Origin of the sequence: Streptomyces sp. NPDC012835 (assembly GCF_042900885.1) — a bacterium.
Lineage (GTDB): Bacteria > Actinomycetota > Actinomycetes > Streptomycetales > Streptomycetaceae > Streptomyces.
Genome location: NZ_JBIBBW010000003.1, coordinates 1,007,192 through 1,063,963 on the forward strand (window position 1 = coordinate 1,007,192; position 56,772 = coordinate 1,063,963).

A 56,772-nucleotide genomic window follows, 5' to 3' on the forward strand; every position below is an offset into this window, starting at 1 on the left:
GGGGACGGCGTCCTCACCCGCGTCCATTCCGAGTGCCTGACCGGCGACGCCTTCGGCTCCAGGCACTGCGAATGCGGCGACCAGCTCTCCGCCGCGCTGCGCGCCATCGTGGCCGAAGGACGCGGTGTCCTGGTGTATCTCCAGGGCCATGAGGGGCGGGGCATCGGTCTGCTCGCCAAACTCCGGGCGATGCAGCTCCAGTCGGAGGGCCTGGACACGGTGGAGGCCAACCTCGCGCTCGGCCTGCCGGCCGACGCCCGCGACTACCGGGTGGCGGCCGAGATGCTGCACGACCTCGGGGTGCGCTCCGTACGGCTGCTGTCCAACAACCCGCTGAAGCTCGCGGCGTTGCTGCGGCACGGCATCAAGGTCACCCAGCAGGTTCCGCTGCTGATACCGCCGCGCGCGGAGAACCTCTCCTACCTGCGCACCAAGCGCGAGCGTCTGGGTCACCACCTGCCGCATCTGGACCGCACGAGCGACGGGGCATGACGACGAACGACAGCGGATGACGGGTGACGACCGGGGATGACGGGTGACGACCGGGGATGACGAGTGACGACGGGGGATGACGGGTGACGTCGGGGATGAGGGGGGGATGAGGGGGACGACGACTGGGGATGAGTGCGGTCGACGTCCCGACCGGCCACGGCTGACGGCCGTCAGCTCCAACTCTGGGAGTACTGGCTGCGATAGCTGCTGCGGCCGGCCCGCTCGGACAGGATCCAGTGGGCGGTCATCAGCAGGAGCAGACTGGCGGCGATGATTCCGAGGCCCGGCACGAGGGACGCGAAGTCCACGATCCCGGTGACCGTCGCCTCGCCGGTCCCGCCCGGCGTGGCCTCCTCGTCGGCGGGCGGGAGTACGACCTGAGCGCCGTCCGGCTCCGAGGCGGCCGGAGCGGTGGCGTCGGCGGGGGTGTCTGCGGTCTCGGCGTCGCCCCCGCCCGCGTCCCGCCCGCCCGCGTCGCCCCCGCCCGCGTCGTCCACGAGAAGGCGCACCCCGAGTGCCGAGAGCGCGCTGGTCATCGGCTGGAAGAACGTGACGCCGCCGGACGCGCAGTCGCCCGTACCGCCCGAGGTCACCCCCAGCGCGATCCCCTGCGCGAGCAACGGGCCGCCGCTGTCGCCGGGTTCGGCGCACACCGTGGTCTGGATCAGGCCGGTGACCGAGCCCTCGCGGTAGTTGACGGTCGCGTTCAGCGCGGTCACCCGCCCGGTCTGCAGGCCCGTCGTGCTGCCGCTGCGGAAGACCTGCTGGCCCACGAGGGGGTCGGCCACCCCGGTGATCCGCACTCCCTGCCCGCCGCCGATGTCCACCACGGCGGGCCCGCGCCCGTCGCCCGAACCGGGCTCTGCCCCACCCCCCTCGTACCGTACGAGGGAGTAGTCGTCCCCGGGGAAGCTGCGCTCGACCGTGGTGCCGATCTGGCCGCCGCGCCGCCCGTCCTGGAACCAGGTGGTGCCCACGGGGCCGCAGTGTCCGGCGGTGAGGATGAAGTCCTCCCGACCATCGGTCACGTTGAACCCGGCGGAGCAGCGGCCACCGCCGTTGAAGATCGGGGACGCGCCGTCCAGCCGCGTGGTGAAGGAGCCCTCGGTCCGCTCCATACGGACCGGGCCGCCGAGGGACCGGGCGACCCCGGACAGCCGGGACCAGTCGGCGGCGGAGACGGAACTGTCGGCGCGCACCACGACCTGATTGGTCGCGTAGTCCACCGCCCACGCGGTGCCGGGCACCCGGGGTGCCTCGCGCAGGGTCTCGCTCGCCGCGCGTAATTCGCCCATGTTGTAGCGCATGACCTCGGCCCGCGCCCCCGCACGCCGCACCTCGGCCGCCGCGTCCTCGTCGGTCACCGCGACGACCGGCCGCCCGTCACCCGCGATCCAGGTGCCCGCCGTACGGGAGGCGCCGAGCCGCGCGACCAGGCGCGCGCCCAGCCCGGCGGAGTCCGAGCCGGAGCCAGAACCCGAGCCGGAGCCGGAGCCGGAGCCGGAACCCGAGTCGGAGTCGGAGTCGGAGTCGGAGCCGGAAGCTGACGCTGAGGCCGAGGCGCCGCCCGCACCGCCCGCCGCCGGGCCGTCCGGCTCCCCGGCGACGGCGTTCGAGACCATCAGACCGCCGCAGATCAGCCCGCCCACGGCCGCGAGCCGAGCCATCCGCCGGAAGGTGCGTCGTGCGTGCCTCACGCGTGGCCCCCAATGCCGTACCGATACGAGGTCACCAGCCATGGGGCGCCCGGATCGGCGAGCGCCCCACCTGAGTACGTACGTACGGACGGACCGCGCGGTTCAGCGTGCCGCGTGCCACGTGCCACCGCCATGCCCCGCCGGGCCCCACCCCTCAGCGGATCGCGCCGTCCAGCGGCAGCAGCTCCAGCGCCTCCTCCCAACGGAACCCGGCGGCACCGCCGTTCGTCCCGGCCGGATGCGGCTCGTGCGAGCCGATCCGCACGCCCATCCCGCGCAGCCTGTCGAGGCTCTCGCGGTACGCGGGGTGGGCGGCCTGGGCCGCGTTCAGATACGGCAGTACGGCGATGGGGACGCCGAGTCCGTACGCCTCGCAGAGGACGCCGAGCGCGAGAGTGTCCGAGATCCCGGCCGCCCACTTGTTGATGGTGTTGAAGGTCCCCGGGGCGACCGCGATGGCGTCCGGCGGCGGAAGCGGACGGGGCTCACCGGGCAGCCGCCAGGCCGAACGGACAGGATGGCCCGTCAGCGACTCGACGGCGGCGCGGTCGATGAAGCCGAGGGCCTGCGGCGTGGCGACGACGCCGACCTCCCGACCCTGGGCCTGGGCGGCGGCGATGAGGGTGGGGACGCCGGGAGCGACGCCGGAGGCGCACACGACGACGTACAGGAACGGCTTACCGGCCCGGTGCCCGCCCTGCTGTCCGGTCTGGTCAGTCATACGAGGTCTCCCACCGTCGTCGTCGGCGCACGCGTTCGCCGGATCATCCGGAGCACATCAGGTGATGCCGGGCGCCACTCACTCGATCATCACTGATGGAACATGGAAACCTTCACTCCACGCCCACGTGGCCCACTACCCTCCACTCTGTCGCAACTCCCTTCTTCTGGGCATCAGTTGGCCCTCCCGGCCCAAAGCCTCCTGGCGACCCCCCGGATGCCCTGTGTGCTCAGGAAGTTCACAGCTTCCCGATTCCGATCACGGATCCGCGTACGCCCGTCGGCGGCGCTGGAGACGGACTGCGTATGCCGGAGACGAGCGGTGCCGACCCCACTCGGCCCATGGAGCACGAACCCCCGAGCACACTGAGCGCCCCGCACACACCGCCGCCCCCTCGGACAACCTCACGCCGGCCAGGCCGCCGCGCCCCTGTCCGCCCTGCCCCGGCCTCCCCGGCACCGCGACTTCCAGCTCTGGCCGGACCCGTACCAGCGCTCCCCCGCTCCACCAGGCGGACACGGCCTTCCGCCTGGTCAAGGGCTGAGCGACAGCCGGAAGGGCGCTGCTCGGACTCCCTACGCGCCGCCACCGAGCAGCCGCCAGCCGCTGCCCGCCGGGGCTCCCGGGCGGGAGAACGGGGTGGGGAGGAGGGGCTTGAAGCGGTCCCAGCGGGAGACCTCGCAGCCGTTGGTGCGCGTGAAGCGCGCGTCCACGGCGCGCGCCGCCCAGACGCCCGTCACCCGCGCGGTGGCAGGACCGCCGTCCTCGGCGGTGCACTTGGCGAGGGTCTGCGGGGGCGCGAAGGTGTCCTGGCCCCACTTCGTCATCCCGTCCAGGGCCTCGCACGCCTCCTGCACGGCCCGGTGGTCGCCCCCGCCCGGGTGGCAGTACAGCTCGAAGGTCCCGTTTGTACGGGCGGAGCCGGAGTGGGCGACGGTCACGGTGAGGTGATCCACGGGAGCCGGCGCGGGGGCGGAAGCCGGGGCCGGCTCGGGGGCCGGGGCCGGGGCCGCCGCCGCGACGGGTGCGGTGACGGCCAGGAGCAGGGCGGCGACGAGGGTGGTGCGTACGGGCATGGTGTCTCCCAGAAACATGGTGCCTCGCGAAGGACGCGGTGGGCCGATGCCTACAGGACACCCCACCCCCGTCCCCCTCGCCCCTCACGACCGCCCTCTTCACCCGAACGAGGGCGCACGCCCCGCCCCTCGGGCGGCGGAGGAGCAGACGACGTGAGGGCCGGACGGCCCCCAGGCTGCCGGGCCGGTTCCGATACCCGTACCGGAACCGGCCCGGCAGCCGTCACACCAGCAGGAAGGCCACCGACGTCGCCGCCCCCAGGCCCGCACCGGCGACCGTCTGCGCGACGGTGTGATAGGTCAGCGCCACCCGCGACCAGCACACGGCCAGCGTCATCCCGTACCCCAGCAGCCACCACGGCGAGTGCGCCGAGGCCAGCAGCGCCACGACCGCCGAGGCGACGGCGGCGTCCACCGAGATCTTCCACACGGTGTTGACGGCCAGGAGGACGACGGTCATGGCCCACAGGCCGAGCATCGCGACGAGGATGCCGGCCGGGGCGTCGCCGAGGACCATCACCAGGGAGCCCACCCCGATGGAGCCGAGGATGACGAAGAAGATCGGCGCGCGCTTCGTACGGTCGACGACATGCCGGTCGCCCCAGGTGCCGCGCTTGCGCTCCCACTCGATGTAGCCGGCCGGGACGATCCCGGCGCACAGCGCGGCGAGCAGCCCCCACGGAAGTCCGGTCCAATCACCCGCCGCCGCCAGACCGATGGCGACCATGCCGACCAGCAGGACGTTACGGGGCTGGAGGACATCGGTGACGGTACGGGCGACGGTGGTGGTGCGGCTCGGCGCGTTCGCCACGGTGTCCGCACTCGTACCCGCGCTCGTACCCGTACCCGTGCTCGCGCCTGTTTCCGGCCCTGTTCCCGGTGCTGCCATGGGGGTGCTCATGCTGTTCTCTCCCTGGACGACGTCATGGGCGCGGACTCGGTGTTCCGTCAACGGGGTCGCCATCCACGCGGGGGCCCGATCCCACCGGACCCGCCCAAGTGCGGTCTCGTTCGAGCTACCGAACTTGCGCACACACGCTGCGTCACCGTCAACTCGAACAGCGCGAGCACGGGGCCACGCGGGGAGCCCCTTGCTCGCGCTCGTGCTCGCGAGAGCTACCTGCGGAAATGGCGCGGGAGCGGCTTCGGCGAAGGGGCGTAGCCCTTCGCGACGGGGGATGCACGAAGGGCTACCCCTGCATTATGACACCTTGTCAGCCGTGCCCGAAAGCCAAGTCCACTCTTCGGTCCGATTGTTCGATACGGATGGCCAGAAAAGCTCGAACGGCAGGACCATGACCCGGGAGCCGGAACAGCGCCTGCGGCAGGCAGAAGGGCGAGAGCCGGCGCCCGCGAGGAGCGCCGGCCTTCGGATTCACTCGTCCAGGACAGCCCTTAGGGCCGCTCCGCCGCGAATTGGGTCAGCCATGCCAGTGGCGCGTTCCAGTTGATGGCCACTTCATTGGTCGAGTACGACTCGATGTCGTCGATGTAGCAGGCGGCGGGCGCGCAGCCGGGCAGCCGCTCCGCCGCCACCGGGTCCTGGAGTCCGGAGTTGGGGCCACCGGCGAGTGAACCGGCGGGCGGGGTCGGGAGTGTGGCGTCGGCCTGGTGCGCCCAGAAGCGGTGGTGCTGGTTGTGGGACGACAGCACGCCGTATCCGCTGATGTAGGACTGGCCCAGGGCATTGCGGCCGAGCAGATAGTCCAGGGACTCCACCGCCCCGGCCCGGTAGCGCTGTTGACCCGTCAGCCCGTAGGCCGTGGCCATCACGACGGCGTTGTTGCCGACCTGGCCGTTGGAGCCCCATACGTACGCGGCGGCGGGGAGCGGCACCGCGTAGCCCTGGCCGGACATGGCGTTCAGGTACCCGTCCGCCGCCGTGGTCACCGAGGTCCGCAGCCGGGCGGTGTCGGCGGCGGGCAGACCGGTGGGCACGGTGGCGAGGGTGAGCCGGCCGAGCGCGGCGGTCTCGGCCCAGTTGAAACCGGCGGCGGGGAAGGCACCGGTGGAGGTGTGCCAGGGGGAGGTGGTGACGGCCTCGCGGTACGCGCTCTCGCCGGTGGTGGCATACAGCTCGGCCGCCGCCCAGTAGAAGTCGTCGCCGACCGTGGGGTCCGCGTACGCGCCGCCCCCGGTGCCGTCGGCGTCCGTGGCGATCAGCCCGGGGTTGGCCTTCGCCGCCGTCCAGGCGCGCCGGGCGGAGTCCAGGCAGCGGGCGGCGAACGCGGCGTCGTAGCGGGCGTAGACCCGGGCGCACTGGGCGGCGGTGGCCGCGAGGTTGAGGGTCGCGGCGGTCGAGGGCCGGTGCAGCTCGCGCTGTTCGGCGTCGCGCTCGGGCCGGGTGGGCAGCGCGGTCCAGTTCGCGTCGTGCATCTTGTGGAACGCGGTCCCGGCCAGCGGCTTGCCCCGGGGGACCTGCATCCGCATCAGGAACTCCAGTTCCCAGCGCGCCTCGTCCAGCACATCGGGCACTCCGTTGCCGCGCTCGGGGATGCGCAGGGTCGAGTCGCCGAGGGCGGCGTCCGTGCCCTTCGCCTTGGCGCGCTCGAACGAATTGACCAGCAGCCACGTGGAGACACCGCCGTTGACGACGTACTTGCCGTGGTCCCCCGCGTCGTACCAGCCGCCCCGGACATCGCGGCTGTAGTCGCAGACCCCGCTCTGGCAGGGCACGACGGTGTCACCCTTGTTCGGCGCAACCCCGAGGTGACCGGCGGGCCGGGCGTACGCGGCGCCCGCGAGCGACGCCTCGATCGGTATTCCGCTGCGCTGCTGGTAGAAGAAGGACATGACGTCCGACCGCAGCCCGGCGTAGAGCCCGGCCGCTATCGAGAACGGATGGCTGCTCCGCCCCTCGACGACCACGGTGTAGCCGGAACCGGCGCCCCGGTACGAGGTGAAGTCGGCTCGGTGCGTCGACTCCCCGGACGCGGCGTCGGCGCCGTGCACGACGGTGGCCCCGGAGGCGACGACGGCGCCGGCCGCGTTCTTCAGCTGCCAGGGCAGCGGCGCGGTGTCGGTGCTGACGACGGTGGCGCGCTTGGGCCCGTCCGGAAGGTAGCCGAGCTGATTGGCGCGCACGGCGGTCGTCCCGGCGAAGGCCCCCGTGGAGACCCCGGCGTGGCTCTCGGGGGTGGATGCGGGGGTGGATGCGGGGACGGATACGGGGGTGGTGGCCAGCCCGGCGACCAGCAGGGCGGCTGACAAGGCGGATACGAGTGCGGGCATGTGGGGTGCCTTTCGCGGTCGTGGTGCCTCAACATATGGGAGCGCTCCCAGCGAGGGGGAGAATCGCAGCCGCACGTCACCGGGTCAATGGCCGCGGCAACAGGAACGCCCCGAGGGCCACAGGGGCGGCCGGCCTGTCCACCGCACCGGCCGGCCTGTCCGCCGCGCCGGGCGGGCGGTCTGTCCACCGCACCGGGCGGGCGGTCTGTCCACCGCACCGGGCGGGCGGTCTGTCCACCGCACCGGGCGGACCGACCGCTGCCGACGGACCGCTGCCGACAGACCGCTGCCGACGCGCGGACGCGGAAGCCTTTCCTCTCGGCTCCGACCCCCTTCCCCCTCGGCGCGGGCCCCTTTCCCCCTCGGCGCGGGCCCCTTTCCCGCCGGCGCTGGACCCCGCATCCGCTCGCCGGCAGGCGCCGCGAGCTGGGGAATGCCTCGCCCATGCCCTGCCCAATGGCAATGGCGGCCCCGCGCGCGCGATATCGGCCGTGGCAGACTGAATCCGCAGGTGGATAGATCAACGGGGAGTCAAAACATGAGCTTTGCAGAGGAATGGGCCCAACTACGCGCCGACGCCGCACAACGCCGCACGGACGATTCCATCCGTATGGCGCTCAACAGCGCGGACGGGAATCCTCCGTCGCCCCTCCTGTCGGGTGGCGGATCCTCGGATCTGGTCTCGACTCCGGCCGAGAAGCGGGCCGCGGCGAGCGCCATCAGGGACACCCTGCTGGGCGAGACGAAGAGCGCCGGTGACTGGGCGCACGAGGGGACCGAGAAGGCCGTCTCCGGCTTCACCGGCTGGGACACCGGCGCCGGCCTCAAGACCGTGCAGAAGACCTGGGAGAGCCAGGTCAAGACGCTGACGGACCGCCTCCAGGGCGAGGAGGGCAAACTGCTCAGCGCGGCCGGCGACCTCCAGGGGGCCGACCTCCAGGGCAGAAGCTCGTTCTCGGGCATCAACGTGAAATCTCCGTTCGACGACTATTCGAGGTAAGTGCGCCCCCGCACACCGCGAATGAAGACGTACGCCCCAGGCCCGTTCCTCGCAGGAGATTTCGCATGCTCAGCTACTACGACGTCATGACCATGGACTACAGCCACCTCACCAAGGCCGCCGCCAAGTGGGACGAAATGGCGGGCGAGTTCAAAAAGGTCGAAGAGAAATACCGGGACAGCGTCCAGAAGATCACCATGGGGCCGAACTGGATCGGCGAGAGCGCGATCGCGGCCCACACCAACTTCGCCGCCACCCGCTACGAGTACAAGGCGGCACAGACGCAGGCCAAGGCCACCGCCTCCCTCCTGCGCGACGCCCATACGCAGTTCCTCGACCTGAAGAAGAAAGTCGAAGCCGCCCGCGACGACGCCATAGCCGCCGGCATGAAGGTCTCCGAACAGGGCTCCGTCACGCTCGACCAGTCCAAGCTCACCGAAGGCGCCCGCAACGCCCTCCGGCACGACCCCGACTACATGTCGTCCACGAGGAAGGCGGAACAGAGCTGGGTCGAGCACATCAAGGCAGCGGTGAAAGCGGTCGTCGACCACGACCAGGGCGTCAAGCTGGCCCTCGAAGCAGTGGTCGTGGACTCCATAGGCGACAAGAACGACGAGACGCTGGGCACCGGCTTCAACAACCACGCCAACGGCGACATCGAGCACTACGAGGCCGAGAACACGGCCGACATCGCCACACGCCTCAACAACGGCGAAAAGGTGTCCGCGGCCGAACTCGCCGAACTCCAGCGCTCCTTCCGGGACAACGCGGACAACAAGGCGTTCTCCCAGACCTTCCTCAACAGCATGGGCGCCGATGGCGTCATCAAGTTCACCAACACCTTGAACGACCACGCCTACGGGTCCGACAAGAAGCACAAGTCCCAATATCTCGACATCCAGACCGGCATGGCCAACACGGTGGCCAGGGCCACCAGGGTCCCGGGCAATGTCGCCGGTATGCCTCCCGGCTCGGCCGCGTTCAAGAAATGGGAGGCGAGTTCCGACGGGAAGTTCTACCGGGAGTGGATGCAGGAACTCGACAAGACCGGCACCAAGAACTACGGCTCGAACACTCAGCCCCTGTACGGATACCAGTCATTCGTCGGCATGATGCAGCAGGCCGACGTGAAGTACGACGATCAGTTCCTCTACGATCTCGGCGACGACCTCATCGCGGCGGAGAAGAAGCACCCCGGGATATTCACCCAGGTGGGCGCCCCGCACCATGGCGTACGATCCGACGCCATCGACGGCCTCCTCGACGTCATGAGCAAGAACCCGGACGCCGCCACCGCCTTCTTCGACCCCGCCTCGGGACCGGACCGGCCCGGTAGCGAGAGCAACAACGATCACCTCAAGTACCTCGCAGGACACGGCGACAACACCCGCGACTGGCCGAATATCTACGTATCGGGCACCACCTTCGACGACCCGTTGAGCCGGATGGGACTGGGCGTCGCCCTCGAAGCCGCGGCCACCGGCCAGCCGCCGCTGAAGCCGGGACAGGACCCGTGGCCCGCCATGCCGCACACGGAATCCCAGGCGCGCGTCATGCACGGTCTGATCGGAGAGCTGGGCCCCGGGCCGGGAGAGGGAACCGACGCGTCCATACACCAGAATCTCAGGGGGCCGGTCTCCCACGCCCTCGCCCAATACACGGCCGACACCCATGAAATCCTGGGCGGCGTGTCCGCGGATTATGTCACCAGTTCGGTCGGCGACGGCTTTTTCAAGGACGAAGACGGTGTCCACATGTCCGTCAAGAAGGATCAGCTGATCCAGGTCATGCGCGGGCTGTCCGAGGACCCGGACGCCTACGGGACGCTGCACAAGGCGGAATCCCGCTACATAGACATGGAGATGCAGAAGATCCCCGACGGCGCGATAAATTTCGAGAACTCAGGAACCCTGGGGAAGTCCGGAGCCGCTCTCGGAACATACTCGGCGATCAGGGAAGACGTCATCAACAGCGAAAGGATGGACGCCTACTCGTCAGCGGACTGGAAGTCCAAGGTCGCCTACCACGTGATCGGCGGCGCGGTGGCGCCGATCACCATCCCCACGGCCGCGGGCGGGGGATTCGTGGTCGGCGAGCTGCTTCAGAGGGGCGTCGACACCTGGGCCTGGGAGTGGGGCAATTCGATGAAGGCCGACGCCGACAATGTGGCGAATGCCCAGATCGCGGACGTGTATCTCAAGGCGGAGAACCAGACGCCCATCATGACTCAGCAGTGGGCAGCGGACCGCACCGACATAGACATCAACACAAAGGCAGGAAAGGACCGGCTCGAATCGCTCACCAATGTGATTCTGGACGGCCAGACCCGAGGCTCGGACAGTGCGTCGAAGTACCTCTGACCCGGCGGGCATTTCGAAGACTGCCTCACTAGGAGTTGAAAACAGTGTCCAATGAAGATTCGTCGCGGTCCTCGCGCTTCCGTACGATAGGGATCGTCGCGGCAGGAGCAGTCGTGGTCGGCGGGCTCGGCGTCTGGCTCCTCACGGGTCAGGAGGGGGACAAGGATTCCTGTGCTGGGCTCGTCAAGGACAAGAGGCTCCACCAAGTCGTCGACGCGGAGCCCCAGAAGCCTGCCACCTGTGCGGAACTCGGGACAGCCATCAAGAAGGCGACGACCGGCACGAGTCCCGGGCAGCACAGCCTGAAGCAGGCCCAGGCGCTGAAGGACACGCTGCTCGCCACCGCCGACCACCTGGAGAAGAACGAGCGGCAGCTGCCCGCCGGGCTCAGGCTGCCGCTTGCCGAGGCGCTCGCGGACTACGCGGGCGACACCCATGTGATCGTCGGCACCGGCACGGCGGAGTACGTCACCAACGGGAGCCCGTCCGAGGGGCCCTGGAAAGACGACTCCGGTGTCCACGTGTCCGTCTACAAGGACACGCTCCTTCCGGTGCTGCGCTCCGTCTCCGAAGATCCGCACGCATACGCCTTCCTCCGCACGGCCGAGACCCGCCGCGCGGCGGAATCCCTCTCCGCGATACCGCGCGACGCCATCAAGAACAACCTGAAGTCCGCCCCCGTATCCAATGCCAGGGCACTGGCCGCCCTGGACGCTGTGGCGGACGCGGTCTCGGACGCGCGCTCGACCGAAGAAGCGGAGAAATGGCAGAAGGCCGTGGTGGACACCCTGACGAACAAGGCCGCCAAGGCTCCGGCCTTCAAGGAGGACCCGGTCGGCCATATGGTCGCCGCATGGGCCACCAAGCTCAGCGCCACCGCCGCGCCTCAGCGATTCCCCTATCTCCACGAGGAGGGAGTTGAGATGGCCGGGATCTGGGCGCAGGCACAGGGAGTGGATGACGAGACCAGCGCCAAGCTGCTGTCGAACTGCCGCAAGGGCGCCGAGACGGGCTATGGAACGACCTCCGACGACCTCAAAAGCTGAGCGGCTGAGGAGGTGAGCGGCTGACCTGCGAGGTGCGGTCAGCTGTCGGGCGGGACCGGAGGAACGCGCCCCGGCGCTTCGGCCAGGCAGGCGCGGCAGTTGCCCGGTTCCGGGGCGCGGAAGGCGTGGTCGCAGCGGTCGCAGTTCTGGAGCGGGTCCACGCGCCGTGGGGTGGCCAAGGCGGGGAGCGGCGGGGGCAGTTGGTCGGTGAGGCGGTGGGCCAGGAGTCCGGCCGGGCGGCGGATGTCCCCCTCCGGCAGCAGGGTCGTCAGGGCGCGTTGTACGGCGACGGGCTCAACTCCCCTTTCCAGCCAGGCGGATACGGCGGTTGCCAGGCGGCGCACGTCTCCGGCGGAGAGCAGCAGGCGCGGGTCGTGGCGGCGTAGGCCGGCCAGGATCTCGACGGCGGTGCGGTGGCGGCCGAGATCCGGGTGGTCGGGTTCCGGCAGAGGCGGCGCGGGGGCCCGTACCGGCGCCACCTCTGCCCGTGGCGCGGCAGCCACTTCCGGTGGCCCGGCGGCCACTTCCCGCGCGGGCGCCCTGTCCCGTACGGGAGCGACCGACCGTTGTGCCGGGGCGACGGGTCCCTGTACGGGGGCCACTTCCCGCGCGGGCGCCCTGTCCCGTACGGGAGCGACCGGTCGTTGTGCCGGGGCGACCGGTCGCTGTACGGGGGTTCCCGGCGCCTGCCGCGTCGGGGCGGCGGCTTCGTCCCCTGCGGCCCGCTCCCGTGCGGCCCGCTCCCGTAACCGTGGCATGTCGTACGCGACCGTCCTCGTCACCCAACGGCCGCCCGCGACCAGGACTTTCTTCCGGCTGAGATAGCCGTAGGTCTCCAGCTCCCGCAGGGCTTTGGCGATGGCCACCTCGCCTTCGGCGAAGCGCTCGGCGAGTGTCTTGATGCCGATCTTCACACCGTCGGGCAGCGACTGGATGTACAGGCCGAGGCCCCGCGCGGTGAGCGACAGGTTCCGGTGCTGGGCCAAGTGGTTGCCGACGACGGTGAAGCGGTCTGTGTGGCGGTGGCGTTCGTGCTGAACTCCGGAAGAAGGACCGGAAGAAGGACCGCAGGAAGGACCCGAAGCGGGACCGGAGGAGGAACCGGAAGAGGGAATCGTCACCGGAATGTCGGACCGGGCGGACGCGGGCGCGTTAAGCTTCTCAAGAGCCATCGGGAAGGTCTGACTTCCTAGGTGGTCAGGCCCTCGATCGGGATTCGCAGTCCCGGCCGGGGGCCGTTACGCATATGCCAGTTGGCACAGCTTCTGTCGCTGAGCGTAACCCTCCCCCACCATCTCCTCCGACCAGATGTCGGCTCTTTCACCCGTGTGAGTTACCCAGCCGCGGATGACGGGTGGGATCGGGTGGGGAGGGTTCTTTGCCTCTGTTTCTTTGAATCCCCATTACGCCGCGCCCCGCCGGAACCCGGCCCCACCGGGTCCCGGAAACCCACGACCCGGTGTTCCCTCCTCCCGGCACGCGAAAGCGGGGGCCGGACGCGTTCACGTCCGACCCCCGCTCACCGGGCTTGCTCAACGGGCCTGCTCACCGGCCTTGCTCAACGGGCCTGCTCGACGAGCACTGCTCACCGGGCCCTGCTCACCGGGCCCGCTCAACGACCGGCCGAGGCCGCTCGCCTATCGGGCCACCGGCTGCTGCTGCTCCGCCTCCTGCTCGCCGGCCGGCTCCGCCGCCGCCTTGGCCGCCTCGCGGCGGGTGGCGAGGGTGCTGCCCGCGAAGAGGGCCACCAGGGAGGCGACGATCAGGACGATCACCGCCGTGTGGCCCCAGCGGGCCGCACCGCCCAGGAGGAAGCCGGAGACCCCGAAGTCGGCGTCGGAGAACGTCGAGTTGGCGAGGCCGACATCGCCCAGGAAGGGCAGGACGAGGAGCGGCAGGAAGGTGATCATCAGGCCGTTGGCCAGGGCACCGAGGACCGCGCCGCGACGGCCGCCGGTCGCGTTGCCGATGACGCCGGAGGCGGCGCCGGTCATGAAGTGGGCGACGATGCCGGGGATGATGATCGTGCCGCCGACGGCGACGAGGACGCCCATGCCGATCAGCCCGCCGACGAAGCTGGCGAGGAAGCCGATCAGCACCGCGTTCGGGGCGAAGGTGAAGACGATCGGGACATCGAGGGCGGGCTTGGCGTTGGGGACGAGCTTCTCCGAGATGCCCTTGAATGCGGGGATGATCTCGGCGAGGACGACACGCACACCGGCCAGGATGATGAACACACCCGCGGAGAACTTGCCGGCCTGCATGACCGCCCAGAGCAGGTACCACTGACCGCCGCTGAGCTTGTCCTCCACATAGCCGGGACCGGCCACCAGCGTCACGAGCAGGTAGATGATGCCCATCGACACGGCGATCACGACCGTGGTGTCGCGCAGGAAGCCGAGGTTCTTGGGGATCTTCAGGTCCTCGGTGGACTTCTTCGTGTCACCGACGAGCTTGCCGACCAGACCACTGGTCGCGATGCCGAAGTTGCCGGTGTGACCGAGCGCCACGTTGTCCTGCTTGGTGACCTTGCGCATCCACGGCTGCACCAGCGCGGGCGAGATCGTGGTGATCAGGCCCTGGGCGAGCGCGCCCCAGAGGATGGCCTGCCAGGTGCTGAAGCCGTTGGCGATGAGGATCACGGCGATCATCGCGGAGAGGTAGAGCGCCACATGGCCGGACATGTAGATGAACTTGAAGCGGGTGAAGCGCGCCAGCAGTACGTTGACGACCATCCCGAAGAAGAAGATCAGCGCGGCCTGCGAACCGTAGTCCGTCAGCACCTTGCCGACGATCGCCTCGTTGTTCGGGACGACGCCCTGCACACCGAAGGCGTGCTGGAACATGTCGCCGAACGGGGTCAGCGCGTCGGACACGACCCCCGCGCCGGCGGCCAGCACCAGGAAGCCGACGAACGCCTTGATGGTCCCCTTGAGCGTGTCGGAGAGGGACTTGCGCTGGAGTACGAGCCCCAGCAGCGCGATCAGTCCGATGATCACGGATGGCTCGCGGAAGATGTCCACGAAGGTATTGAGAACGCTGTTCACGGGATACGCCTCTCTGCGGTCACGACGGCGCTGTGGTGGCGCGGGCGTGTGTCTACGGGCACGACTGCGGGCAGGACGTCGGCGGGCAGGGGGTTCCGCTCCCCCGCCGGCGTCTCGGTCGGCCTCGTACAGCTAGCGCTGCGCGGAGGTTCGGACGCTGGGGCGGGTCAGGACGTTCCTTGAGGGTGGTGCGGTGGGGAGGGGGGTAATAAGCGGGGGTTCGCGCGCGCTCCTCGCGCCTGGTGCCTGATCAGAGCGCTCCGTGCCGTACGGCCGCGGCCTTGACCGCTTCGCGCAGCTCGTCCTTGTCGATGATGCTGTTCAGGACGACGACGTCACCGAGTCCGGTCGTCGCCTCCTCCAGGTCCTTCGCGACGAAGAAGACGTCCGCGCTCTCCGGACCCGCCGAGCTGATGTCGCAGTGCTCCACCGTGACATCCGGGAGCTGAAGCTCACGCACGATGTCCTCGATGTTCATCCGCACCATGAAACTGCTGCCGAGCCCGGTGCTGCACATGGCCAGGAACTTCATCGGTCCTCCTCGAATCGAGTGATCAACTTGGTGACATCGGCCGCGGAGGTCGCCGCGCGCAGGGCGTCGCGGGTCTCCGTGTCCGACAGAATGCGGGCGAGTGAGGACATCGCCTGGGTGTGCGCGGCGGCGTCGACCGCCGCGAAGCAGAAGTAGAGGTCGACGGCGTGCTCCGGCTGGTCGAGCAGCGGAGCGGGGGCCTCGGTGAGCCGCAGCATCGAGATGGCCGTGCGTACGGCACCGCTCTCGGGGCGGGCGTGGGCGAGCGCGATCCCGTAACCGAGGTCGATGTACGTGCCGCCCGCCGCGATCGATTCGATCATCGCGTCGACGTAGCCCGGGGTGATGTCACCGGCCGCGAGAAGCGGTTCCGCGACCTGGGTCACGGCCTGCCGCCAGGTCAGGCTGTCGCTGGAGAAACGTATCTTCTCCTCGGTCAGCAGTGCGCTGAGCATGTGGTCTCCGTAGGTGAGGGAGGAGGGGAGGTGGAGGGGCCGTGGGCCCGGGCCGTGGTCCTCGGGGAGCGGCCGTGGGTCGGGCCGGGCTATTCGGCGTCCGCGATGATGTCGAAGGACAGCTCCGCCGTCTCCGGCAGGAACTTCGACGTCCCGTGGATCACGGGTTTTCGGTTGAGGTCGAACACCCGCGACGTCGCGAGCAGCAGAGGTGATCCCCCCTCCACCCCCAGCAGCTCCGCTTCCCGGCGGTCGCACTCGTGCAGCCCGACGACGATCTCGTTCCGCGCGAGCAGGACATCGTGGTGCGCCCGCAGGTAGGCGTAGAGCGAGGTGGAGGAGAAGTCCGCGGTCAGCACGTCCTCGAACCGCTCCTCCTCCACGTAGGACTCGGCGAGGTGATGTACCTCACCGTTCACCCGGCGCAGCCGCTCCAGCCGGACGACGGAGGCGGCCGGGCTGATGTCGAGCGCGGCGGCGAGCCGCGCGCCCGCGCGCATCCGCTTCTGGATGAGCACTTCGGAGGTGACGGTGTGGCCCTGCCGGCTCATCTGGGTGAAGAAGCCGGTGACCTCGCTGACGAACCGCTCGCGGTGTTTCAGCGCGTAGCGGGGGCGGGTGACGAAGGTGCCCCGGCCGTGCTCGCGGATGAGGTGGCCGTCATTGACCAACTCCTCCACGGCCCGGCGCAGTGTGATGCGACTCACGGCGTACTCCTCGCAGAGCACCGCCTCCGGAGGGAGCTGTCCCCCCACGGGAAGACCGCTCACCCGGCGCAGCAGATGGTCGCGCACCTTGGCGTACTTGTGCTCGGCCATCCGTGGTCTCCTCATCGAGTCCTTGCGTCATCAAGACGTCATAATGACCAGAACCCCAGAAGACGTCAATAGGCAATTTCGGCGTAACACTCCGGACGCCTCAGCTGGCACGGATCGGGCTTTCAGGGATGAGTTACGTTGTCCAAAGTCATCATGACGACATGATCTCAGAGACGACATGATCCCCAAGGAGCTGCCGTGACCGCCGCCATACCGACACAGCCGCCGTCGCAGTCGCCGTCCTCGCCGCAGCCCCCGTCGCCGTCATCGCCGCAGCCGTCATCGCCGTCGCCGGCCCCCTCGGCGGACCGGCCCGTGCTGGACGCGGCCGACCACCGCGCCATCGCCGTGGCCCGCGCGCTCGCGATGGACGCCGTCGAGTCGGCGGGCTCCGGCCACCCCGGTACGGCGCTGGCGCTGGCGCCCGTCGCGCACCTGCTCTTCCAGCGGCACATCCGGCACGACCCGGCGGACGCGGCGTGGGAGGGGCGCGACCGGTTCGTCCTGTCCTGCGGGCACGCCAGCATCCTCCAGTACACCCAACTCCACCTCACGGGCTACGGCCTTGAGGTCGACGACCTGCGTGGCTTCCGGCAGCTCGGTTCCCTGACGCCGGGCCATCCCGAACTCGGCCACACCACCGGCGTCGAGATGACGACCGGGCCGCTCGGCCAGGGCGTCGCCACCGCCGTCGGCATGGCCATGGCGCTCAAGCGGGACGAGGGGCGGTTCACGGGCGGCGCCGACAGCGCCCCGGCCGTGCCGGTACCGGCACGCACCGTCTGGGTCGTCTGCTCGGACGGCGACCTCCAGGAGGGCATCTCGTACGAGGCAGGAGCGCTGGCCGGACGGCACGGCCTGGACAATCTCGTCGTCGTCTGGGACGACAACAGCATCCAGATCGAGGGCTCCACGGACCTGACGACGCGTGAGGACACGGCAGCGCGCTTCGCCGCGCAGGGCTGGTTCGTACAGACCGTGGGCCTCGGCGCGGACGGCGACATCGACACCGACGCCCTCGACGGCGCGCTGTCCACCGCCCGTGCCCACGAGGGCCGGCCCAGCCTGATCGTGCTGAAGTCGCAGATCGCCTGGCCCGCGCCGAACGCCGTCAACACGCCCGCCTCGCACGGCGCGCCGCTGGGCGCGGCCGAAGTCGCCGCCACCAAGGCGCTGCTGGGCGTGGCGGAGGAGCCGTTCACCGTACCGGCCGACGTTCTGGAGCACACCCGTCGCGCGCTGGTCAGGGGCGCCGGGCTGCACCGGGCCTGGGACGAGGCGCTGGCCGAGTGGACCACCGCCCACCCCGGACTCGCCGCGGCGCGTGAGCGCGCGATCCGCCCGGTCGACGCGGCCGAGGCCGCCGACGCGCTGCCGGTCTTCGAACCGGGCGCCGAGATAGCGCCGCGCGACGCCTCGGGCCAGGTCATCCAGGCACTCGCCGAGGCGCTGCCGAGGCTGTGGGGCGGCAGCGCCGACCTGGGCGACTCCAACCGTACGACGATCAAGTCCGGCGGTTCCTTCCTGCCCGCGAGCGAGGACGGCCTCTCCGGCCGGAACATCCACTGGGGTGTACGGGAGCACGCGATGGCCGCCGCGCTGAACGGCATCGCCATCGTCGGCTACGACACGCCCTTCGCCGGTACGTTCCTCGTCTTCAGCGACTACGAGCGGCCGTCGCTGCGGCTCGCGTCGCTGATGGGGCTGCCGGTCGTGCACGTCTGGTCGCACGACTCGGTGGCGCTCGGCGCCGACGGCCCGACCCACCAGCCGGTCGAACACCTGGCGTCGCTGCGCGCGATGCCGGGGCTGTCGGTGGTCCGCCCGGCCGACGCCGCCGAGACCGCAGCCGCGTGGCTGAGCGCGCTGGCCCGCTCGAACGCCGGGTCAGCCGGCGCCACCGGCCGTCCCGGGCCGGTCGGTCTGGTGCTGGCGCGCCAGGCGCTGCCGGTCCTGCCCACCCCCACCGAAGCGGTGCGCGAGGGCGTCGCCCGTGGGGCGTACGTGGTGGCAGGGGCCGAAGAGACCGCCGATGTGGTCCTGCTGGCCAGCGGCAGTGAGGTGGCGCTCGCGCTGGCCGGGCGCGCGGAGCTGGCCGGGCGCGGGATCGCGGCGCGGGTCGTCTCCGTACCGTGCAAGGACTGGTTCGCCGAGCAGGACGCCGCGTACCGCGACGCGGTGCTGCCGCCGTCCGTGCGCGCCCGGGTGGTGGTCGAGGCGGCGTCGGTCTTCGGCTGGCACGACCTGATCGGCGACGCGGGGCGCGCCGTGACGATCGACGGGTTCGGGCTCTCGGCCTCGGCGTCCGACGCGATGACCGCCATGGGCATGACCCGCGACGCGGTGGTCGCGGCGGCGCTGGAGTCGCTCGACGCCGCCGGGTCCCGGTGACCCCCTCGGTGGACGTGGATCTCGTCGTCTTCGACTGCGACGGCGTGCTGGTCGACACCGAACGGATCGGCCCGGCCGTCGTCGCCGAGATGGCCACCGAGGCCGGCTGGCCGCTGACGGCGGACGAGGTGCGGGAACGGTTCCTCGGCCGCCCCGAGTCGTACCTCTACACAGAGGTACGGGCTCACGCCACCGTCCCCGTCGGCCCCGGCTGGCTCGACGCCTACCGGGTCCGCGTGCGCGACGCGTTCACCGCCCGCCCCCACACCATGCCCGGGGTACGGGAACTGCTGGACGCGCTCGACGCCCGCGCCGTCCCGTACTGCGTCGCCTCCAGTGGAGGGCACGAACGGATCGAGCACTCGCTGACCGTCACCGGTCTCAGGGAGCGCTTCACCGGCCGTGTCTTCAGCGCGGAGGACGTCGAGCACGGCAAACCCGCCCCGGACCTCTTCCTGCACGCCGCCCGCACCCTGGGCGTCCCGGCGGACCGCTGCCTCGTCATCGAGGACAGCCCCGCCGGGGTCACCGCCGCCCTGGCGGCGGGCATGCCGGTGATCGGCTACGCGGGCGGCCCCACGCCACGCACGGCGCTGGCCGGCGCCGGTCAGGTGATCGAGGACTTCGCCGAACTGCACGGCCGGCTCGGTCTTCGCGCGCCCTGACCGGTGTTCCGTCGCCCTGACAGGGCGGCCCGGCCCGGCACCCGGCCGACGCCGCGAACCGCTTCCCCGGCGGCACCGACCACGCCGCCGGGGACGTTTCCGTCCGCGGCCCTCGCCCCAGAGGTCGCGCTCCCCCGCGGCGGCGGCGCACCATGGGTGCGGCAGGCGTCGTCCACGGCCCGTCATCGGGCACCGAGGCGGCGGGCGTCGGGCGCCGGCCGTCCGTTTGACAAGATCGGTTCAAGAGAATCCGTTCATCAAGCGACCCGGGGGCAGGCGTGACAGTCGGAACCGGCGGCAACGGCGGGAACGGCGCCGGTGGCGCACCGGGCGGCGGCGGGCAGGTCGGGCCGGGCGGCCGGGGGGTGCCCGAGGACTTCCTGGAGGGATACGCCTCGATCCTCATGGCGGCCTCGCTGACCGGACGCAGGCTGACGCGCGCGGAGCTGCTCTCCCGGCGGGCGCTGGGCGAGCAGGCGGCGGAGGCCGGTTTCCCGCTGCGCGTACTGGTCGGCGCGCACCTCGCCGCCACCCGCGTCAACTGGCCCGACGCCGGGGCGCCCGAGAGCGTCCTCGCCGCCGTCGAACAGGCGGTGGACGCCTTCGCCGAGGGGTACGAACGGGCGCAGCGGCTGGCCGTACGGCAGGAGACGGCGGCGCGCCGCGAGTTCATCGACGACCTGCTGTACGGGCGCAGCGACCTGGGCCGGCTGGCGGAGCGCGCCGAACGGTTCGGGCTGCGCCTCTCGTACGAGCACGCGGTGGCGGTCGCCGAGGGGTTCGTCGCGTACGACGAGGAGGACGCCGTGCCGCGCGCAGTGGAGCAGGCCCTGCTCGGCCGGTTCGGCGACCGCAGCGTGCTGCTCACCACCAAGGCGGGCCGGATGGTGTGCATAGCCCCCGGCGACCAGGGCGAGATGCTCACCTATTTCGCCAAGCGGGCGTTCGCGGCCACGGACGGCGGCCGGGTCGCGGTGGGCCGCCCGCAGCCGGGGGTGGGCGGGGTGGTGCAGTCGTACGAGGAGGCGCTGAACGTACTGGACCTCGCCGAGCGCCTCGACATGGACGAACCCGTCCTGCGCGCGGCGGATCTGCTGGTCTATCCGGTGCTGACCCGCGACCGGCACGCCATGACGGAGCTGGTCGTGGGGACGCTCGGCCCGCTGGAGGCGGCGCGGGGCGGGGCGCAGCCGCTGATCGACACACTCACGACCTACTTCGACGCGGGGTGTGTGGCGGCGGAGGCGGCGCGGCGGCTGTCGCTGAGCGTACGGGCCCTGACGTACCGCCTGGAGAGAATCCACAAGCTGACCGGCGCCGACCCGGCCGATCCCACGCATCGTTACACCTTGCAGACGGCCGTGATCGGGGCAAGGCTGATGGGCTGGCCGGAAACGTCGCCTTGACGCCATGTCGCCCGGTCCTGTCCCGGCCCGGGCCCGGCCTCGTCCCGGTCGGTATCACTCGGCATCAAGAACACGTTAAGACTGCCGGAACGCGGCAGTGTCGAATGTCCGAGCGGGATGCCACTATGGAGTCCTGACCGAGAAAACTGCGGCAGAGGGGGAGGTGGGCCCGGTGACCTTGTTTCTGGGTATCGGCATCGCGGGGATTGTGCTGCTCGTCCTGTCACTGATCTTCGACGGGGTGCTCGAAGGGCTCTTCGACGGAGTCGGTGTGCTCGACGGACTCTTCGACGGCCTTCTGTCCCTGCCGGTGATCGCCGGTTTCGTGTCGATGCTCGGCTTCGGCGGCGCGATAGTTCTCGGCACCACGGATCTCGGTACCGTACCGGCCACCGCCGCGGGGGTGGCGGCAGGTGTCGGTGCCGGGTGGCTGACCTGGAAGTTCAGCAAAGCACTGATGCGTGACCAGACGTCCGTCACACCGAGCGGCAGCCACCTGGTGGGCAGCTCGGGGACAGTGGTCACGGCGATTCCGGCCTCCGGGTACGGAGAAGTGATGCTGCGGCTCGGCGGTCAGCCGATGAAGTTCTCCGCGAAGAGCGCACAGCCGGTGGCGTACGGCACGGAGGTCTGGGTCGAGGAGACCCTGTCGGCCAGTTCCGTTTCGGTACGTCCCGTCGAGCACTGACCGGAGCACCCCACGAGCATTCGCTCGGCCCGCATGTCGCGCCGGGCAACCGCTCGGCCCGCATGTCGCGCGGGAGGTCCCGCGCACACCGATTCACAACTGCCGTCCCGCCGGAGGCAAGGGAGAGAGCCATGAGTCCAGTCGTCATCGCAGTGCTGGGGGTCGTCGTACTCGTCGTCCTGCTGGCTCTTGTCGTCATCACGCGCTACAAGGTCGCCGGGCCCAGCGAGGCGTTCATCGTCACCGGCCGGCGCGGCAAGAAGTCGACCGATCCGGACACCGGCCGGATCTCCGTCGACAACAGCGGCCAGAAGGTCGTCGTCGGCGGCGGCGTCTTCGTCGTCCCGTTCGTCCAGCAGAAGTTCACGCTGGACCTGTCCAGCCGGCACATCCCGATCGCCGTGCGCGGCGCGGTCACCCTGCGCGGGGTGAAGGCCAACCTCGAAGGCGTCGCGATCGTCAAGGTCGGTGGCACGGACGACTCCATCCGGGCCGCGGCCCAGCGCTTCCTTCAGCAGCAGGGCGGCATCGTCGGCTTCACCCAGGAAGTCCTGTCGGGCGCGCTGCGCTCCATCGTCGGCCGGATGTCGGTCGAGGACATCATCCGTGACCGGGCCGCGTTCGCCGGGCAGGTCGCGGAGGAGGCCGAGGCCAGCCTCTCCGGCCAGGGCCTGGTGCTCGACGCCTTCCAGATCCAGGACATCACCACCGAGGGTTCGTACCTGGAGGACCTCGGCCGTCCCGAGGCCGCGCGGGCCAAGCAGGAGGCCGACATCGCCGAGGCGGTCTCGCGGCGTGCCGCCGAGCAGGCCCGGCTCAAGGCCGAGGAAGAGATCGCGATCGCCCAGCGGACCTTCCAGCTGAAGCAGGCCGAGATCAAGGCCGAGACGGACGAGGCGTCGGCGCGTGCCGCCGCCGCGGGTCCGCTGGCGCAGGCCGCCCGTGAGCAGGACGTGCTCATGGAGCGGGAGAAGGTCGCCGAGCGCCAGGCCGCGCTGACCGACCGCGAGCTGGACACGAAGGTCCGTAAGCCCGCCGACGCCGCGCGCTACCAGGCCGAGCAGGAGGCCGAGGCCCGCCGGGTCGGCCTGGTCAAGCAGGCCGAGGCCGACGCCGAGCGCTCCCGGCTCACCGGTGAGGGCGAGAAGGCGCACCGCGCCGCGCTCGCCGCCGCCGTACAGATCGAGGGTGAGGCGGAAGCCGCCGCGATCAGCGCCAAGGGCGCGGCCGAGGCCGAGGCCATGCACAAGAAGGCGGACGCGTTCGCGCGCTACGGCGACGCGGCTGTCCTCCAGATGCTCGTCGAGGTGCTGCCGTCCGTCGTGGCGAAGGCGTCCGAGCCGCTGAGCGCCGTCGACAAGATGACGGTGATCTCCACGGACGGCGCGGGCCAACTCGCCCGCACCGTCGCGGACAACGTGGCGCAGGGCGTCGAACTGCTCAGCTCCACCACGGGAGTCGACCTCGCCGAGCTGCTGAAGGGCATCACGTCCGGCAAGGGCACGGCGCTGATCCCCTCGGCGTCCGCTCCGGCGGCGACCGAGACCAACAGCGCCACGGGAGCCAACAGCGGGGGCAACCCGGCCAACAACGGCCGCGTCGAGGTGACGGACTGACCACCTGCCCCCGGTGGGCGGTTGGCGGGTGAGCGGTAAGCAGCGCTCTACAGCACAACGGTAGCGACGTAGGGCCCGGTCGGCGGGAAAGCCGACCGGGCCCTACGCGTATACGGCGGCTGCGCGCGCCCCGGGCGCCGGCCGCTCCTTGCTCAGATGCCAGCCGACCACCGCGTAACGCGCCACAAGCGGGTGGGCGCATACACCCCGCGCCACTGACTCTGGCGAACACGGCGGCGGGGCCACGGCCGGCGAGCGCCGGAGCTGTCGGCGAGGCTCCCGCAGGGGGGCATGGCTCCCGCAGGGCACTGTGGCTCCCGGCGGGGCAGTGTGGCTACCGGCGGGGCGGCATGGCTACCGCAGGGCAGTGTGGCTACCGGCGGGGCGGCATGGCTACCGGCGCTGCGGCGTCCGGACAGGGTGATGGCCCGGCGGAAGGGGCATCCACCGGGCCATCACCCATGCGCTCTGCACGTACGGTCACCTCGCGGGCTTCCCCGATCGAAGACTCTGTGCGCCGCGCTCATCGCTTGAACGCGTCCTTCACCTTCTCGCCGGCCTGGCGGAAGTCACCCTTGGAGCGCTCGGCGCGGCCCTCGGCGGTCAGCCGCTCGTTGCCGACCGCGCGGCCGACGTTCTCCTTGACGGCGCCCTTGACCTGGTCGACCTTGGCGGAAGTCTTCTTCTCGTTGCTGTCGCTCATGTCGGCCGCTCTCCCTCTCGAAGTGGGGCTCAATCCCTGACGACAGTGCGGGTGCCCGGCAACTCGGTACGCAAACACCGCCCCGTTCCGATACCTCCGCCCGGGTGAGATCACGCCCGACCGGTCGCACAGCGCGTTTACATGATCGAGAACCGGTAACACGCTGTAGCGAACCACTCGTGATTCTCCGACGAGACACACGACGCGAAAGGCGGGACCCATGTCTGTGATCACACTCGCCATCCTGGGAGCAGTGGTGGCGATCATCACCGCACTGCTGCTCGCGCGACCGGTGCAGGCGCACAACACCGACGCACTGCCCCGGCGGCGACACGGCGCGCACAACCGGCACCGTCGCCGCCTCCAGAAGCCGCCGGCGCAGCGTACGCCGCACCACTCTTCCTACTGACTACTGACTACTGAGCCGACGACCTTCTGACCTTCTGAAGGGACGGTCTCCGGACCCCGGTCTCAGCGGACGCGCGCCACTCCCGCGTAGAAGGAGCTCTGTTCGTCCGCGGGGGCCGGGGTCCCCCGGTACCAGTGCGGTGCCGTCACCAGCCCCGGTTCCACCAGCTCCAGCCCGTCGAAGAACCGCAGGACCTCGGCGTGGGTACGCAACCGCAGGGCTATGCCGCCCTTCCCGTACGTATTGGTGACCCGCCCCACCAGGCTCTGCGGCTGGAAGTCGGCGGTGCCCTGCGAGAAGACCAGAACGCTGCCGGACGGCAGCGCGTCCACCAGGGTCCGGGTGATCCCGTACGGGTCGTGCTCGTCAGGGACGAAGTGCATCAGCGCGATGAGCGACAGCGCGACGGGACGGCTGAAGTCCAGGAAACTCCGCGCGTGGTCGAGGATCTCCTGCGGCCGGCGCACATCGGCCTCGATGTAGTCGGTGGCGCCCTCCGGGGTGCTGATCAGCAGGGCTTCCGCGTGACGCAGGACGATCGGGTCGTTGTCGGTGTACACGACTCTCGACTTCGGGGCGATCCCCTGGACGATCTGGTGCAGATTCGGCTCGGTGGGGATGCCCGTACCGATGTCGAGGAACTGGTCGATCCCCTCGCCGGCCACCCACGCGACGGCGCGGTGCATGAACTCCCGGTTCAGCCGGGAGTCGCGCCGTGACGCCTCGGGCAGTTGCCTGCCCACCTCCTGGTCGACGACGTAGTTGTCCTTTCCGCCGAGCAGATAGTCGTAGACCCGCGCCGGATGCGGCTTGCTGGTGTCGACCTGGGGCTTGGGGGTGCGTGCCGTCATGGGGAAACTCCGTTGCGATGTCTGACGCGAAATTCGACGCGGCGCCCGGTGCGGCGCTCGCGGTGCTCGGTGGGGTACGGGACGCGCCGGCCGACGCGGTACCGGTCGGCGCTGCGCCCCGGCCGGGGGCCGCCGCGCCGCCCGGACGGGCGGTCGGAACACGCCGGGGCCGCCATCACAGTCCCTTACGGAAATCAGCGAGGATCTGCCGGGTCCTGCGCGCGGATTCCGCGTGGGCGACCATGCGGTCCATCGCCTCCACGTGCTCCGAGACCTCGGCGGGGTTGTCGAGGTAGAGCGCGCCCGTCAGATACTCGACGTAGACCATGTCGGGCAGTTCGGGAACGGCGAAGCGGAACAGCACGAAGGGGCTGTACGTCCCCGGATGGTGACCCGCAGCGAACTCGGCTATCTGGAGCGTCACGTTGGGCAGCTCGGTCGCCTCCAGCAGCCGGTCGACCTGCGCCCGCATGACGTCCGCCGAACCGACCCGCCGGTGCAGGACCGTTTCATCCAGCACGACCCAGAAAGCCGGCGCACCGGACCGGGTGAGCAGCCGCTGACGCTCCATGCGCAGGGCGACATGGCGCTCGATCCTCGCGGGGTTGCTCCGGCCGACCTCGCCGTACGTCAGGACAGCGCGGGCGTAGTCCTCGGTCTGGAGCAGCCCGGGAACGTAGTGCGGCTCGTATCCCCGGATGGTCTTGGCGGCCTCTTCGAGGCTGACATGGCCGCCGAACCAGTCCGGCAGGACATCGTGGAACCGCTGCCACCAGCCGGGTCTGTTGGCCTCGTCGGCCAGCCGGAGGAAGGTGGTCACCTCGTCCTCGGGAAGGCCGTACGCACGGAGCAGTATCTCCACGTAGGGGATCTTGAAGCCGACCTCGGCGGTCTCCATCCGGCGCACGGTGGCCGCGGTGACGTGCAGCAGCCGCGCCGCCCGGCCCCGGTCCAGTCCGGCGCGCTCACGGAGTGTCTGGAGCTGCTTGCCGAGGACCAGTTGGCCAATGGTCGGGGCAGGCCGCGGCTCGCTCACACCAGACCTCCGGGCACCACCATGCGGGCAGTTTGCCACAGCGGCGTGACCAGGGAACACAGCCCTGGATCACGGACGGATTGCGGGATCGTGAGCTGTTGGCAAAAGCCCGGCCCGGCCGCCCGGTGCCGTCGGCCCCTCCGTGGTCCGCCAGTCGATTCCCTACGCGGCCGAGGTGAACCGGAAGCGTCCGCCGGAGCCTCTTCCGGTGGCGGGAGAGCGACGGCTGCCGGTTAGCATCGGTTCTCTGACGTACGGTGCCTCGGCCGGGGCCCGACCCCCCGCGGAATGCCTGGCTGAATGCCCGGCGCCCTACTGAGTGCTGGAGTGATCTGGACGTGTCCCGACCGCGTGTGGGTGTGGCCGTGCTGACCATGGGCAATCGGCCTGTCGAGCTGCGGGCCCTGCTGGATTCCGTGGCCAAGCAGCAGGAGGCCGCCACCAGGATCGTGGTGGTCGGCAACGGCGCGCCGCTGCCCGAGCTGCCCGAGGGCGTCACCGGCGTGGAGCTGGCGGAGAACCTCGGCGTCTCCGGTGGGCGCAACGTCGCGATGGAGAAGCTCCGCGAGGCCGGTGACGTGGACGTACTCGTCAATCTCGACGACGACGGCCTGCTCATCGAGGCCGATGTGATCACCCGCGTCGCCGACCTGTACGAGGCCGATCCCCGGCTCGGCATCGTCAGCTTCCGTATCGCCGACGAGACCGGCCTCACCCAGCGGCGGCACGTGCCCCGGCTGCGCGTGGACGACCCGATGCGCGGCGGCGAGGTGACCACGTTCCTCGGCGGCGGGCACGCGCTGTCCATGCGGATGCTGGAGGGTACGGGCGGCTGGCCCGACGCGTTCTTCTTCACGCACGAGGAGACCGACCTCGCGTGGCGCGCGCTGGACGCGGGCTGGACGATCCTCTACGCACCGGAGCTGGTCCTCCAGCACCCGAGGACGTCACCCGCCCGGCATTCCGAGTACTACCGGATGACCGCCCGCAACCGGGTGTGGCTGGCCCGCAGGCATCTGCCCGCGCTCCTCGTACCGGCCTACCTCGGCACGTGGATCCTGCTCACGCTGGCGCGCACGCGGTCGGTGAGCGGGCTGAAGGCGTGGTTCGGCGGCTTCTTCGAGGGCGTGCGGACGCCGTGCGGAACGCGGCGGCCGATGCGCTGGCGTACGGTCCGGCGGATGACGGCGCTGGGCCGGCCGCCGGTCATCTGACCGGCCGCGCGCCGTCGGCGTCGTCCCCGACCGGCGGCGCGACTCCCTGTCGACGCAAGGCGTCATGGACGGTCGCCGGGCGCCGGGCGTCACGGACGGACGGCGGGCGCCTGCGGAATCAGCTCGCCCAACTCGGCCTCGAAGAGCATCGCCGGGTCGAACCCCATCCCGTTGAAGTGGCCCGCGAGTTCCAGGGACAGCACACCGTGCAGCCGGGTCCACACGGTCAGGGCGTGGTGCAGGACCACGGGCGCGGCACGCTGGTCCTCCGCCCACGGGCGATGGCCTTCGAGCCGCGCCTCCAGATGTGATTCCAGCGCCGTCGCCGCCGGGCCGCCGGAGCCGGGCGCCCCGGAGCCGGGCGTCTCTGGACCGGGCCCCCCGGAGCCGGGCGTCTCTGGACCCTGCGTCTCTGGACCGGGCGGGGCCGACGCTTCGCAGGCGTCGAGCAGGACCGCCATGATCTCGGACGCGATCGCGGTGATGTAGTCGGGCGCGTGATAGCCGGGGACGGGCGTCCCGTACACGAGGAAGTAGCGCTGCGGGTCCTCCAGCGCCCATCCGCGCAGCGCACGGGCGAGCGCGGACAGATCGGCGTCGGGCCCGGCCGCGGCCCGGACGGTGTCGGCGAGGCTGCGGTACGCGTCCCTGATCAGCTCGGTGATCAGCTCGTCCCGGCTGCCGAAATACCGGTAGAGCGCGGGGCCGCTCATGCCCATCAGCTTGGCGATCGCGTTGAGCGAGAGCGCCGACGCCCCCGCCGTGGCTATCTGCTCCCACGCGCGTTCCTTGATCTCCTCGCGTACCTGAGCGCGGTAGCGCTCGCGCGGAGTCTTCGTGCTCGATGCCGCCATGACCTGCCTCTTTCCCCATCCTCGCAACTACACCTTCACGGCACAGTTAGAAGGTATCACGGAACTTATTGACACTCGCATAGTTGTTGAGTTACAACTTGTAACGAACGAGAGAGCAGATAACCGACCACGGTGCGCCGTGGAGATGGAGGTCGTCATGAACGCCGAGGGACTCGTCGAGGTCGTCCTGCCGGGCAAGGTGGAGCCGGACGGGCTTCAGCTCCGGCACGGCTCCGTCCCTGCCCCCGGCCCGGGGCAGATCGTGATCCGGATGGAGGCGACCGGGGTGTCGTTCGCCGAGCAGCAGATGCGCCGCGGCCGGTACTACGACCAGCCGGCGTACCCCTTTGTCCCCGGCTACGACCTGGTCGGCAGGGTGGCGGCGGTCGGCGCGGGCGTCGAGCCGGGCCTGACCGGCACCCGGGTGGCCGCGCTGGTCAAGGTCGGCGGCTGGGCGAGCCATGTGCTGGTCGACGCGGCGGACGCGGTGCGGGTGCCCGACGGGATCGGCGCGGCGGAGGCGGAGACCATGGTGGTCAACGGCATCACCGCCTGGCAGATGCTGCACCGCAAGGCGCGCATCCGCGCCGGTCAGACGGTCCTGGTGCTCGGGGCCAACGGTGGCGTCGGCTCGGTCCTGGTCCAGCTCGCCAGGGCCGCGGGGGTCAAGGTGATCGGGACGGCGTCCGCACGCCACCACGACGCCCTGCGGGACCAGGGTGTCGTCCCCGTCGACTACCGCGCCGACGACATCACCGCGCGGGTCCGCGCGGTGGCGCCCGGCGGGGTGGACGCCGTCTTCGACCACGTCGGGGGCCAGGGCCTCGTCGACTCCTGGCGCCTCCTCGCGCCCGGCGGCACGCTCGTCTCGTACGGCAGCGCGTCCACCCGGGACGACGAGGGTTCGAAGCAGTGGCCCGTGCTGAAGCTGCTCGGCCGGGTGTGGCTGTGGAACGCGCTGCCCAACGGACGGCGGGCCTACTTCTTCAACATCTGGGCCGGCCGCGCCCTGGCGAAGAACCGCTTCAGAGCCCAGCTGCGCGGCGACCTGACCCAGGTCTTCGCAGCCTTCCAGCGCGGTGATGTCACCGCGCGGATAGCCGCCCAACTGCCGCTCAGCCGCGCCTCCGAGGCGATGAAGCTGGCCGAATCCGGCACGGTCGCCGGAAAGGTCGTGCTGAACCCGTAGCACGCCGGTACGGCGGTCGCGCCCACCTCACCGCGTCCTCCACCGCTCCATGACCCTCCTGCCCCTCCCGCCCCTCCCGCGCGGGCCGAGCCCGGACGACGGCGCGCGTCCACTTGATAGGCAAGCGTGCACTTGCCTATCCTGTGCTGGTGGCCGAAGACCTGTTCAAAGCGTTGGCCGACCCCACTCGCCGCACCATCCTCGACGAGCTGGCGGAGAAGTCCGGACAGACACTGTTCGAGATCTGCTCGCGACTGGCCATGAAGCATCAGCTCGGTATCTCCCGCCAGGGAATCTCCCAGCACCTTGCCGTACTGGAGGCCGCGGGGCTCGTCGAGACAAGGCGGGAGGGCCGCTACAAGTTCCACGACCTGAACACGGCTCCGCTGCGGCAGATCGCCCAGCGGTGGCCCCCGCCCCACTCGTCCGGACCGGAGAACACCCCATGAAGATCCACCTGACCAGCGTCTTCGTCGACGACCAGGCCAAGGCCCTGCACTTCTACACCGAGATCCTCGGCTTCGTGAAGAAGCACGACGTCCCACTGGGCGAGAAGGACCGATGGCTGACCGTCGTCTCGCCCGAGGAGCCCGGCGGTACCGAACTCCTCCTGGAGCCCGTCGGCCACCCGGCCGCCAGGACATACCGCGACGCGCTCGTGGCGGACGGCATCCCGCTCGCCCAGTTCGCGGTCGATGACGTGCGGGCGGAGTACGAGCGCCTGCGCGGCCTCGGGGTCGGCTTCACCCAGGAGCCGCTGGAGATGGGCCCCGTCACCACCGCCGTCCTCGACGACACCTGCGGCAATCTGATCCAGATCGCCACACAGCCGCGGTAGACGGCCGGGGGTGCCGCACAGAGCACGCGGGGCCAGGACTACGAGAACCAGGGACAGCGAGAGCCGGTTCAGCGAGAGCCGGTACAGCGAGAGCCAGGACGACGAGAGGAGAGCGACGCCCACACTGGCCCTGCTCCGACCGTTGGCCCAATGGAGCCGCGTCAGGGACGACGCGAGGCGGCGGTCGCGGTGGGTCGCGCCGTGGCCCCCTTCGGGTAGTGGCGGCGCAGGTTGGCGGCGAGGACGCGGTCGAGTGTGCGGTCGGACAGCAGGGGCCCCAGACGCATGATCAGGGCGGCGTCCCGGCCGGCGGTGTACCGGGTGCGCGGCCGGCGGGCCGTCACGGCCTTCGCGATGACCCGGGCGGCGGCGTCGGCGGTGAGACCGGACGCGGTGCCCGAGGCCATCAGCTCGTTGTTCGCCCGGACCAGGTCGCCGTAACGCTCCTCCTGCTCCGGGGTCATCCGGGCGGCCAGGTCGTTCGCCGTCGCGATCCCTCGGGCGGCGATCTCCGTACGGACGCCGCCGGGCTCGACCACGACCACCTGGACGCCCAGCGGGGCGACCTCCCGGCGGAGCGAGTCACTGACCGCCTCCAGGGCGAACTTCGCGCCGGCGTAGGCGCCGTAGGTGGCCATGGCGTACTTGCCGCCGATCGAACTGACGTTGATCACGCGGCCCTTGGCGCGCAGCAGCGCGGGCAGGAGCGCCTGGGTGACGGCGATGTGGCCGAACAGGTTGACTTCGAACACCTGCCGCCACCGCGCCAACGGCAGCGCTTCGACCGGGGCGTTCACCTGGACGCCCGCGTTGTTGACCAGCGCGTGCAAGGGGCGCGGGTCGTCGGCGACCCGCGCGGCGAGCGCTTCCACGTGCTCGGAGGTGGTGATGTCGAGGATGACCGGCTCGACACCGGTCGAGCGGATGGCGTCGGCGTCACGGTCGCGCCGCACTCCGGCCAGGACATGGAACCCCTGGCGAGCCAGTTCGCGGGCGGCCGACGCGCCCAGGCCCGTGGAGGCACCGGTCACGACGACCAGCTTCCGGTCCGGCTTCCGGGTTTCAGATGACGTTGTCATCTCATTGACGCTACCGGTACGGATGACACTGTCAACTGTAGGATGGAGGCCATGGTCACCCGCGCGGAGTCCGCCGCCCTCACCCGCCGCGCCCTGCTCGACGCGGCCGCCCAGCTCCTCGACCTCGGCGGCCCCGAAGCGGTCACCCTGCGCGAGGTGGGCGCGCGGGCAGGCGTGAGCAGGGGAGCGCCGTACCGGCACTTCACGGGCAAGGACAGCCTGCTGACCACCGTCGCGACCGAGAGCTGGGAACGGATCGCCGACCGCATCCACACCCTCCGGACCGACCCGGCCCTGCCGGCCTCCGACAAACTGCGCGGCGCCCTGCGCACCCTCATAGGAGTCGGCCGGGACCAACCGCATCTGTACCAGATGCTGTTCAGGCGCTCCGGGCATCGCCCCGAGGAACTCACCGAAGGGTTCGACCGCGTCCGGCGCCAGCTCTGCGGACCGGCGGGCGACCCGGCCGCGGACCGCGTCCGCGCGGCCGGACGCTTCCAGGACGAGTTCCTGGCCGTGGTCACCGAACTCGTCGGGGAGCGGAACGCACAGCACTACGGCGCCCTGCTGCTCACCAGCGCCCACGGCATCGCGGACATGGAGCTGAGCGGCCACCTCGACACGGAGAGACTGCGCACCACCCCCGACGAGCTGGTCGACACCCTTGTCCGCATGGTCGCGAGCGCCGGCGAAACGCGGGCGGGGGAAACCGGGGGCACCGGCGGGCCCCGGTAGCGGCGGTGTCGCCGTCCGGGCGGGTGGCTCTGCGGCCCTAAGAGCTCTCCCGCCCGAGGCCGTCGATCATCAGGGCGAGGGTGAAATCGAACCGGTCGTGCCCGTCGCCGGCGGTGAGTTCGGCGGCGTGGCGGGTGGTGTGGGGGAAGGTTTCGGCAGGCAGCGCGGCGAGCCTGCCCATCAGCTCGTCGCGGTCGAGGACCCAAGCGGTGTCCTCGTGCGCTGACCGCTGACGCATCACCGACACCTCAAGGCAGTAGGCGGCCACGTACAGCAGGAGGGCGTCGACGGCCCAGGCGGCGGCCTGCGGAGCGACGCCACCGGCGAGCAGGATCGCCAGCATGCCCTCGCTGACGCGCAAGGTCTCCGGATCGGTGGGGGCCATGGCGAGCGCGGCGCGGGAGATGCCCGGGTATTTCAGGTACTGGTCGCGCAGCTGGGCGCACACCTCGCGGACCTGCTCCCGCCAGACCGAGGAGCCGGACTCGGGCAGGCCGGACTCGGGCAGGCCGGACTCGGGCAGGACCGGCTCGGGCAGGACGAGCTGGGCGCACAGTCGCCCGATGAGCAGTTCGTCGAGGTCGGCCTTGTTGACCACATGGGCGTAGAGCGAGGCGGGCCCGGTGTCGAGCGCCCCGGCCAGCCGTCGCATGGTCAGCGCCTCGTAGCCCTCCGCCGCGACGAGGCCGAGCGCGGTGTCGACGACCTGCTCCACGGTGATCGGGGCCTTGCGGCGCCGCGACCTGGGAGCCGCGTCGACATCAGGGCCCGGCGGCTGATGGCGCGCCGCGCGCCGCTCTCTCGGGTTCACCCGACCATCATAGCTTGACACGAACACTGTTCGTAAGTAGAACGGTGTTCGTAATGCCCGGTGGCGAATTCCCCTGGCGAACAAGAGCGAACAAGAGCGAGCAAGGACGTTTGACATGAACCAGGACGCAGACGTGGACGTGACCGTGGTCGGAGCCGGGCCGGTCGGCCTCGTGCTCGCCGCGGAGCTGGCGCTCTCCGGGGCGACGGTGCAGATACTCGAACGGCGGACCGAGCCGGACGAGGCGATGAAGGCGGGTGCGATCAACGTGCCGACGGCCGAGGCGCTCGACCGCCGCGGCCTGCTGCCCGCCGCCGAACAGGTGCAGCGAGAGCTGCTGGAACGGGTGGGGGCGTTCGCCCGTATGGCAGGCGGCCAACCGCCCGACGGCGGCCGGCGGGCGCGCCCGTCGCGGTTCACCGGGCATTTCGCGGGGATGGTGCTCGACGCCGACCTCGTGGACGAGTCCGACCCCGACCTCGCCGCGCACACCGCCGTCGCCGGAGCGCGGATGGTGCCGCAGCGTGAGCTGGAGGAGCTGCTGGCCGGCCATGTCGCACGCCTCGGCGTGCCGGTGCGCCGCGGGGTGGAGGTCACCGCGCTCGAAGACACCGGTGACGGCGTCCTCGTAGGCACCGACGCGGGTACGGTGCGCACCGGATGGCTGGTCGGATGCGACGGCGGGCACAGCTCCGTACGCCGTCTCGCGGGCATCGGCTTCCCGGGCACCGACCCCGAACTCACCGGGCATCTCGCGCTCGCCGACATCGCCGACCCGGAGAAGCTCACCGACGGTTGGGCGTGGACGCCCCGGGGGGCGTACCGCTACGGGCCGCAGCCCGGACGGGTGGTCACCGTGGAGTTCGGCGGCGCTCCCGCCGACCGCTCGGCCCCGGTCACCCTTGAGGAGGTGCAGGGCGCCCTGCGCCGGATCTCGGGCACCGATGTCACGCTGACGGCGCTGCGCGGTGCGGCGACGCGCTGGACCGACAACGCCCGCCAGGCCGCGACGTACTGGTCGGGCCGGGTACTGCTGGCCGGCGACGCCGCGCACGTACACCCGCCGTTCGGCGGCCAGGGGCTCAACCTCGGGGTCGGCGACGCGATGAACCTCGGCTGGAAGCTCGGCGCCGTGGTCGCCGGCTGGGCGCCCGAAGGGCTGCTCGACACCTACGACGCCGAGCGTCGCCCCCTCGGTGCCTGGGTGCTGGACTGGACGCGGGCCCAGATCGGGGTGTTGCGCGGGGACGCCAAGTCGGCCGCGCTCCGGGAGGTCGTCGCCGACCTGCTGAACACCCGGGAAGGCACGACCTACGCGGTCAAGAAGGTCTCCGGAGTCGACCAGCGCATCGACCTGCCCGGCGACCACCCGCTGGTCGGCCGTTACGTACCCGACCTGTGGCTGGCGGACGGCTCCCGGCTGGCCGACCACGGCCACGGCGGCGGGTTCGTGCTGCTCGACCGCACCCCGGACGGCGCGTTCGCCCGCCGGGCCGGGGCCTGGGGCGGGCGGCTGAACACCGTGTCCGACGACCACGCGAAGCCGACCGGGGTGTTGGTACGCCCGGACGGCGTGGTCGCCTGGGCCTCCGACGCCAGCAACACCACCGACACCAACAACACCAGCGACACCACCGGGACCACCGGGACCGTCTCCGTCACCGGCCTCGAAGCCGCCCTGCGTCAATGGGCAGGAGCGCCGTCGCCCGAACACCGGCCGATGAGCTGACCCCCCTCGACGCATGGACTCCACCAGGACCGAATCACCCGAACTACCCGTTCCCAACGGGCGATGTCACCCGGTCATGTGTCGCCTGTCCCGTTGAGCGCAGCGCAGGACACACAACCCGCCCGCACGCTCCCTCCCGCTCACTCTCTCCCGCTCACTCCCCCTCCCCTCGGCCCCCGGACCGTACGCGGCTCCGCCGACCTGACCGGCTCGCCCCTGACCACCCTGACCGGCCTGACCGCCCTGACCGGCTCTGACCTGGTGATACCGGTGACTGTCAGTGGGCGGTGCGAAGATCCGCCCATGGTCGTGACACCGGTTGCAGACTCCTGGCGGCGCATCGATTCCTGGCTCGCCGCCCATGCCCCACGCACGTTCGGCTCGCTGCGTCCACCCGCTCCGCAGGAGGCCATCTCCGCCGCCGCGGCCGAGCTGGGGGTCGTGTTCCCCGCCGATCTGGTCGCGTCGCTGCGGCACCACGACGGTGTCTCCCCCGAGTCCTCCAGGCCCTCCGGAGACGGAAGCTTCAAGTTCCCGGGATACGACCTGCTGACCCTCGCCGCCATGCTGAGCAGAGGGCGGATGCACCACGAGCTGTGGGGCCGGGAGGGCGAGGACCTGCCGTTCGAGGGCTACTGGCACCCGCAGTACGTCACCCTCGCCGACAACTGCCGTACGGACGCACTGGTCGTGGACTGCCGTCAAGGCGACTCCACTGGTGCGATAGGTCTGCACCTCAAGTCCGAGGGGACCCGCTTCGGGCAGTTGCCGAGCCTCGCGGCGCTGCTCGAAAAGCTGGCCGACTGCCTGGAGTACGGCAGGGTCCTGGAGCTGGACGGGCGGCACGTCGCCGCCGTCGACGACGGAAAGCTCCTCTGGGCCAGAGCCCCCGAGTCGCGCCCGGCGCCCCGGTCCGTACTCGACCTCGCCGCCACCCTGCCGCCGCCACCGACCAGGCCCGCCTGGGAGTACGGCACCTTCTGCCTCACCCTCGTGCAGGGCATCGACCAGGGGGAACTCCTGCGCCGGTACGGAGCGTTGCCCGCCACCCGACGCCCCAGGACCCGTGAGCAGGCGCTCGCCGAGGCTCATGTCGATACGAGTCTGCACCGCGCGGAGCTGCTGCCCGTGGTCAGGGTCGGCAGCTGTGGCGCGTGGGTGTTCGGGATCGAGGAGGGGCACCGCGAGGGCAACCGGCACGAAGTGCTGCGCCGCCTGTCCCGAGGCACGCGAGCGGTGGCGGTGCATTTCGTCAACAGCACCACGATGACGCTCTACGAGAACGGCCGGCGGGTCACCGCCTACGACTCCGGGCGAGTCCGCCAACTGGAAGCAGACCAGGATCCGTTCACGCTCATCCCCGGCCTGCCCCCGCACGACGGCTCGACTGTGCGATGGATCGCGGACACAGGGGTTCTGACACCGCCCGGCCGCAGCGCACACCCCACCCCCGAGCAGCAGCGCACGCGGCTGCTGGAGATCACCGACGCCATCGCGGCCCACTTCGACATCAGCCCGCCGCCGGACACCCTGGCCGGGGCGCTCGACAGCGCGCAGCTGCTCCCCGTCGTCGGGGACAGTGGCTGGCCGGCTCCCCTGACGCACGCGTTCGCGCCCCTGGTCGCCGCGCCGCCGGAGCGCCTGCGCCGTATCCTCGCGTCCCAGATGGGCAGCCTGGCAGCCGAGACCGGCCTCGACACCTACCCCGAGGTCAACGGCGTGCTGCCGCAGGTGGGGAGGGAGGTACGCCCCGGTTTCGAGGAGGACTCGGCGCTCGGCCTACGGATACGAAGAGTCCTCGCGGAAGCCGAGGTGGCGCGCGGTACGCTCCGGGACGCCGACAACCGCCCCCTGATCACCTCCACCGAGGCGCTCTCCTGGCGGGATCGCGCGGACGCCGCGCGCGCCTTGGTCGACGCGCTCACCCGGCCGCCGGCGGACGCACTCGGCCGCGTCCTCCACCAGCGCCAGGACCCCCATTGGCGGGCGGAGTTACGGGCACAGCTGAAGGAGTACTGATCCTCGCCACGCGGCAGGGGCCAGGCGCACCACGGGCAAGCTGGTCGTCACCGCCCGCTGAGGCGAGGGACCCAGGGGACGGGGTCCGGCCCGAGCGGCCGAGAAACGCGAAGGTGCGGGCCCCCGAACCACCGGGGACCCGCACCTTCACATCCGTACGTTCACATCCGCACGCTCACGTGCGCCCGTTCACGCCCGTGGACCGCCGGCCCGTGACCGCCGGGCCGCCGTGACCGCCAGGCCCACGCGACCGCTACGCCAGCAGCGCCGGGATCGTGCCCTCGTGCGCGTCCTTCAGCTCGCTCAGCGGGATCGAGAACGCGCCCTGGATCTCGACCGCTTCGCCGTCGATGACCCCGATCCGCGTCACCGGCAGGCCACGCGCGCCGCACATGTCCGTGAAGCGCAGCTCCTCGCTCCTCGGCACCGCGACGACCGCACGGCCCGCCGACTCGCTGAGCAGGAAGGTGAACGCGTCCAGCCCGTCCGGGACGACCAGGCGCGCGCCGCGCCCGCCGCGCAGGCAGGACTCGGTGACCGCCTGGATGAGGCCGCCGTCGCTCAGGTCGTGCGCCGCGTCGATCATGCCGTCGCGGGAGGCCGAGATGAGGATCTCCGCGAGCAGCTTCTCGCGGTCCAGGTCCACCGCCGGGGGCAGCCCGCCGAGGTGGTCGTGGACGACCTGGGACCAGGCCGAGCCGCCGAACTCCTCACGGGTGTCGCCGAGCAGGTAGAGCAGCTGGCCCTCTTCCTTGAACGCGATCGGCGTACGGCGGTTGACGTCGTCGATCACGCCCAGCACGGCCACGACCGGCGTCGGGTGGATCGCCGTCTCGCCGGTCTGGTTGTAGAGCGAGACGTTGCCGCCGGTCACCGGGGTGCCGAGCTGGAGGCAGCCGTCGGCCAGGCCGCGCGTCGCCTCGGCGAACTGCCACATGACCGCCGGGTCCTCGGGCGAGCCGAAGTTGAGGCAGTCGGAGATGGCGAGCGGCTTGGCGCCGGAGGCGGCGACGTTGCGGTACGCCTCGGCGAGCGCGAGCTGCGCACCCGTGTACGGGTCGAGCTTCGCGTACCGGCCGTTGCCGTCCGTCGCCATGGCGACGCCGAGGTTGGTCTCCTCGTCGATGCGGACCATGCCGGCGTCCTCGGGCTGCGCGAGCACCGTGTTGCCCTGCACGAAGCGGTCGTACTGGTCGGTGATCCACGCCTTCGACGCCTGGTTCGGGGAGGACACCAGCGCCAGCACCTGCTCCCGCAGCTGAGCCGAAGTGGCCGGGCGGGGCAACTTGCCGGCGTCGTCGGCCTGGAGGGCGTCCTGCCACTCCGGGCGCGCGTAGGCCCTCTCGTACACCGGACCGTCGTGGGCCACCGAGCGCGGCGGTACGTCCACGATCTGCTCGCCGTGCCAGAAGATCTCCAGCCGCTCGCCCTCGGTCACCTCACCGATGACGGTGGCGATGACGTCCCACTTCTCGCAGATTTCCATGAAGCGGTCGACGTTCCCCGGCTCCACGACCGCGCACATGCGCTCCTGCGACTCGCTCATGAGGATTTCCTCGGGCGAGAGGGTCGCGTCACGCAGCGGTACGGTGTCCAGCTCGACCCGCATACCGCCCGAACCGGCGCTCGCCAGCTCGCTGGTGGCGCAGGACAGACCGGCGCCGCCGAGGTCCTGGATGCCCGCGACGAGCTTCTCCGCGAAGATCTCCAGGGTGCACTCGATCAGGAGCTTCTCCTGGAACGGGTCACCGACCTGGACGGCGGGCCGCTTGGCCGGACCGGTCGACTCGAAGGTCTCGCTCGCCAGCACCGAGACGCCGCCGATGCCGTCGCCGCCCGTGCGGGCGCCGTACAGGATCACCTTGTTGCCGGGGCCGGAAGCCTGCGCGAGGTGGATGTCCTCGTGCCGCATCACGCCGATACAGCCGGCGTTGACCAGCGGATTGCCCTGGTAGCAGGGGTCGAAGACGACCTCGCCGCCGATGTTGGGCAGGCCCAGGCAGTTGCCGTAGCCGCCGACGCCCGCGACGACGCCCGGCAGCACCCGCCGGGTGTCCGGGTGGTCGGCCGCGCCGAAGCGCAGCGGGTCCACGACGGCGACCGGGCGGGCTCCCATGGCGAGGATGTCGCGGACGATGCCGCCGACGCCGGTGGCCGCGCCCTGGTAGGGCTCGATGTACGAGGGGTGGTTGTGCGACTCGACCTTGAAGGTGACCGCGTACCCCTGGCCGACGTCCACGACGCCCGCGTTCTCGCCGATGCCGACGAGCATCGCGTCGTTGGCCGGCGTCTTCTCGCCGAACTGCCGCAGGTGCACCTTGCTGCTCTTGTACGAACAGTGCTCGGACCACATGACCGAGTACATCGCCAGCTCGGCGCCGGTCGGGCGGCGGCCCAGGATCTCGCGGATGCGCGCGTACTCGTCCTCCTTGAGGCCGAGTTCCTTCCAGGGCTGGTCGGTGTCCGGGGTGCCGGTCGCGTGCTTGACCGTGTCGAGGTTCTTGATGGTCATGAGGCGCTTACCAGCTTCTTCAGGATCGAGGTGAAGAATCCGAGGCCGTCGGTACGGCCCGTACCGATCAGCGGCTCCACGGCGTGTTCGGGGTGCGGCATCAGGCCGACGACATTGCCCGCCGCGTTGGTGACACCGGCGATGTCGCGCAGCGAGCCGTTGGGGTTGCCGTCCAGATAGCGGAAGGCCACCCGGCCCTCGGCCTCCAGCTCGTCGAGGGTGCGCTCGTCGGCCACGTAGCGGCCGTCGATGTTCTTGAGGGGTACGGAGATTTCCTGGCCCGCCGAGTAATCGGCGGTCCAGGCGGTGTCCGCGTTCTCCACGCGCAGTTTCTGGTCGCGGCAGATGAAGTGCAGATGGTTGTTCCGCAGCATCGCGCCGGGCAGGAGATGCGACTCGGTGAGGATCTGGAAACCGTTGCAGATCCCGAGGACCGGCAAACCGGCCTTCGCCTGCTCGATGATCGTTTCCATCACCGGCGAGAAGCGGGAGATGGCGCCCGCCCGCAGATAATCGCCGTAACTGAAACCGCCGGCCAGGACCACGGCGTCGACCTGCTTGAGGTCCTTGTCGCGGTGCCACAGCTGTACGGGCTCGGCCCCGGCGATCCGGGCGGCGCGCAGACTGTCCTGGTCGTCCAGGGTGCCGGGGAAAGTGACGACTCCGATACGAGCGGTCACTTCGGCTCCTCGACCTTCACGACGAAGTCCTCGATCACGGTGTTGGCGAGAAAGGTTTCGGCCATCTCGTGGATGCGGGCGAGAGCGGCCTCGTCGACCGGACCCGCCACCTCCAGCTCGAAGCGCTTCCCCTGGCGGACGTCGGCGATCGACTCGAAGCCCAGGCGAGGCAGTGCGCGCTGCACGGCCTGCCCCTGCGGGTCGAGGATCTCCGGCTTGAGCATGACGTCGACTACGACGCGTGCCACTGGCACTCCCGGTGGTGTGGTGCGGCTGGTTCTCGCTGCCGCGCTCTGCTGCGTTGCAGGCGCGACCGCTGCGGCGTGCTTGTTGCGTCTGCCGCCGCGTGCTTGCTGCGTGCGTGCTGCGTTCCGCGGGGAATCCCGCGGACCCCCCGAGGTACCTCAGCCTACCCGCCCGGAAAATCTACGCGAGTAGATATGATCCGGCGGACACCAGGAAAAATCCGGGAAAAAAACTCGCGCACACCATTGCCGCGTGACACGCTGATGCAATTGGCTGGGCTTCACAATATGCCGCTCACCGCTGTACAAAGGAATACAGCGGAAAACAGCATTGCCCCATAACAGCCGGAAGGCCGGTATCGCCGCACGTCAGCCCGGATCCCGTACGTCCCCGTACATCTCGGATCCGGCACATGTCGGGCACGGCGGCACCGCAAGAAAGGACCGATATCCGTGGCGCAGCGCGTAGTGGTCACGCTCTCCGACGACATCGAGGGCGGAGAAGCGTCGGAAACGGTCACCTTCGGACTGGACGGGAAGTCGTACGAGATCGACCTCAATCCCGTCAACGCGAAGAAACTGCGGAAGGCGCTCGCCCCCTTCATGGCGGCGGGGCGAAAGCAGACAAACGCCAGCAAGAACGGCAAGAACCGCACAACCTACCGGCACACCGCCCTCGCTCCTGACGCGGCGGCGGTCCGCGCCTGGGCGCAGGCGCACAAGATGGAGGTGCCCGCCAGGGGCCGCATCCCCAAGCGGGTCTACGAGGCGTTCCACGAAGCCAGTTGAGCCGATGGCGGGCTCCGGGAGGGCGGTCCGGGGGGATCGGCGGAGGGCCCGGGGGGTGGTCGAGCGGCGCGGTGGGCAGCCGAGTTGCCAACCACCCCCATTGATCCGCTAGAGTTTGGAACACGCCGAGGGGCAAGGCCGAAAAGCCAAAACCCCGGCAGCGTGCGGGTGTAGTTCAGTAGTAGAACGCCCCCTTTCCAAGGGGGAGGCGCAGTGTGCAATTCCTGTCACCCGCTCTACATCGCTCTCCGGTCCGAATGGATCAGGTAGGGTGGTGCCGCATCGGTCGGACGGTCTCCGTTCAGAAGATGCAGTGCGGACGTAGCTCAGTTGGTAGAGCGCAACCTTGCCAAGGTTGAGGTCGCCAGTTCGAACCTGGTCGTCCGCTCAGAAGAAGTAGGCCCCGGTCCATCGGACCGGGGCCTACTTCGTGCGCTCCTCCACGAGGCGATCACTCCCGATACCCTCCCGAGGCCCCCCCGACGCCCCCCCGACGCCCTCCCGATGACAAATGTCATCGCGGACGGTGACAGCACGCACTGCCTGACGCCCCTTCCCACCGGAAGCCTGGAGTCATGACTCAGACAACGGGCGGCCAGGTAATCGAGGTAGACGGGCTGCGGCGCACCTACGCCGGCGGCTACACGGCGGTGGACGGCATCTCCTTCTCGGTGGCGCGCGGCGAGCTGTTCGCGCTCCTCGGCACGAACGGCGCGGGCAAGACCTCCACCGTCGAAGTGCTGGAGGGCCTCGCCAGTCCCGACGGCGGGGCGGTACGGGTGCTGGGCCACGACCCGTACCGCGAGCGGACCGCCGTACGGCCCCGCGTGGGCGTGATGCTCCAGGAGGGCGGCTTCCCCTCCGACCTGACGGTCACCGAGACCGTACGGATGTGCGCGGGGTGCACCAGTGGCGCCCGGCCGACCGGCGAGGCGCTGGACCTGGTCGGGCTCACCAAGCGGGCCGGGGTACGGGTCAAGCAGCTCTCCGGCGGCGAGCGGCGGCGCCTCGACCTGGCGCTCGCGCTGCTCGGCCGGCCCGAGGTGCTCTTCCTCGACGAGCCGTCGACCGGGCTGGACGCCGAAGGGCGGCGCGACACCTGGGAGTTGGTGCGCGAACTGCGGGACGGGGGGACCACCGTGCTACTGACCACGCACTACCTGGAAGAGGCCGAGTCCCTCGCCGACCGGCTGGCGATCATGGACCAGGGCCGGATCGTGGCCTCCGGGACCCCGGCCGAGGTCACCGCGAGCCGCCCCGGCCGCATCCGCTTCGTACTTCCCGAGGGCGTCCCCGCCGGGCGGCTGCCGCTCTCGCTGCGGGCGGCGGCGGACGGGAGGCGGATCGAGATCCGTACCCGGCAGGTCCAGCGGGATCTGGGCGAACTGCTGCGGTGGGCCCAGGAGTCCGGGGTGGAACTGGAGGCGTTGGACGCGCGGTCGGCGACGCTCGAAGAGGCGTTCCTCGACATCGCGGCACGGAGCGGAGAGACGGTGGGAGCCCGATGAGCACGACAACTACAACGACAACAACGACAGCGATGACGACGGCACAGACCGCCACCGGCCCGGCCAGCACCCCGGTGGGCCGGTTGAAGGCCCTCGGACGGGCCGAGTACACACTGCTCATCAGGAACAGGACGGCGCTGTTCGCCGGGCTGCTCGTGCCCGTCGCGATGATCGGCAGCATCAAGGTGTCGCTCGCGCAGGTCGACCTCGGCGGGACCGGGCTCAGCTCCATGGAAGTGGCCATGGTCGGCAGCATCGGCATGGTGCTGGTCATGGCCGTCTACGCCAACCTCACCTCCGCGTACACGGCCCGGCGGGAGGACCTGGTGCTCAAGCGGCTCCGCACGGTCGAGGCCACCGACCTGGAGATCCTCACCGGCACCGCGCTGCCCGCCGTCGCGCTCGCCTTCGTCCAGTCCCTGTTGATGATCGCGGGCGGCGTGGTGCTCCTCGACGTACGCGCGCCCGGGCAGCCGCTGCTGCTGCTCGCCGGGCTGCTGGCCGGTCTGGTGCTGCTGGCCACACTGGGGGCGGTGACCTCGTCCTTCACCCGTACGGTGGAGAGCGCCCAGCTCACCAGCATGCCGCTGTTCCTGCTGTCGGTGGTGGGTTCGGGGCTGTTCGTGCCGCTGGATGTCTTCCCCGACCGGATCGCGGCGTTCTGCGAGCTGCTGCCCGTGACCGGGGTGATGACCCTGATCAGGGCGGGCTGGCTGGGCGGGATCGAGGGGTACGAGGTGCTGCGGGCGGGTCTGACGGCCCTGGTCTGGATAGCGCTCGCGCTGTTTGCTGTACGGAAGTGGTTCCGCTGGGGCCCCAGGCGGTAGGCGGACAGGCAGAACGCTACGGAGTGGGGCGGCGCGGGCACGTGGACGGGTGGATGGAGTGAGATGTCCCGACTGACGGACTGGTGGCACCGGAAGAGCAAGCCGGTGAAGGTCGAGCTGTACACCCGCTGGTCGTTCCACTCCTTCGTGGCCCTGGAGATCGGGATGTCCGGTTTCACCGTGCTCCACTCGGCCGTGGTGAACGGCGTGTGGCGGATCGGCCTCTGGCTGTTCCTGCTGGTCTGCGCGCACGCGGCGCTCTGCGGCGTCACACAGTCCCGGGCCCTGGACTGGCGGCTCGGCCGGGGCGAGCGGCCCGTACGGCTGATCGTGGCCGTGGTGGCGGTGACCCTGGCCGGCCTCTTCGCCTTGCTCGCACTGCGCTCCACCGACACGCTCCCGTTCGACGCGGGCGCGATCTACCTGGTGACCGGCCTCTCGGGCTTCGGCGCCGCTGCGACGTCCCTGGGCCTGCCCAAGGCAGCGCACGCGCGGTACGCGCTGCTCGGGCTGGTGGCGGTGACGTCGGCGACCGGGCTGCTGCTCGGGCTGACGACGCCCGAGGTCCTCGGCAACGCGCTGGGAACGCTCATCACCGGATCGTTCTTCGTCTTCACGTACGGCTTCTCGTTCTGGCTGCTCAAAGCCGTCTGGGACCTCGACGCGGCGCGCGAGCTACAGGCCCGCCTCGCCGTCGCCGAGGAGCGCCTCCGGTTCGGCCGCGACATGCATGACGTCATGGGGCGGAACCTCGCGGTGATCGCGCTCAAGAGCGAACTGGCGGTCCAGCTCGCCGAGCGCGGCAGGCCGGAGGCCATCGCGCAGATGACCGAGGTGCAGCGCATCGCGCGAGAGTCCCAGCGGGAGGTGCGGGAGGTCGTACGCGGCTACCGGGAGGCGGACCTGCACACCGAACTGGACGGCGCACGCGGCGTCCTGGCGGCGGCCGGCATCGACTGCCGGATCGAGGAGAACGCCGCCGTGCCGCTGCCCGCCGAGGTGCAGTCCGCGCTGGGCTGGGTCGTGCGGGAGGCGACGACGAACGTGCTGCGGCACGGCGACGCCCGGCGGTGCACCGTACGGCTGACGGCGCCGAAGGGCGGCGGCGGGGCGGTGCTGACCGTGGAGAACGACGGGGTCCCGGACCCGGACCCGGCCGACGGCGAAGCCGCCCGGCAGGGCTCCGGGCTCGCCGGGCTGCGGGAACGGCTGGCGGCGCTGGACGGGACGCTGGAGGCGGGGACGGCAGGGAACGGCCGCCGCTTCCTGCTCACGGCACGGGTGCCGCTGCCCGCCACCGAAGCGGCGGGCGGTTCCGTGACGGCGGGCGGTCCCGTGACGGCACCGGCGCCTCGGTCCGCATCCGCATCCGTAACCGACTCCGCGCCCGCATCCGCGCCTGTAACCGCCTCCGCGCCCGCGCCCGCGCCCGTAACCGGCTCCGCGCCCGCGCCCGTAACCGGCTCCGCATCCGCGCCCGTAACCGACCCCGCATCCGCATCCGCATCCGCATCCGCATCCGCATCCGCACTCAACGACGAGATGACGCCGTGACCACATCACCTGTACGGGTTCTCCTCGCCGACGACGAGCACCTCATCCGGGGCGCGCTCGCCGCGCTGCTCGCCCTCGAAGACGATCTCCTGGTGGTCGCCGAGGCGGCCTCCGGGCCCGAGGCGCTCGCGATGGCGCTGGCGCACCGCCCCGACGTGGCCGTACTGGATCTTCAGATGCCGGGCGCGGACGGTGTGAAAGTCGCCACATCGCTCCGTACCGAACTGCCCGGCTGCCGGACCATGATCGTGACGAGCCACGGCAGACCCGGCCACCTGAAACGGGCACTGGCCGCCGGGGTGCGGGGGTTCGTGCCCAAGACGGTCAGCGCGCGGCGGCTCGCCGAGATCATCCGTACGGTGCACGCCGGAAGCCGTTTCGTCGACCCGGAGTTGGCGGCCGACGCGATCTCCGCCGGGGACTCGCCGCTGACCGCGCGCGAGGCCGAGGTGCTGGAGCTGGCGGCGGACGGCGCGCCCATCGCGGAGATCGCGGAGCGCGCCTCGCTGTCGCAGGGGACCGTACGGAACTACCTCTCGTCCGCCGCCTCCAAGCTGGGCGCCGAGAACCGGCACACGGCGGTGCGTCTCGCGCAGCGCCGGGGTTGGGTATAGTTGGCGTCGCGCCACGGCGCATGCGGACGTAGCTCAGTTGGTAGAGCGCAACCTTGCCAAGGTTGAGGTCGCCAGTTCGAACCTGGTCGTCCGCTCAGAGAAAGAAGGCCCCGGTCCATCGGACCGGGGCCTTCTTCGTGCGGGTCTTCTTCGTACGCCTTCTTCGTGTGCCTTCTTCCTGCGGGCCTGGGCGGGGCGGTTCCGCTGTCCGCCCCGCGCCGGCTGCTACTGCCAGCTGAGGCCGGTGAGAAGTTCGTACGCCTCCAGGTACTTGGCGCGCGTCGCGTCCACGATCTCCTGCGGCAGCGGGGGCGGCGGCTGCTCGCTCCGGCGGTCCCAGCCGGAGGCGGGAGAGGTCAGCCAGTCGCGTACGTACTGCTTGTCATACGACGGCTGCGCGTGGCCCGGCTCCCAGCTCGCGGCGGGCCAGAACCGCGACGAGTCGGGGGTCAGCACCTCGTCGGCGATCACCAGCCGCTCATTGCCCTCGTCGTCCCGGTCGAAGCCGAACTCGAACTTCGTGTCCGCGAGGATGATCCCCCGCTCGCGCGCGATGTCCCGGGCCCTGCTGTACACATCGAGCGTCGTCCGGCGCAGCAGGGCGGCTTCCTCCGCGCCGACCCGGCGGGCCACTTCCTCGTACGACACGTTCTCGTCGTGGTCGCCGACGTCCGCCTTGGTGGCGGGGGTGAAGATCGGGGCGGGCAGCTCGGAGCCGTCCGTGAGCCCCTCGGGGAGTGCGAGACCGCAGACGGTGCGGGACTTCTCGTACTCCACGAGCCCCGAGCCCGTGAGGTAGCCGCGGGCCACGCACTCGACCGGGACCATCCGCAGCGAGCGGCAGACGAGGGTACGGCCCGCCCAGTCGGCGGGAGCGCCGTCGGGGACGTCGGTGGAGATGACATGGTGCGGTACGAGGTCGGTGAGCCGGTCGAACCACCAGAGCGAGAGCTGGGTGAGGACCCGGCCCTTGTCGGGGATTTCGGTGGGCAGCACCCAGTCGTAAGCGGAGATGCGGTCGCTGGCGACCATCACGAGGTCGCCCGCCTCGTTGCGGTACAGATCGCGCACCTTGCCGGTGTGGATGTGCACCAGACCCGGCACCTGAAGGGGCTCGGGCTTTTCTACGAATCCGGACACGGTTCCTCCCCGTGGTTCTGTCCGATCTGAGAGATCGCGTCGATTCTCCCGTATGCCGGAAGCAGCAGCCCGCAGGGGTGGGGCGCGGGGCGGGGCTCGGGACGCGTCACGCGTCACGCGTCACGCGTGATGCGTGATGCGTGATGCGTGATGCGAACCCGCGGGCCCGCGGGCCCGGACGCGGGCTCAGTCCCGCTTGCAGATCCGGTCCAGGAGGTTGGCGGTCGCGCGCTGGATACGGGAGTCGACATGGCCGGGGCGGTCCAGCGCGGGCGACCAGGCGAAGGTGCCCGAGGCGAAGACGAGGGCGCCGGAGGGAGCGCGGTAGAGGGAGGTCTCCTGATGGCGCCGGACGTTCTCGCTGTCGCGGTACGGGGAGTGCGCGAGCAGGATGCGGTCCTGGTGCTCGGGCAGGGCGACGCGCGGGAAGTAACGGTCCGCCTCCCCCGCGACCAGCCCTTCGATCTCGTCGCCCTCGGCGACGCCGGCGGCTTCCCAGAGCCAGTGGTCCACGTTCCGTACGACCATCGGGTACGGCTCGGGGACCCGGCCCGCGTACTGGATGCCGATCAACTCCTGCTCGGGCCTGTCCACTTCACGCCAGAGGGCGGGGCGCGAGGAGGCGCGGCCGGTGGACCGGCCCGCGCCGCGTCCTCCCGTACGCCCCGGCGTACGGGCCGGAGCGCGGTGTTTGCGGCAGGTGAGGAGCCGGTCGGGAACGCCGGAGGCCGCCGGCCCCAACTCGATCTGCCAGTACATGGTGTTGGCGGACAGGAAGACCAGTGAGGTGCCCTGGTCGCGTGCCTGCTCGACCGTACGGCGCATGGGGACGGACCAGTACTCGTCGTGGCCGGGGAAGATCAGGCCGCGGTAGCGGGTGGGGTCGACGCGGCCCGCGTGCAGGTCGCGGGCGTCGGCGTAGGCCAGGTCGTATCCGTAGCGCTCGGCCCAGCGGATGAAGTCGTAGGCGTGGCCGACGTGGAGGGGCAGGCCGGCGCCCGCGTACGGGCGGTCGAAGGAGACCGTCGTCGCGGCGTCCTGCTCACCGAGGAGCCGGCCCTGCTCGTCCCAGGCGTGGTAGAGGCTGGCGCCGGTGTGACCGTCCTCCGGGTAGAGGTTGTACGCCTGCCAGGTGATGTCGGGGAGCAGCAGAAGCAGATCGGCGGGACGGCCGTCGCGGATGGTGAAGGGGACGTGCGAGCGGTAGCCGTCGGCCGTGGTGAGGACGGCCACGTGCGCGCCGAGCGCCCAGTGTTCCGGGATCTGGAGCCGCCAGGACTGCCACCAGTTGTGGCACGAGATCGTACGGTCGGCGGAGAGCGGCGGGGGCTGGACGATGCCGGAGATCCGGGGCCCGGTGCTGATCTTGCGGGCGCCCTCGCCGCCGTAGTGGCCGATCCGGTAGATGTCGACGGAGAACTCCTGGGGCGGATCGACGGTGATGTGGAAGTCGATCGCCTCGCCGGGCGCGACGGCGCCGCTGGAGGAGAAGCCCTTGATCTGCCGGCGCACGTCATCGGCGGTACGCGGACCGCCGCTGCGCCCGGCGCTCAGGGTCGGGTCGGCGTACCAGGGCACGAGTTGGCCCGTGTCGTCGAAGTAGTTCTCACTGCCCCGCAGCCAGGGCAGTGGCCCCTGGCCGAAGGGGTCGCTCACCGCGTGCGCGAGAGCGCCCGATTCCCACCGCCGGATCTGGTCCGCCCCCATGGTGCGCCCCTCCTCCGAGCCCGCGCGCCCGCAGGTGGCACGGATGGTTGTTACAAGCGTCGTTCCGCGCGCCGACGCGCCGGTATGACGACCGTGCGGCCGCACCCGGCGCGGCCTGACGGCAGCGCGATCTCCAGCACATCACACAACGCACGTGATCCGTCACCGTTCGTCGCGAATTGAAGTAAATGGAAGACATCGATCCGGATGCGCGACGGGATTTGGCGCGGTGAGGCGGCTGCGAAGGGGGTCAAGTGCGGTCAGATGTGGTGGGATTCACATCTTTGGGGCACGAGGGGGACAGGGCGAGGAGGGGGGCGCGGGGAGGGGACGCGGGAGGGGCGCGGAGAGGGCACGAAGGGGACGCGAAGGGGGCACAGGGGTTGGCGTCGCGGCCCCTCGCAGTGCGGCACCATCCAATACTTATACCGGTATTAGTATCGCTGGCATGGTCAGAGTTCCTTTGAGTCCGCAAGAGCGGCAACGCGGAGAGCACTTCGGGGCCCTGCTCCGCCAGGCCCGCGGTGACCGCAGCATGGTCGACGTGGCGGCGACCGCCGGGGTGTCCGCCGAGACGCTCCGCAAGATCGAGACCGGGCGCGCCCCGACCCCGGCCTTCTTCACCGTGGCGGCCCTGGCCCACGCGCTGCACCTGTCCCTGGACGACCTCGCCACCGCCTGCGCGGAGGAAGAGGTCGGGGGCGGCGAGCAGGCCATGTCGGCGTAACCGCCGGGGCGGGGCGCCATCGCCGGTCCACGCGCCGCCGCCGGTCCACGCGCCATCGCCGGTCCACGCGCCGCCGCCGGTCCACGCGCCATCGGCGTTCCACGCGCCGCCGGGGCCGCGCCGTCCGGCTGGGCGTCAATTGTGCTCCGTACCGCACGACTTGGATGCCTGCTCGGCAGCAGAAGAGTGCGGGCGGGAGTGCGGGCGGGATGCGGCAGGAAGCTGCGGGCGGGGGCGGATCAGAAGGGTGCGGGCGGGGTCGCCGCAGGAAGGTGCGGGCGGGCGCAGCAGAGGGGCGCGGGCGGGGTCGCCGCAGGAAGGTGCGGGCGGGGTCAGCAGAGGGGCGCGGGCGGGGTCAGACGAGCCGTACGGGCTTGTCCGCCCGGACCCCCAGCGCCGCCAGCCAGGAACGCAGCGGCTCGGGGTCCCCGTCCTCGACCAGGCTGAGCACGCGGCCGGGCAGCTCCGCGCGGCGTTCGCCGTCGATCAGAAGGGCCGGGCCGTCCAGCCAGTCGAGGCCGGGGGCGGCGCCGGCCGTGTCGACGGCGGAGCAGCAGACCATGGCCGTCACATGGTCGGCGAGCAGCTCACGGCCGGTACGCGGCGGCTGGAGCGGGAAAAGGGGCAGCGGGTCGGTGCCCCAGAGCGCGAGGGAGTCGCCTGCGGCCTCGGCCGGGGTCGGCGGGGCCGATGCCTCCTCCCGGGCCAGCTCGGCGCTGATGCCGGCGGCCAGCGCGGCGCCGACCTCACCGCCACCGCCCCGGGGCCCGGCGAGGTGGTCCATGACGCGGGCCAGGTTGGGACCCGGGTCGGGGACGGACTCCAAAGCCTCCGCGGACCCGAAGGACGCGAAGGACCCGACCGGCCCGACAGAGCCGTCGGCCCCAGTGGCCTCACCGGGCCCGGTGGAGGCGGTCGACCCGGTCGAGCCGGTGGGCCGGGTGGGCCGGGTGGGCCGGGCGGAGGGCCGTACCCCCAACCCGTCCAGGACGCGGTGCAGCCTGGCCGCTTCCGTACGCCACTTACGGTCGACGACCTCTTCCGGATACTGCTGCCAGTCCACCGGGGACCAGTCGGGTCCGGCGTCTGCCGGACCGCCGTGGAAGAGGCGGGCGGCGAGCAGGGAGGCCGCCTCGTCCACCGCGCCGGGTTCTTCGAGCAGATCGCAGGCGGGGCGCTCGCCGAGCCGGGAGGTGAAGCCCTCGGCGAGCCGGTCGCGGCGCGACAGCTCGGTCAGGGCGGAGACCACACCGGCGTCCAGCCGCGAGGGCCAGCGGCCCATGCGCCAGGCGGGCAGCGCGACCCGCGTCAGCAGCCGGTCCCAGCCCGCGTACGCCAGCCCCACCTGCTCCTGGGCGACGATCCGCAGGCCGTAGTCCACCGCCTGCGCACGCTCGGAAGCGGCCGTCGCGACCCCGCGCTCCATCAGCGCGGCATGCTCGCCGCACGCGTGCAGCAGGACGCGGGCAAGGCGCTCCGGCAGGGCGAGGGCCACGCGACGTATCGGTCCGGCGCCGGGACGCGCCGTGACCGCGACCGCCGCGTCGAGACCCCGTACGAAGCGACGGGCCGCGGCTATGTCCGGGTGCGCGGCCGCCCCCGTACCGGCGACGACAGGGGCGAGCACGGCGCGCAGCTCGGCGACGCGCATCCACCACAGGAAGGGCGAACCGATGACGAGCACGGGAGCGGCGGCACCACTCCGCCCCGGCTCCACGCCCACGCTCCGGCCCCTGCTCCCAGCCCGGCCCCAGCGCCTGTCCCGGCCACGGCCCGACAGCGCGTGCGGCTTCCCGTGCGCGGCATGCGTACGGTCCTCCAGCCAGCTGTCGCAGTCCGGCGTCAGCGCTATCGCGGAGGGCGCGGGGACATCGAGCCGCTCCGCGAGGTCACGGACCAGCCGGTAGAGATCGGGGGCGGCCTTCTCGGCCACCGGCACGGTGGGACTGAGCGCCGGCCTCGCCCGCGCGATCACGGCGGCCACGGCGGCGGTCAGCAGCAGCACGACCACCGCGAGGGCCGTCACACCCCAGCGCGCCGCGTCCCATCCCGGGCCCCGCAGATGTCCCGTACCCGCGCCGACGAGCAGCACCACGGCGGCGGCCGTGGGGAGCAGCGCCAGGGCCAGCGCCCTGCTGCGCACACGCAGCACAGCGAGTGCCCGGACACGGGCGCCCCGCGCGCCCATCCCCTCACCCATTCCGGAATCGGACATGGTGGACCTCACCCCCTCTGCCGTGCGGCCGCGTTGCTCACTCCCCCACTGTGGCACCCGTCACTGACATCGCAATGCCGGTGGGCCAAGTGCCGGAACGCTTGCGCCGCACCCTAGTTGGGCCCCGGAGACCCGTCATCCAGATGGCCTATTCGTCACTCGATGGAATGGCTCTGGTCAAAGCTGCTGACGTGACGGCGCTCGGTGGCTCCGGATTCAAGGGGCCGCGTCCGGGCCCGTGTCCGGGTATGGGTATGGGTATGGGTATGGGTACGGGTAAGGGTCCTCGTACGGGTACGACTGCGGTGCTCCGGGGGCGACTACGGGTACTCCGGGGACGAACGCGGGTACTCCGGATACGACTGCGGGCCGGGCGTTGATCGCCCGGCCCGGAATCGGATCGGTTCCACCGCTTCGGCGAGGTGCGGCCGCTTCCGGCCTGTTCGGGCCTGGCCGCGGCCTGTTCGGGCCTGGTCGCGGCCCGTTCGGCACCCGGCGGTCGGTCCCGCGCGTTGCCACCGCCTCGGTCCCGATCGGTCCCGCGCCTCGGTCCCGCTCAGTCCCGCGCCTCGGTCCCGCTCAGTCCCGCGCCTCGGTCCCGCTCAGTCCCGCGCGGCCTCCGCCGCCGCGCGGGCGATGTCCGTACGGTGCTGGGAGCCCGCCAGCCGGATCCGGTCCAGCGCCGTGTACGCGCGCTCGCGGGCCCGCGTCAGGTCCTCGCCGGTCGCCGTCACCGACAGCACCCGGCCGCCCGCGCTGACGACCGTATCGCCGTCCAGCCGGGTGCCGGCGTGCAGGACGTACGCGTCGGGGGCATCCTGCGCCGCGACATCCGCCAGCCCCTCGACGGGATCTCCGGTGCGGGGAGTGTCCGGGTAGTTGTGCGAGGCGACGACCACGGTGACGGCGGCGTCGTCGCGCCAGTTCAGCGGGGGCAGGGCCGCGAGGTCGCCCTCGGCTGCGGCCAGCAGGACACCGGCCAGCGGGGTCCTGAGCCGGGCCAGGACCACCTGGGTCTCCGGGTCGCCGAAGCGGGCGTTGAACTCGATGACCCGTACGCCTCGGCCGGTGATCGCGAGCCCCGCGTACAGCAGCCCGGAGAAGGGCGTGCCGCGCCGGCGCAGTTCGTCGACGGTGGGCTGGAGGACGCTCTCCATGACCTCGTCGACCAGCTTGGGGTCCGCCCACGGGAGCGGGGAGTACGCGCCCATGCCGCCGGTGTTGGGGCCCTCGTCACCGTCGAGCGCGCGCTTGAAGTCCTGGGCGGGCTGGAGCGGGACGACGGTCTCGCCGTCGGTGATGGCGAAGAGGGAGACCTCGGGGCCGTCGAGGAACTCCTCGATCACGACGCGACCGCAGGCGAGGGCGTGCGCGCGGGCGGCGGCGAGGTCGGAGGTCACGACGACGCCCTTGCCCGCGGCGAGTCCGTCGTCCTTGACGACGTACGGCGGACCGAAGGCGTCGAGGGCACCGTCGACCTGGTCGGGGGTGGTGCAGACGTAGCTGCGGGCCGTCGGGACGTTGGCCGACGCCATCACGTCCTTGGCGAACGCCTTGGAGCCCTCCAGCTCGGCCGCCTCCCGGGACGGGCCGAAGCAGGGGATGCCGGCTTCGCGTACGGCGTCGGCGACCCCCGCCACCAGCGGCGCTTCCGGGCCGACGACGACGAGGCCGGCCCCCAGCTCGGTGGCGAGGCGGGCCACGGCCGCGCCGTCCAGCGCGTCCACCGGGTGCAGCTCGGCCACCTCGGCGATGCCGGCGTTGCCGGGAGCGCAGTGCAGAGCGGTGACCTGGGGGTCGAGGGACAGAGAGCGGCACAGGGCGTGTTCGCGGGCGCCGCCGCCGATGACAAGGACCTTCACGGGAGGCAGCCTAGCCCGGACGGGTCACCGCTCCGGCTGCGGGCCTTGGAGGGGAAGCCGAACAGCGCCCCGCTACTCGTTCGTATATTCCTCCACCACGGTCGCTCCCAGCTCGCGGACGATCAGGTCGTGGCCGGAGAGCGCGGAGTCCACGAGATCCGGATCGTCCTCCTCCGGAATGTCGTCCTCCGGCGCCACCGAGTGGTGCGGTGGGGCGGACCGGCTCGGCCCGTGGTCCGACCGCGCCCCCTCGGAGCGGCCCGCCGACGGGCCATGCCCGCCGGTCCCGGCGGACGGTCCGGACCCGCCGCCGGAGCCGGAGGACGCGGAGCCCTGGCCGGAGGCGCCGCCGGACGGGGAGAAATGACCGGAGCCCGGACCACCCGGCCCCTGGCCCGGCTGGGGGGCGGAGGGGCGGCCGCCGTAACCACCGTTGCCGCCAGGCGCGCCGGAGGTGGCGGGGGCGCCGGGAGCGCCGCCGTAACCGCCGCCCGCGCCTCCGGAGCCGGAAGGCGCCCCGTAACCGCCTCCGTAGCCCCCGCCACCGCCGCCACCGGCGGCCGGGGGCGGTGCGACGCCGCCCGACGGGTCGACGATGGCCTCGACCTTCCACTGCACGTGGAACTGCTCGGCGAGCGCCTGCTTGAGCACCGCCTCACTGCCGCTGCTCATGAAGTTGTCCCGGGCGCCGGCGTTGATGAAGCCCAGTTGGAGCGTCGTGCCGTCGAACCCCGCCACCTGCGCGTTCTGGCTGAGCAGAATCCAGGTGAAGCGCCGGCGGTTCTTCACGGCCTCCAGGATGTCGGGCCACATGTTCCGTACCTGCCCGGCGCCCTGCGCCATCGCCGGGCTCGGTGCGGCGGGACCGGGAGCGGCGCCGGGCGGCGGCGCGGACGGTCCGGGGGCCGGGGCGGCGGCGGGCGGCCCGCTCGGCGCGGCGGGGGCCTGCCCCTGTCCGGGCGCCGAAGCGGTGGGCCAGCCGCCGGGGCGCCGTCCGCCTTCGCCCGGCGCCGTGGCACCGGGCCACGCACCGGGCCGCTGGGGCTCGGCGGACGGGGCGGGGGCGGGGGCCTGCGGGGCGGGGGCCTGCGGGGCGGGTGCAGGAGAAGGGGAAGCGGGGGGCGCGGTGGCGGGAGGAGCCTCGGCGGGCGGGGCCCCGGCGGCAGCGGCGGCCTGAGCGGCGGCCTGCGCCGCCTGGGCCGCCCGCGCCGCCTCGGCCGGTCCCGCCGTCAGGGAGGGCGCGGTCGGCGGCGGCGCGGAAGCGTGCGCGCCGGGCTCCGGCACGTACCCCATGGCGGGGGCGGGGCCCCCGGCCGAGAACGCGGCCCCGGCGGTCGCGGCGCTCGCCGCCGCACCCCGCTCCAGCCGGTCGAGCCGCGCCTGGACGGACCGCTCGTCGTCGAAGGCGGCGGGCAGCAGCACGCGCGCGCAGATCAGCTCCAGCTGGAGCCGGGGCGAGGTGGCACCGCGCATCTCCGTGAGCCCGGTGTTGACGAGATCGGCCGCGCGGCTCAGCTCGGCCGCGCCGAACACCGACGCCTGGGCGCTCATCCGCTCGACGACATCGGTGGGGGCGTCGAGCAGCCCCTTCTCCCCCGCGTCGGGTACGGCGGCCAGGATGACCAGGTCACGCAGCCGCTCCAGGAGGTCGGCGACGAACCGCCGGGGATCGTTCCCGCCCTCGATCACCTGATCCACGATCTCGAACGCCGCGCCCCCGTCCCCCGCCGCGAAGGCGTCCACCACCGCGTCCAGCAGCGAGCCGTCCGTATACCCGAGGAGCGCCGTCGCCATGGCGTACGTCACACCGTCACCGGCCGTACTGGCGAGCAATTGGTCCATCACGGACATCGAGTCACGCACGGACCCGGCGCCGGCCCGGACGACCAGGGGCAGCACCCCGTCCGCGATCGGCGTCCCCTCCTTCTCGCACACCTCCGCGAGGTAGTCGCGCAGCGTCCCCGGCGGAACGAGCCGGAACGGATAGTGGTGCGTACGCGACCGGATCGTGCCGATGACCTTCTCCGGCTCGGTCGTCGCGAAGATGAACTTGAGATGCTCCGGCGGCTCCTCGACGACCTTCAGCAGGGCGTTGAACCCCGCCGAGGTGACCATGTGCGCCTCGTCGATGATGTAGATCTTGTAACGACTGCTCGCCGGCCCGAAGAACGCCTTCTCCCGCAGATCACGGGCGTCGTCCACGCCACCGTGCGAAGCCGCGTCGATCTCGATGACGTCGATCGACCCCGGACCGTTCCTGGCGAGGTCGCGACAGGACTGGCACTCCCCGCACGGCGTCGGCGTGGGCCCCTGCTCGCAGTTCAGACAGCGCGCGAGGATGCGCGCGCTGGTCGTCTTCCCACAGCCGCGCGGCCCGCTGAACAGGTACGCATGGTTGACCCGGTTGTTCCGCAGGGCCTGCTGCAACGGGTCAGTGACATGCTCCTGCCCGATGACCTCGGCGAACGACTCGGGGCGATAACGGCGGTACAGCGCAAGGGACGACACACCTACGACGATATCGGCCCCCTCGGACATCGCGCCCGTAAGACCACCCCCAACGCAAGCGCCCCCCACGCACCCGCCAGAGCCAACCTACCCTTGCTGCCTTCCGGCCCTGGGGGAGTTCAGTCAGATAGCGCCACGTGAGGGGCTCCGCACACAGTACCCGATCCCGGCCCCGGGGAACGAGTTCGCGAGCACTCCCCAGAGTCTTGTATTGTTTGCCCCGGAGGATTCGCCTAGTGGCCTAGGGCGCACGCTTGGAAAGCGTGTTGGGGGCAACCCCTCACGAGTTCGAATCTCGTATCCTCCGCCATTGCTCTCACCGGGCAATACGTCGTAGGGCCCCGCTGCTTGCAGCGGGGCCCTACGACGTTGAGGGTGGCAGTTACCGCGTCAGGCGATGGGCGGCTCCACCGGGAGCGGCCAGAGGAGCCACCGATCTTGTCGGCGGCGTCGATGAGCACGCGGTTCGTGAGGTGCTGGTAGCGGCGGCGCATCCTGGCGGACTTGCCGGGCTCCCAGCCCGGGATCGCGTCGCCGACCGCGTCGGAGACACCGAGCATGAGCAGGACGGTCGCCGCCATGTGACCCTGGGGCACGCGAAACCGACAGCAGTGGTTGTTCGGGGGGACTGCGCCCAGAGCGGCTCCTGAAGGTTCGCGTTTCCCCTGTCGCTGACAGGGTTGATTCACCGCACCAGCAGTAGCCCGCAGCTGTACGCCCTGGCGTGGCCGATGCCCTGGTTGAGGGCGGTGACGAGGGCGGTGGGGTCGGTGATGGTGAGGGTGCCCTTGAGCTCCGCTCGGGCGATGCGCAGGCCCTTGTGCGGGGCCGGGCTGGAGACCTGCGGCAACATACGCACAGCGAGCCTTTCCAGGTCCGTGTCAGCGCCGATGCGTACGACCCCGTCCGAAGCGGTCGGAGGATGGCCGAGCGGTTGCAGGCGGCGGGTGAACCAACGCTTCACGTGCTCCGGGCGGGTGTGCGGGACCCGGGTACCGCGGGTCTTCGGCGGGGAGCCGGGCGGCGGCGGCAGCGTGCGGACCGGGTTGACGATCGTACGGAAGTCGACCCGGTCGCCGGGCCGGAAAGTGCGGTCCAAAGTGAGGGTGTGCGGAGGCTCGACCAAGGCCGGCCGTGGAAGGCCGCTCCAGTCGGCGGGGACCGATGACTGCACCA

48 protein-coding genes, 4 tRNA genes, 1 other RNA gene and 1 pseudogene (2 of these 54 only partly in view) are annotated in these 56,772 nt (G+C 71.3%); 27 read left to right on the top strand and 27 right to left on the bottom strand.

The annotated features are described in order from the left end of the window. Positions 1-492 carry the 3' portion of a GTP cyclohydrolase II gene (gene ribA, locus ACFY6S_RS17720; RefSeq protein WP_388817525.1) on the top strand. It extends 165 nt beyond the left edge of the window, so only the last 492 of its 657 coding nucleotides appear in the window; its start codon lies beyond the left edge, outside the window; the stop codon is at positions 490-492. Between the two features lie 170 nt (positions 493-662). Here ribA and ACFY6S_RS17725 read toward each other — a convergent pair whose 3' ends face one another. From ACFY6S_RS17725 to ACFY6S_RS17745, 5 genes are all read right to left on the bottom strand, one after another. Beyond that, positions 663-2,159: a S1 family peptidase gene (locus ACFY6S_RS17725; protein WP_388817528.1), complete on the bottom strand. Its 1,497-nt coding sequence runs from the start codon at positions 2,157-2,159 to the stop codon at positions 663-665. 184 nt (positions 2,160-2,343) lie between these two features. Further along, a complete protein-coding gene (locus ACFY6S_RS17730) occupies positions 2,344-2,910 on the bottom strand; it encodes a flavoprotein (protein ID WP_388817532.1) in 567 nt (188 codons plus the stop codon). A gap of 575 nt (positions 2,911-3,485) precedes the next feature. Further along, a complete protein-coding gene (locus ACFY6S_RS17735; RefSeq protein WP_388817536.1) occupies positions 3,486-3,986 on the bottom strand; it encodes an SSI family serine proteinase inhibitor in 501 nt (166 codons plus the stop codon). A gap of 223 nt (positions 3,987-4,209) precedes the next feature. Then, positions 4,210-4,887 (bottom strand): hypothetical protein, encoded by a 678-nt coding sequence (locus ACFY6S_RS17740; protein WP_388817539.1) that lies wholly within the window; start codon positions 4,885-4,887, stop codon positions 4,210-4,212. Positions 4,888-5,381: 494 nt separating this feature from the next. Beyond that, on the bottom strand, positions 5,382-7,217 hold the full coding sequence (locus tag ACFY6S_RS17745; protein ID WP_388817542.1) for a glycoside hydrolase family 9 protein: 1,836 nt from the start codon (positions 7,215-7,217) through the stop codon (positions 5,382-5,384). Positions 7,218-7,755: 538 nt separating this feature from the next. Between ACFY6S_RS17745 and ACFY6S_RS17750 the strand changes: the two genes are divergently transcribed. From ACFY6S_RS17750 to ACFY6S_RS17760, 3 genes are all read left to right on the top strand, one after another. Continuing rightward, positions 7,756-8,217, top strand: coding sequence for a hypothetical protein (locus tag ACFY6S_RS17750; protein ID WP_388817545.1), 462 nt, complete (start codon positions 7,756-7,758; stop codon positions 8,215-8,217). Positions 8,218-8,282: 65 nt separating this feature from the next. Beyond that, positions 8,283-10,577 carry a hypothetical protein gene (locus ACFY6S_RS17755; protein WP_388817548.1) on the top strand — a complete coding sequence of 765 codons (2,295 nt, stop codon included), beginning with the start codon at positions 8,283-8,285 and terminating at the stop codon, positions 10,575-10,577. Positions 10,578-10,621: 44 nt separating this feature from the next. Further along, positions 10,622-11,623 carry a hypothetical protein gene (locus ACFY6S_RS17760; protein ID WP_388817551.1) on the top strand — a complete coding sequence of 334 codons (1,002 nt, stop codon included), beginning with the start codon at positions 10,622-10,624 and terminating at the stop codon, positions 11,621-11,623. Positions 11,624-11,661: 38 nt separating this feature from the next. Here ACFY6S_RS17760 and ACFY6S_RS17765 read toward each other — a convergent pair whose 3' ends face one another. From ACFY6S_RS17765 to ACFY6S_RS17785, 5 genes are all read right to left on the bottom strand, one after another. After that, a complete protein-coding gene (locus tag ACFY6S_RS17765; RefSeq protein WP_388817554.1) occupies positions 11,662-12,609 on the bottom strand; it encodes a helix-turn-helix domain-containing protein in 948 nt (315 codons plus the stop codon). Positions 12,610-13,260: 651 nt separating this feature from the next. Further along, on the bottom strand, positions 13,261-14,670 hold the full coding sequence (locus ACFY6S_RS17770; protein ID WP_388817557.1) for a PTS ascorbate transporter subunit IIC: 1,410 nt from the start codon (positions 14,668-14,670) through the stop codon (positions 13,261-13,263). A 250-nt stretch (positions 14,671-14,920) separates the two neighbouring features. Next, the gene (locus ACFY6S_RS17775; protein WP_388817560.1) at positions 14,921-15,202 is read right to left on the bottom strand and encodes a PTS sugar transporter subunit IIB; all 282 of its coding nucleotides are present in this window, start codon (positions 15,200-15,202) and stop codon (positions 14,921-14,923) included. After that, positions 15,199-15,657, bottom strand: a complete 459-nt coding sequence (locus ACFY6S_RS17780) for a PTS sugar transporter subunit IIA (RefSeq protein WP_388817563.1) — start codon at positions 15,655-15,657, stop codon at positions 15,199-15,201. The genes ACFY6S_RS17775 and ACFY6S_RS17780 overlap by 4 nt, the downstream gene beginning before the upstream one ends. An 89-nt stretch (positions 15,658-15,746) precedes the next feature. Beyond that, positions 15,747-16,475 carry a GntR family transcriptional regulator gene (locus tag ACFY6S_RS17785; RefSeq protein ID WP_388817566.1) on the bottom strand — a complete coding sequence of 243 codons (729 nt, stop codon included), beginning with the start codon at positions 16,473-16,475 and terminating at the stop codon, positions 15,747-15,749. A 315-nt stretch (positions 16,476-16,790) separates the two neighbouring features. Here ACFY6S_RS17785 and ACFY6S_RS17790 point away from each other — a divergent pair, with 315 nt between their 5' ends. The 5 genes from ACFY6S_RS17790 (at position 16,791) to ACFY6S_RS17810 (ending at position 23,241) form a co-directional block, all read left to right on the top strand. Next, the gene (locus ACFY6S_RS17790; RefSeq protein ID WP_388818072.1) at positions 16,791-18,866 is read left to right on the top strand and encodes a transketolase family protein; all 2,076 of its coding nucleotides are present in this window, start codon (positions 16,791-16,793) and stop codon (positions 18,864-18,866) included. Between the two features lie 8 nt (positions 18,867-18,874). Further along, the gene (locus ACFY6S_RS17795) at positions 18,875-19,531 is read left to right on the top strand and encodes an HAD family hydrolase (protein ID WP_388817569.1); all 657 of its coding nucleotides are present in this window, start codon (positions 18,875-18,877) and stop codon (positions 19,529-19,531) included. A 404-nt stretch (positions 19,532-19,935) separates the two neighbouring features. Next, a complete protein-coding gene (locus ACFY6S_RS17800; RefSeq protein WP_388818076.1) occupies positions 19,936-20,937 on the top strand; it encodes a PucR family transcriptional regulator in 1,002 nt (333 codons plus the stop codon). A gap of 172 nt (positions 20,938-21,109) precedes the next feature. Then, positions 21,110-21,625 carry a hypothetical protein gene (locus ACFY6S_RS17805; protein WP_388817572.1) on the top strand — a complete coding sequence of 172 codons (516 nt, stop codon included), beginning with the start codon at positions 21,110-21,112 and terminating at the stop codon, positions 21,623-21,625. Positions 21,626-21,756: 131 nt separating this feature from the next. Beyond that, positions 21,757-23,241, top strand: a complete 1,485-nt coding sequence (locus ACFY6S_RS17810) for a flotillin family protein (RefSeq protein ID WP_388817575.1) — start codon at positions 21,757-21,759, stop codon at positions 23,239-23,241. Positions 23,242-23,764: 523 nt separating this feature from the next. Here the strand turns inward: ACFY6S_RS17810 and ACFY6S_RS17815 are convergent. Further along, positions 23,765-23,944, bottom strand: coding sequence for a CsbD family protein (locus ACFY6S_RS17815; RefSeq protein ID WP_388817578.1), 180 nt, complete (start codon positions 23,942-23,944; stop codon positions 23,765-23,767). Positions 23,945-24,164: 220 nt separating this feature from the next. Between ACFY6S_RS17815 and ACFY6S_RS17820 the strand changes: the two genes are divergently transcribed. Next, on the top strand, positions 24,165-24,353 hold the full coding sequence (locus ACFY6S_RS17820; protein WP_388817581.1) for a hypothetical protein: 189 nt from the start codon (positions 24,165-24,167) through the stop codon (positions 24,351-24,353). Positions 24,354-24,415: 62 nt separating this feature from the next. On the opposite strand, the gene ACFY6S_RS17825 is transcribed toward ACFY6S_RS17820, so the two are convergent. Beyond that, positions 24,416-25,204 (bottom strand): SAM-dependent methyltransferase, encoded by a 789-nt coding sequence (locus ACFY6S_RS17825; protein WP_388817584.1) that lies wholly within the window; start codon positions 25,202-25,204, stop codon positions 24,416-24,418. Between the two features lie 175 nt (positions 25,205-25,379). Then, positions 25,380-26,240, bottom strand: a complete 861-nt coding sequence (locus ACFY6S_RS17830; protein ID WP_388817587.1) for a helix-turn-helix domain-containing protein — start codon at positions 26,238-26,240, stop codon at positions 25,380-25,382. A gap of 374 nt (positions 26,241-26,614) precedes the next feature. On the opposite strand from ACFY6S_RS17830, the gene ACFY6S_RS17835 reads away from it, so the two are divergent. Continuing rightward, positions 26,615-27,454 (top strand): glycosyltransferase family 2 protein, encoded by an 840-nt coding sequence (locus ACFY6S_RS17835; protein WP_388818079.1) that lies wholly within the window; start codon positions 26,615-26,617, stop codon positions 27,452-27,454. A gap of 89 nt (positions 27,455-27,543) precedes the next feature. Here the strand turns inward: ACFY6S_RS17835 and ACFY6S_RS17840 are convergent, their stop codons facing one another. Then, positions 27,544-28,308, bottom strand: coding sequence for a TetR/AcrR family transcriptional regulator (locus ACFY6S_RS17840; protein WP_388817590.1), 765 nt, complete (start codon positions 28,306-28,308; stop codon positions 27,544-27,546). 157 nt (positions 28,309-28,465) lie between these two features. On the opposite strand from ACFY6S_RS17840, the gene ACFY6S_RS17845 reads away from it, so the two are divergent. From ACFY6S_RS17845 to ACFY6S_RS17855, 3 genes are all read left to right on the top strand, one after another. Then, entirely contained in the window at positions 28,466-29,497 is a 1,032-nt protein-coding gene (locus tag ACFY6S_RS17845) for a medium chain dehydrogenase/reductase family protein (RefSeq protein ID WP_388817593.1), read from the top strand. A gap of 149 nt (positions 29,498-29,646) precedes the next feature. Then, positions 29,647-29,946 (top strand): ArsR/SmtB family transcription factor, encoded by a 300-nt coding sequence (locus ACFY6S_RS17850; protein ID WP_388817596.1) that lies wholly within the window; start codon positions 29,647-29,649, stop codon positions 29,944-29,946. Next, positions 29,943-30,335 carry a VOC family protein gene (locus ACFY6S_RS17855; protein ID WP_388817599.1) on the top strand — a complete coding sequence of 131 codons (393 nt, stop codon included), beginning with the start codon at positions 29,943-29,945 and terminating at the stop codon, positions 30,333-30,335. The genes ACFY6S_RS17850 and ACFY6S_RS17855 overlap by 4 nt, the downstream gene beginning before the upstream one ends. Before the next feature lie 161 nt (positions 30,336-30,496). Here the strand turns inward: ACFY6S_RS17855 and ACFY6S_RS17860 are convergent, their stop codons facing one another. Continuing rightward, a complete protein-coding gene (locus ACFY6S_RS17860; RefSeq protein ID WP_388817602.1) occupies positions 30,497-31,414 on the bottom strand; it encodes an SDR family oxidoreductase in 918 nt (305 codons plus the stop codon). Positions 31,415-31,465: 51 nt separating this feature from the next. Here ACFY6S_RS17860 and ACFY6S_RS17865 point away from each other — a divergent pair, with 51 nt between their 5' ends. After that, positions 31,466-32,149: a TetR/AcrR family transcriptional regulator gene (locus ACFY6S_RS17865; protein WP_388817604.1), complete on the top strand. Its 684-nt coding sequence runs from the start codon at positions 31,466-31,468 to the stop codon at positions 32,147-32,149. Between the two features lie 37 nt (positions 32,150-32,186). Here the strand turns inward: ACFY6S_RS17865 and ACFY6S_RS17870 are convergent, their stop codons facing one another. Next, positions 32,187-32,960 carry a TetR/AcrR family transcriptional regulator gene (locus ACFY6S_RS17870; protein WP_388817606.1) on the bottom strand — a complete coding sequence of 258 codons (774 nt, stop codon included), beginning with the start codon at positions 32,958-32,960 and terminating at the stop codon, positions 32,187-32,189. A 115-nt stretch (positions 32,961-33,075) separates the two neighbouring features. On the opposite strand from ACFY6S_RS17870, the gene ACFY6S_RS17875 reads away from it, so the two are divergent. Beyond that, the gene (locus tag ACFY6S_RS17875) at positions 33,076-34,689 is read left to right on the top strand and encodes an FAD-dependent oxidoreductase (RefSeq protein ID WP_388817609.1); all 1,614 of its coding nucleotides are present in this window, start codon (positions 33,076-33,078) and stop codon (positions 34,687-34,689) included. Positions 34,690-34,992: 303 nt separating this feature from the next. Further along, positions 34,993-36,708, top strand: a complete 1,716-nt coding sequence (locus ACFY6S_RS17880) for a DUF6461 domain-containing protein (protein WP_388817612.1) — start codon at positions 34,993-34,995, stop codon at positions 36,706-36,708. A gap of 253 nt (positions 36,709-36,961) precedes the next feature. Here ACFY6S_RS17880 and purL read toward each other — a convergent pair whose 3' ends face one another. Genes purL through purS form a run of 3 tightly spaced genes read right to left on the bottom strand, consistent with a single transcriptional unit; the run spans position 36,962 to position 40,148 of the window. Beyond that, positions 36,962-39,220 carry a phosphoribosylformylglycinamidine synthase subunit PurL gene (purL, locus tag ACFY6S_RS17885; RefSeq protein WP_388817615.1) on the bottom strand — a complete coding sequence of 753 codons (2,259 nt, stop codon included), beginning with the start codon at positions 39,218-39,220 and terminating at the stop codon, positions 36,962-36,964. Beyond that, the gene (purQ, locus tag ACFY6S_RS17890; RefSeq protein ID WP_388817618.1) at positions 39,217-39,900 is read right to left on the bottom strand and encodes a phosphoribosylformylglycinamidine synthase subunit PurQ; all 684 of its coding nucleotides are present in this window, start codon (positions 39,898-39,900) and stop codon (positions 39,217-39,219) included. Before purQ ends, purL begins: the two co-directional genes overlap by 4 nt. Then, positions 39,897-40,148 (bottom strand): phosphoribosylformylglycinamidine synthase subunit PurS, encoded by a 252-nt coding sequence (gene purS / locus ACFY6S_RS17895; protein WP_114625979.1) that lies wholly within the window; start codon positions 40,146-40,148, stop codon positions 39,897-39,899. Before purS ends, purQ begins: the two co-directional genes overlap by 4 nt. Positions 40,149-40,598: 450 nt before the next feature. Here purS and ACFY6S_RS17900 point away from each other — a divergent pair, with 450 nt between their 5' ends. From ACFY6S_RS17900 to ACFY6S_RS17935, 8 genes are all read left to right on the top strand, one after another. Further along, positions 40,599-40,934, top strand: a complete 336-nt coding sequence (locus ACFY6S_RS17900) for an Lsr2 family protein (protein ID WP_388817621.1) — start codon at positions 40,599-40,601, stop codon at positions 40,932-40,934. A 164-nt stretch (positions 40,935-41,098) separates the two neighbouring features. After that, positions 41,099-41,170: transfer RNA gene (locus ACFY6S_RS17905), tRNA-Gly, on the top strand. A 79-nt stretch (positions 41,171-41,249) separates the two neighbouring features. Continuing rightward, positions 41,250-41,322 (top strand) — tRNA-Gly (locus ACFY6S_RS17910). A gap of 187 nt (positions 41,323-41,509) precedes the next feature. Continuing rightward, positions 41,510-42,442: an ABC transporter ATP-binding protein gene (locus tag ACFY6S_RS17915; RefSeq protein ID WP_388817624.1), complete on the top strand. Its 933-nt coding sequence runs from the start codon at positions 41,510-41,512 to the stop codon at positions 42,440-42,442. Positions 42,443-42,474: 32 nt separating this feature from the next. After that, entirely contained in the window at positions 42,475-43,269 is a 795-nt protein-coding gene (locus ACFY6S_RS17920; protein WP_388817627.1) for an ABC transporter permease, read from the top strand. A gap of 63 nt (positions 43,270-43,332) precedes the next feature. Then, positions 43,333-44,823, top strand: a complete 1,491-nt coding sequence (locus ACFY6S_RS17925; protein WP_388817630.1) for a histidine kinase — start codon at positions 43,333-43,335, stop codon at positions 44,821-44,823. Continuing rightward, on the top strand, positions 44,820-45,437 hold the full coding sequence (locus ACFY6S_RS17930) for a response regulator (protein ID WP_388817633.1): 618 nt from the start codon (positions 44,820-44,822) through the stop codon (positions 45,435-45,437). The genes ACFY6S_RS17925 and ACFY6S_RS17930 overlap by 4 nt, the downstream gene beginning before the upstream one ends. Positions 45,438-45,459: 22 nt before the next feature. Further along, positions 45,460-45,532, top strand: a tRNA-Gly gene (locus ACFY6S_RS17935). 130 nt (positions 45,533-45,662) lie between these two features. Here ACFY6S_RS17935 and ACFY6S_RS17940 read toward each other — a convergent pair. Together ACFY6S_RS17940 and ACFY6S_RS17945 are read right to left on the bottom strand one after the other, a co-directional pair. Next, positions 45,663-46,577, bottom strand: coding sequence for a phosphoribosylaminoimidazolesuccinocarboxamide synthase (locus ACFY6S_RS17940; RefSeq protein ID WP_388817636.1), 915 nt, complete (start codon positions 46,575-46,577; stop codon positions 45,663-45,665). A gap of 186 nt (positions 46,578-46,763) precedes the next feature. Beyond that, a complete protein-coding gene (locus ACFY6S_RS17945; protein ID WP_388817639.1) occupies positions 46,764-48,284 on the bottom strand; it encodes a N,N-dimethylformamidase beta subunit family domain-containing protein in 1,521 nt (506 codons plus the stop codon). A 448-nt stretch (positions 48,285-48,732) separates the two neighbouring features. On the opposite strand from ACFY6S_RS17945, the gene ACFY6S_RS17950 reads away from it, so the two are divergent. Further along, positions 48,733-49,011, top strand: coding sequence for a helix-turn-helix domain-containing protein (locus ACFY6S_RS17950; protein WP_388817642.1), 279 nt, complete (start codon positions 48,733-48,735; stop codon positions 49,009-49,011). Between the two features lie 355 nt (positions 49,012-49,366). Here ACFY6S_RS17950 and ACFY6S_RS17955 read toward each other — a convergent pair whose 3' ends face one another. The 4 genes from ACFY6S_RS17955 to ffs all read right to left on the bottom strand — a co-directional run bounded on the left by ACFY6S_RS17955 (position 49,367) and on the right by ffs (position 55,746). Next, positions 49,367-51,226, bottom strand: coding sequence for a hypothetical protein (locus ACFY6S_RS17955; protein WP_388817645.1), 1,860 nt, complete (start codon positions 51,224-51,226; stop codon positions 49,367-49,369). Positions 51,227-51,828: 602 nt separating this feature from the next. Then, on the bottom strand, positions 51,829-53,088 hold the full coding sequence (gene purD / locus ACFY6S_RS17960; RefSeq protein WP_388817647.1) for a phosphoribosylamine--glycine ligase: 1,260 nt from the start codon (positions 53,086-53,088) through the stop codon (positions 51,829-51,831). Between the two features lie 72 nt (positions 53,089-53,160). Next, complete coding sequence (locus tag ACFY6S_RS17965; RefSeq protein ID WP_388817650.1) at positions 53,161-55,596, bottom strand: DNA polymerase III subunit gamma and tau; 2,436 nt, start codon at positions 55,594-55,596, stop codon at positions 53,161-53,163. A gap of 51 nt (positions 55,597-55,647) precedes the next feature. Further along, positions 55,648-55,746: signal recognition particle sRNA small type (gene ffs, locus ACFY6S_RS17970), an RNA gene on the bottom strand. 72 nt (positions 55,747-55,818) lie between these two features. Between ffs and ACFY6S_RS17975 the strand changes: the two genes are divergently transcribed. Next, positions 55,819-55,906, top strand: a tRNA-Ser gene (locus tag ACFY6S_RS17975). Between the two features lie 118 nt (positions 55,907-56,024). Here ACFY6S_RS17975 and ACFY6S_RS17980 read toward each other — a convergent pair. Beyond that, a pseudogene (locus ACFY6S_RS17980) lies at positions 56,025-56,180 on the bottom strand (site-specific integrase); the annotation flags it as partial. A gap of 101 nt (positions 56,181-56,281) precedes the next feature. After that, a protein-coding gene (locus tag ACFY6S_RS17985; protein ID WP_388817653.1) for a type I-E CRISPR-associated protein Cas6/Cse3/CasE crosses the window boundary here: on the bottom strand, positions 56,282-56,772 show its 3' portion. The gene runs 199 nt beyond the window's last position; 491 of the gene's 690 nt are visible here — the last part of the coding sequence; its start codon lies beyond the right edge, outside the window; it ends in the stop codon at positions 56,282-56,284.

What these genes read in the sequence shown, in the direction of transcription:
- ACFY6S_RS17745 (WP_388817542.1), bottom strand. Translation starts at nt 7,217, where the DNA reads ATGCCCGCACTCGTATCCGCCTTGTCAGCCGCCCTGCTGGTCGCCGGG.
- ACFY6S_RS17820 (WP_388817581.1), top strand. Translation starts at nt 24,165, where the DNA reads ATGTCTGTGATCACACTCGCCATCCTGGGAGCAGTGGTGGCGATCATC.
- ACFY6S_RS17755 (WP_388817548.1), top strand. Translation starts at nt 8,283, where the DNA reads ATGCTCAGCTACTACGACGTCATGACCATGGACTACAGCCACCTCACC.
- ACFY6S_RS17750 (WP_388817545.1), top strand. Translation starts at nt 7,756, where the DNA reads ATGAGCTTTGCAGAGGAATGGGCCCAACTACGCGCCGACGCCGCACAA.
- ACFY6S_RS17780 (WP_388817563.1), bottom strand. Translation starts at nt 15,657, where the DNA reads ATGCTCAGCGCACTGCTGACCGAGGAGAAGATACGTTTCTCCAGCGAC.
- ACFY6S_RS17725 (WP_388817528.1), bottom strand. Translation starts at nt 2,159, where the DNA reads ATGGCTCGGCTCGCGGCCGTGGGCGGGCTGATCTGCGGCGGTCTGATG.
- ACFY6S_RS17835 (WP_388818079.1), top strand. Translation starts at nt 26,615, where the DNA reads ATGGGCAATCGGCCTGTCGAGCTGCGGGCCCTGCTGGATTCCGTGGCC.
- ACFY6S_RS17880 (WP_388817612.1), top strand. Translation starts at nt 34,993, where the DNA reads ATGGTCGTGACACCGGTTGCAGACTCCTGGCGGCGCATCGATTCCTGG.
- ACFY6S_RS17945 (WP_388817639.1), bottom strand. Translation starts at nt 48,284, where the DNA reads ATGGGGGCGGACCAGATCCGGCGGTGGGAATCGGGCGCTCTCGCGCAC.
- ACFY6S_RS17800 (WP_388818076.1), top strand. Translation starts at nt 19,936, where the DNA reads ATGGCGGCCTCGCTGACCGGACGCAGGCTGACGCGCGCGGAGCTGCTC.
- ACFY6S_RS17740 (WP_388817539.1), bottom strand. Translation starts at nt 4,887, where the DNA reads ATGAGCACCCCCATGGCAGCACCGGGAACAGGGCCGGAAACAGGCGCG.
- ACFY6S_RS17865 (WP_388817604.1), top strand. Translation starts at nt 31,466, where the DNA reads ATGGTCACCCGCGCGGAGTCCGCCGCCCTCACCCGCCGCGCCCTGCTC.
- ACFY6S_RS17845 (WP_388817593.1), top strand. Translation starts at nt 28,466, where the DNA reads ATGAACGCCGAGGGACTCGTCGAGGTCGTCCTGCCGGGCAAGGTGGAG.
- ACFY6S_RS17860 (WP_388817602.1), bottom strand. Translation starts at nt 31,414, where the DNA reads ATGACAACGTCATCTGAAACCCGGAAGCCGGACCGGAAGCTGGTCGTC.
- ACFY6S_RS17925 (WP_388817630.1), top strand. Translation starts at nt 43,333, where the DNA reads ATGTCCCGACTGACGGACTGGTGGCACCGGAAGAGCAAGCCGGTGAAG.
- ACFY6S_RS17785 (WP_388817566.1), bottom strand. Translation starts at nt 16,475, where the DNA reads ATGGCCGAGCACAAGTACGCCAAGGTGCGCGACCATCTGCTGCGCCGG.
- ACFY6S_RS17825 (WP_388817584.1), bottom strand. Translation starts at nt 25,204, where the DNA reads ATGACGGCACGCACCCCCAAGCCCCAGGTCGACACCAGCAAGCCGCAT.
- ACFY6S_RS17955 (WP_388817645.1), bottom strand. Translation starts at nt 51,226, where the DNA reads ATGTCCGATTCCGGAATGGGTGAGGGGATGGGCGCGCGGGGCGCCCGT.
- ACFY6S_RS17855 (WP_388817599.1), top strand. Translation starts at nt 29,943, where the DNA reads ATGAAGATCCACCTGACCAGCGTCTTCGTCGACGACCAGGCCAAGGCC.
- ACFY6S_RS17840 (WP_388817590.1), bottom strand. Translation starts at nt 28,308, where the DNA reads ATGGCGGCATCGAGCACGAAGACTCCGCGCGAGCGCTACCGCGCTCAG.
- purL (WP_388817615.1), bottom strand. Translation starts at nt 39,220, where the DNA reads ATGACCATCAAGAACCTCGACACGGTCAAGCACGCGACCGGCACCCCG.
- ACFY6S_RS17950 (WP_388817642.1), top strand. Translation starts at nt 48,733, where the DNA reads ATGGTCAGAGTTCCTTTGAGTCCGCAAGAGCGGCAACGCGGAGAGCAC.
- ACFY6S_RS17775 (WP_388817560.1), bottom strand. Translation starts at nt 15,202, where the DNA reads ATGAAGTTCCTGGCCATGTGCAGCACCGGGCTCGGCAGCAGTTTCATG.
- ACFY6S_RS17735 (WP_388817536.1), bottom strand. Translation starts at nt 3,986, where the DNA reads ATGCCCGTACGCACCACCCTCGTCGCCGCCCTGCTCCTGGCCGTCACC.
- ACFY6S_RS17815 (WP_388817578.1), bottom strand. Translation starts at nt 23,944, where the DNA reads ATGAGCGACAGCAACGAGAAGAAGACTTCCGCCAAGGTCGACCAGGTC.
- ACFY6S_RS17810 (WP_388817575.1), top strand. Translation starts at nt 21,757, where the DNA reads ATGAGTCCAGTCGTCATCGCAGTGCTGGGGGTCGTCGTACTCGTCGTC.
- ACFY6S_RS17875 (WP_388817609.1), top strand. Translation starts at nt 33,076, where the DNA reads ATGAACCAGGACGCAGACGTGGACGTGACCGTGGTCGGAGCCGGGCCG.
- ACFY6S_RS17920 (WP_388817627.1), top strand. Translation starts at nt 42,475, where the DNA reads ATGACGACGGCACAGACCGCCACCGGCCCGGCCAGCACCCCGGTGGGC.
- ACFY6S_RS17730 (WP_388817532.1), bottom strand. Translation starts at nt 2,910, where the DNA reads ATGACTGACCAGACCGGACAGCAGGGCGGGCACCGGGCCGGTAAGCCG.
- ACFY6S_RS17915 (WP_388817624.1), top strand. Translation starts at nt 41,510, where the DNA reads ATGACTCAGACAACGGGCGGCCAGGTAATCGAGGTAGACGGGCTGCGG.